Consider the following 56,576-nt stretch of genomic DNA (forward strand, 5'->3'; position numbering starts at 1 on the left):
GCGAGGCTCCCCATCGCTTCGGCGAGGCTCACCACCGCTTCGGCGAGGCTCCCCATCGCTTCGGCGAGGCTCACCACCGCTCCGACGAGGCTTCCAGCCACTCAGACGAGGCTACCAACTCCTTCACAATCCGTCCCCGCCCGCCTCGGCCCCGAGGCGGGCAGCGTCAGGCCGCCGTCTCCGTCGAGGTCGGCAGGGTGGCCTTCCGAGGAAGCCGCGCCGGGATCGCGACGCGCTTGGCGAGGTCCCGCGCGACGGGCACCGACACCTCCTCGTCCTCAGGACGCCACGTGTGCAAGAGATCCAGCACCCCGTCGCAGGTGTCGTGCTCCATGAGCCGCATCCGGAGCTGGCTCGCGCCGCGGTGCCCCTTGAAGTAGCCGCCGTACATCCGGCGCATCTCCAACACGCCCTTGCGCTCGCCGAGCCACGCCGCCTTCAGCGTCACGTGCTCGGCCACGACCGCCACACGCTCCTCCCACGACGGCGGGTCCGGCACCTCGCCCGTCTCCAGCAGCGCCTTCGCGTCGCGGAAGATCCAGGGGTTGCCGATGGCGCCGCGCCCGATCATGACGGCGTCGGCCGCGCCCTGCTCGAACATCGCGCGCACCTTCTCCGGCGTCGTCGCGTCGCCGTTGCCGATGAGCGGGATGTCGCGGAGGGCGGCCTTGATCTTGGGGAACCACGCCCAGCGCGCCTCGCCGCGGTACATCTGGGCCCGCGTCCGCGCGTGGACGGCGAGGGCGGCCACGCCGGTCGCCTCCAGCATCCGCGCCACCTCCTCGATCCGGATCGACTCGTCGTTCCAGCCCAGCCGCGTCTTGACGGTCACCGGCCGCGTGGCCTCCTCGATGACGGCCGCCGTGATGGCCTCCATCTTGTCGAGGTTGCGGAGGATGCCCGCCCCGCCGTCCTTGCAGACGACCTTCTTGACCGGGCACCCGAAGTTGATGTCGATCAGCGTCGGGTCCTGGGCGTCGGCGATCCGGGCCGCCTCGCGCACCTGGTCGATCTCGCCGCCGAAGATCTGGATGCCGACCGGCCGCTCCTCTTCGTAGAACTCCAGCTTCTGCACCGAGCCCTGCGCGCCGTACGCCAGCCCGCCCGCCGAGATGAACTCGGTGTACAGCAGGTCCGCCCCGTACCGCTTGCACAGGATGCGGAAGGGGGGATCCGACACGTCCTCCATCGGGGCGAGGAGGAGCGGACGGGGGCCGAGGTCGATGTCTGCGATGCGCATGCGGGCAACCTACGGGATGGGCCCGGCCGCTCCAGCGCGCGCGACCCGTTTTGCGGGTTTCTTCGGACGCCTCGGCGGCTCCGGGGCCTCCGCCGAACCGCGCCCCCGCCCACGCAACTCGCAAAACCCTCTGCCCGTAGGGCGCCCCAGACTCCTCCCGAACACCATGACGCTCGTCCTCGCCGCGACCCTGGCCGCCACCCTCGCAGGGCTCGCCAAGACGCTCCTCCTCACGCTGATCGCGGTCCTCAACGGCGTCCTCGCGCTGCTGGCCGCCCTGGCGACGTGGAAGACGTACCTCGCCATCGGCACGAAGGTGTTCCTGATCGTGCTGTTCTGCATCCCGGTCGTCGGCCTGCTGGTGTTCCTCGTGTGGGGCCAGCGCGTCGTCCGCGACAACCAGCGCTAGCCAGACGACGCCGCCGCCAGCGCTCGCCCTTCCCCTCGCTCCCCCCGACCTGCCATGGACCGCCTCCGCACTCTCCCCGTCCTCGCCCTCGGCGCGTTTGCGCTGCTGCTCTCCGGTTGTGGGGATGGCAACGCCTTCCACCTCATCTCCACCGGCTACGGCAGCTTCTGCGGGCTCATCCACATCGTGTTCGTCGTGGTGGCCCTCGTCAAGATCGCCAACAGCAACGCCGACACCGGCTCGAAGCTGCTCTGGGCCGCCGCCGTGTTCTTCTTCCCCTTCCTCGGGCTGATCGCCTGGTGGATCTGGGGCCCGAAGAGCTGACGCGACCGACACGCCGGGCGTCGACCGCCCGGGTGACGCGTGGGGCGTAGACCGTGGGACCTCTGAGCGATCCGCTCGGCCCGCGCTCTACGCCCCACGTCGGTCAGGTCACCTTCCGCAGGTCCGGACCGGTCAGAGGCCGTCACTCCGCCGCGACCGCACGCGGACCCGGGATGATGTCCATCCGGGTGGCGATGGCGACGGCCTCCAGCCCCGACGAGGTGTGCAGCTTCGCATAGAGGTTGCGCACGTGCGTGTCGACGGTGTGCGGGCTGATGAACAACTCCTCGGCGATGCGCTTCTGGCTGAAGCCCCGAGCCATCAGGCGGATGACCTCTTCTTCCCGAGCGGTGAGGGGCGAGGGCGCGGCGGGGGCGAAGAAGGCCCCCAGGTGCCTGGCCACGCCGGGCGAGAAGCCCATGCCGCCGCGCGCGGTCTGCCGCACGGCCAACTCCAGAGCGTCCACGATCCGGTCTTTGAGGACGTACCCCGATGCGCCCGCCCGGAGGGCGGCGAACACGGTGTCCGGGTCGTCGATGTTGGTCAGGACCAGCACCGGGACGGTCTTCGCCGTGGCTCGGAAGCGCCGGGTCGCCTCGATCCCGTCGACGCCCGGCAGGCGGATGTCCATGACGACCAGGTCGGGTAGCCCTCCTCCAGAGAGGCTCAGAAGCCGGTCGTTCAGCGCGGCGTAGGACGAGAACGTCTCGCCGAGCCGCAGGTCGTCGGTGCTGGCGACGAGGCGGGCGAACGCATCCTGGTAGGCGGGCTCGTCCTCGACGAGCCAGAGGGTGAGCACCGGGGGCGCCATGTCAGAAGGGGCCATGACCGAAGAGGAAGAAAGGAAGGCCGGTAGCCATCAAGATGGCGGCCGAGACGGCGCGGCGCCATCGCGCGACTGCGGGGTCCGAGCGTCGGCCTGGAGCCGGTGCGTGGGCATCCAGAGGGTGTGCCGGGTGCCCGCGCCGGGCCGTGCCGTGGTGGTCAGCGTGCCGCCGAGGGCGCTCGCTCGGGCGCGCATGCTCGTGAGGCCGTGCCCGCCGGTCGCCTCGGCGGCCGTGAGGTCGAAGCCGCGCCCGTCATCCTCGACGGTGAAGGCGAGCCCGTCCGCCTCGGAGACGACAGCGATGCGGACGCGCGTCGCGCAGGCGTGCTTCTGGATGTTGTGGAGCGCCTCGTTGTGGAAGAGGAGCAGGTGCCGCCGAGCCGTCATCGAGAGGGGCCGGGGGGCGAGGTCGGGAGCGGCGTCCAGCGTGAGGTCGGCCTCGGGGAGGAGGTCGAACGCCACCTGCCGGATGCGCTGGAGGAGGGCCGAGAGGGTGTCGTGGCGGCCATCCACCACCCAGACCATGTCCCGCACGTCGGCGGCGAGCGCCTGGGCCTGCCGGCCATGGGCCGAGAGGCGCTCCGCGAGCCCCTCGGGCGCGTCCCGGCTCGTGAGCTGGAGCTGGACGGCGAGCCCGCTGACGCGGCTCCCGATGTCGTCGTGGAGGTCGTCCGCGATGCGCTGGCGGGTGCGCGCGAGGGCGAGCACGTGACCGAGGCGGACCCGGTGGGCCGCATAGGCGGCGAGGGCCACTCCCAGCACGACGAGCCCGAGGAACCAGCCTCGTTGCCAGATGGGGGCGAGGACTCGGACGTCGGCCCGCGCGACCCGGCGGCTCGGAACGCCCAGGCTGTTGATGGCGCGGATCTGGACGGCATGGCGGCCCGGGCGGAGCCCCGTCAGTTCCAGCCGCCCGTCGGCATCGACCGGGGCCCACGTGGTGTCTGCGCCGAGCCGGTAGGCATACCGGAGGCCTTCGGGGTCGACGTAGTCCAGGCCGACCACCTGGAGCGAGATCCGCCGCGTGCCCACCGGCGCCTCGACATCGGTGGAGCGGACCGTCCCCACCGTGCGCGCGACCCCGTCCACCTCGACGGCGGTGAACGCGACCGGCGGCGGCGGGCGCGAACGCGGAAACCGGGACGGCACCACGCCCACGACCCCGTCGCGCGTGCCGAACCACAGCGTGCCCTCGGCCGCGGTACAGGGGCCCGCGGTGAAGGCCTGCACAGGGAGCCCGTTGGGTCCGGCGTACGACGCGACCCGCCCGGTCTCGGCGTCGACGCGGGCGAGGCCGTCGCCGGTGCCCGCCCAGGCGTATCGCGCGTCCTCCGCGAGCACGCACTCGACGCTCGCGTGGGGGAGGCCCTCCGCGAGGCCCACCCAGGTGGGGACGGCCCCGTCGCCGACACGGGCGAGGCCGTTCGAGGTCCCGACCCAGGCTGCGCCATCGGTCGTCGGTGCGATCGAGGTCACCCAGGTCCGCGCCAGAGCGGGGTCTTCCGGTCCCAGCGGGGACGCCACGCCGTCGCGGATCCGGACCCCGCCTCGGTCCGTGGTGCCGACCCAGAGGCTGCCATCCGTACCGGGACGGAGCGTGTAGACGGCGTCCGTGGGGAGGCCCCCCGAGGTGGAGGCGTCGAGGCAACGGTCCAGGGTGCGGAGGTTCGTCGACGCGCAGGCGCCCGCGTTCGAGAGCCCGATCCACAGGGTACCGGCCGCATCGGTCGCGAGGGCGTGGACGAGGGGGCTGGGAAGATCCTCGAACGCCCGGACGGGCCTTCCGCCCTGGGCCTCCCGGCGCCAGACGCCGTCGGTTTCGGTGCCGATCCAGAGGGTGCCATCGGCCGCCTCTACGACGGCGCGCACCATCATGGTCTCGGTGCCAGGGACGAGCGACCAGGCGCGCGATGTCCGCTCGGTGTCGGCGGTGTAGAGGCCCGCCAGCGTCCCGACCCAGAGGCCGCCCGTGGCACGTGGGGCCAGCGCCATGACGAGGCCGTCGCGCCCCGGCGGCGGGCGCAGGTGGAGGAAGGGCGACGGCGGACGGAGGCGGGCGAGGCCGTCCCACGTGGCCACCCACGTCCCCACATCGGCGTCGTGGTAAACGTCGATGACGGTCACGTTCGGCAGGCCATCGGTTCGTCCCGGGGTGGGAAGAAAGGTCCGCTCGACGGTCCCTGTCGCCTCCTCCACCTGCAGAAGGCCGCCGTCCCAGGTCCCGATCCAGAGGGTGCCGGGCGTCGCCTCCTCGACGGCGACGACGCGGTCATTCCCGGGTGGCAGCGGGACGCGCTGACTTCGCCCGTCGGGCTCGATGTGCCAGAGCCCTGCACCGTACGACCCGACCCAGGTGGAGCCGTCGGCGCGAGGCAGGAGGGCGAACGCGTCTGGAAGGTCCTCGGCCGTGACGAGCCTCCGGAAAGCACCGCCCCGCGGCGCACGGCGCCAGAGCCCGGTCTGGGTGCTCGCCCAGATCGCCCCGTCCGGCCCGACGCGGACTCCGTCGATGCCAGCCGTCGAGTCGGCGTCGGTGCCCAGGCGGTAGCGGCGCGAAGCACCGGAGCCTGGGGCCCACCTGACCAGCCCTCGCTCGGTCCCGACCCACAAGTGGCCCGCTTCGTCGTGGTCGACGCCCCGGATCGACACGCCACGGAGCGACGGCGGGGCCGCGTCGACGAACGCCCCCGTCTCTGGCTCGATCGACTGGAGCCCGTCGCCCGTGCCGACCCAGAGGCGTCCGTGCGGCCCCAGGTGCAGCCCGTCCGGGTTGACTACATCGTCTCGGAGCGAGGTGGGAAGGTCCGGGTCGTGCCGGAAGCACTCGAAGGCGAGCCCGTCCAGGCGACAGAGGCCGCTCAGGGTGCCTACCCAGACGAACCCGAGCGCGTCCCGCTCGATGGCCGTGACCTGTGCCGACGGAAGACCGGCCTCGGTCCCGTACCGCGTGAAGGTCTGGGCATCGAGCGGTCCCGCGAGGACAGCGATCAGCAGGCCGACTCGCAGAAGGTCCAGTACGGAGTCGCGCAAAGAAAACAGGACGGAAGGGCCCCGAAGCTAACCGGTCGGGTCGGCGGGAGCTTTCTGGGCGGATCCTCCCGTCCCACGTCCTGCAGCACGGTTCGCGGTCGAGGGCGCGGGGGATAGACGAGGGAAACCGGAAGGAGGATGTCTATCCTCCTGGCGTCCTCTCCCGTGGGAAAACAGGAGCGGCGGACCGGATTCGGTGTACTCGGGTCGGCCTCAGGTCGTGAGTTCGAGGGCGTCAGCGGCCTCCCAGGCTGAGGAGCAGGTCTGCCACCCCGTTGCCGTCGCAACGTCCCGGACGCGTGCCCCGCCGAGTCGGCGCCAGAAGTGAACCAGGCCGGGGACCACCACGCGGGCCGTCGGCACGCCGACGTGCGGGTGCGTCTGGTCGATCAGGTACGCGGAGAGTCCTGCTGCCGCAAGACGGGCCACGACTGCGTCGAGGTCGTCGCGGAGGTCGCCCGTGGTGAGGTCGGGGAGCGCGCCGAGGTCGATCCGCGGGAGGCCGGGGTGGGGGAGGAGGAACGGGTGATCGTCCAGGCAGACAGTCTCGGCCCAGTCGAACGCGCTGCCGGGTCCGTCCGGATGGTCGGTCTCGACCGCCATCAGGTGCATCTCCTGAAGGGCCTTCTCCGCAGCGGTGCGCGGGGAGAGGTGCGCCCCGAAGCCGAGCGCGACGCCGTGAGGCGCATCGGGCCGGACGGAGACCGCGACGAAGGTGGCGAGTCCGATCTCCGTGCTCACATCCAGGATCTCGACCGCCCGGCCTCGGCGCCGGGTGGCGGCCAGGAGCGACTGCGCGAGTGGGGAGTCGATGGATGCCGCGTCGAGGGCCGGGCGCTGGCTCCTGGAGCGGTGCCACAGGGCGACGCTGTCCCGTTCGACGAGTTCGACGGCGCCGTAGAGCGCGGCCTCCTCCAGGCAGGACCCCGACGCACAGCCGTTGCTGTCGGCGTAGGCGTACGTCGGCTGGTCGGCGAAGGGATACGCGTAAAAGGCGAGGCCGCAGGGGACCCACCGGAAAGCGCCGGGCTCGGCGAGGCTCCAGGCCTGCACCCAGTGCGTCGGCCGGGCAGGATCGAAGCGCTCGGGGACGCGGAGGAACGGGTGGGCGGTGCGGTTCCACGCGTCCCGCGTCTCGAACTGAGCGTCGCTGAATTGGAGGACGGCGTTCGGGACGACGGCGTCTTCCCCAAGCGCACCGGCATGCGCGAACCGGAAGCCGTCGGCGCCCGGGAAGAAACCGGACGCTCGCTCGATGCCTTCGAACACCGCGGCCACGGTCGCCTCCGCCGGCGAGCCTCCGGAGCCGCCCGCGGTGAGCCCGGTCGTGGCGCGGATGGCGGTCAGCGAGGGCCGGGCGAGCGGGGCCGCGTGCCGGACCCGGCGGACGTGGAGCGGCGCGTAGGCCTCCGGCGGAAGCGTCCGAGATCCGGCGGGCAGGTCGCGGACCACGCCTCCGATGGCGTGCTGGAGGTCGCTGGCGAGGGATCGTGCCCAGGCGAGAGGCCGCCAGCGGTGGGAGCCCGGCGCCTTGGGCCTCGGGACGAGCACCGGCGGGCGGGGAGGCGCTCCTGCCCTCCCGCACGCCGGGCAGGCCGGGCGCCGCTGAACGAGGCAGGGGCGCGTCGGTGGGGTCGGCACGCTCGGGAGAGGCTGGAGGAGCGCATGCGGAACGTCCCAGGCACGGGTCGCGAGTCCGATGGCGACCCGTTCGGCGATGGCGTCGGGCGACAGGACGGGAGCCGGGAGGGCCGCCTCGGCGAGGTCGGCGGTGCGGTCCGACCGGAGGAGGTGGGCGCGCAGACAGGCGAGGCACGCCGTGCGGCCGGGCTCCAGCCAGACCTCGAACGGCGAGACCCTGGCGGTCTGGATCGCCACGGTGGGGCCGGGCGAGGGCGAGGCAGAACGGAGGGTGAGGGCGAGATCGGGCGCGGCGAGCACGGTGAGCGTGGCCCGCGAGGGGGAGTCCGCCACCCGAAGCCCCAGCGCGAGGAATGCCGTGTTCAGGGAGGGGCAGCGAGGCGTCGCCTCGTGAAGGGCGAGCGGCGTGTCGATCGCGCGGCGGGCCTGCTCCAGCGGCACGCCGAGGCGGAGCCAGCGGCGGGCCACCGACGGGGCGAGGCCAGCCGGGAGGCGCAGGGCGAGGCCGGATCGGGAGAGACGGCGGAGCACGCGTCGGGTGGTGCGGCTCCGAGGGGATGGCGCCCCCTCCACGAGAGACAGGAGGACGGAAGCGGTGGGGTCGGTGTAGATGGTGGACTCGTGGTCGGTGTCCAGCACCTCCACGCAGTGGTCGGGCAGCGAGCGGAGACGGTGCGCCGGTGACAGCATCCAACGGGTAGAGAGAGGCATGAGCGGGTCCGGGGGAGACAGAGGAGACCCGGGCGCGTTGGCGCACCCGGGCCCTGGGAGGTGCTACGCGGTGTAGCCTGGGATCTGGCACGTCCAGGTACACGTCGTGCGCGTCTCGGCCGGTTCGATGGTGCGCGAGGAGCACACCACGTCTGTGGTGTGCGGTGCACGCCGAGGCTCGGCAGTCAGGAGGGCGGCCACGGCCGCGGTGAGAGACAGGAACAGAGACATGGTGAGGGTGGCTGGTGAGTACAGGTGAGTCGGGCCATGCCCTGGTATCCAGGGCCCGTGTTGGCCGACCCGCACTGCGCACGGCCCGGCGTGGGTCGGGATCTGTGCCGGGAAGTCCCGAGCCTCTCCGGGTCTCGCTCACCCGAGGGGAGCCGTTCTGCAGGGCGCCACCGCGCCTCCAAACAATGAGCCCTCCTCCGTGCCACCACGCACGGGGGAGGGCTCGGGACGGGGTACAGCGCCCGCCCACTGCGAACTCATCGGGGGGACGCTGACGTCGCCAGCCAGAGGCGGAGACATCGGACGCCCCCGGACACGGAGGATGCAGTGAGCGCAGCCTACCCGGGGGCCGGGCAGGAGCGGTATCCCGTCATTCCGCCAATCCGCCTCTCCGTGGGGACGCCTGTAGGCGGCTGGTCGCGGCTACGGCTGCGTGCTATCGGGCAGCCACTCCCGCCTCGGGCAGGTCGCGGGCACACCGGAAGCCGACATGCGCGAACGACGACTCCGGGGTCGCGTGGCTCCGGGCGCTGACGCGGTAGCCGTGGCAGTACGACGGGTGGCAGAGGAACGAGCCGCCTCGCTGGACGCGCTCCGGCTCGCCCGCGGTGCTCGCCATGCCGAGGCTGACGCCGCCGTCGGGGCCGAGCGGGTAGGGCTGGTACCAGGAGGCCGTCCACTCCCAGACGTTGCCGCCCAGGTCGGTCAGGCCGAGGGGCGTCGCGCCGAAGGCGCCGACCGGGCTGGTGCCATCGCGGTATCCGTCAGATCCGTCATCGCCGGCAGGGAAGGAGCCGGTCCAGGTGTTGGCGCGGGCCCGGCCGCCCTCGTCGAGGGCGTCGCCCCATGCGTAGGGGCTGCGGTCGTCGCCCGCGCCGCGTGCGGCGTGCTCCCACTCGACCTCGGTGGGCAGGCGCCCGCCGTCCCACGTGCAGAACGCGACCGCGTCCGTCCACGAGACCTGCGTGACGGGGTGGTCGTCGGGCGCCTCGGGACCCTCCGGGCCGCGAGGCTGGCGCCACGTCGCGCCGGGCACGAGGCCCCAGGAGCCCTGCGTCTGGTCCATCACCGCGCCATCGCCGAAGGCCTCGGCCTGTGTGTCGAAGCCCGTCGCCTCGACGAAGGCGCGAAAGCGGGCGACGGTGACGGGCGAGCGGTCCAGCAGGAAGGGCGAGACCTCGGCCGCGAAGACGGGCTTCTCGTGCGGCATCCCGCCCTCGCCCGGCAGCACCCCGATGCGCGTCGTCCCGCCCGGCACGTAAGCCATCCCCTCGGGCACGGTCACGCCATCCGGGACGGTCAGGTCGACGACAACCGTGTCGGCGGCGGCGGGTGTCGGCGCCTCGGTGGGCGCGTCGGCGCAGGCGCCGAGGCCGAGGCCGAGGACGAGCAGAAGAGCGAGGCGGTGTGACACGACGGGGGAACGGGGGAGGCCCGAAGATCGCACGCGCAAGCGTCCGGTCTCCAGTTTCCGCTGGCTCGCGCCCGGTTGCGTGTGCAGCTTCGTCCCGCCATGCCCCCACCGAACGGTTCTCCTGCATCCCGAGCGTCGCCGTCGGCGAGCCGGCCGTCAGGGCCCAGAGGTCGGAAAATCATCCACGTCGACATGGACGCGTTTTTCGCGTCGGTGGCGCAGCGCGACGACCCGTCGCTACGCGGCCTCCCGGTCGTCGTCGGCGGGCGGAGCGGGCGGGGTGTGGTCGCGGCGGCCAGCTACGAGGCTCGCGTGTTCGGCATCCACAGCGCCATGCCGATGATGCACGCGCGGCGCCGCTGCCCGGACCTCGTCATCGTGCCGCCGGACGGCGCGGCGTACCGCGAGGCGAGCGAGCAGGTCCGCGCCATCTTCGACCGCTACGCCGAACTGGTGGAGCCGCTGTCCATCGACGAGGCCTACCTGGACGTGACCGAGCCGCTGACGGGCCCGGCCTCGGGGACGCTTGTGGCGCAGGCCATCCGCGCCGAGATCGTCCAGGCGACGGGGCTGACGTCCAGCGCGGGCGTCTCGTTCGGGAAGTTCCTCGCCAAGACCGCCTCGGGGATGGCCAAGCCCGACGGCCTCCGCGTCATCACGCCCGAGGAGGCGCCCGGCGTGCTGGCCGACCTCGCCGTCGAGGACTTCCACGGCGTCGGCCCGGCGACGGCGCGTCGGCTCCGTGCCCTCGGCATCGAGACCGGCGCCGACCTGCAGGCGCGCTCCGAGGACGAAATGCGCGAGGCGCTCGGCAAGGTCGGCGGGTGGCTCGCGCGCGTCGTCCGCTGCCAGGACGACCGGCCGGTGCGCCCGCACCGCGTCCGCAAGTCGGTCGGCACCGAGCGGACGTTCCGGCGCGACGTGCGCGGCGCGGAGGCTCTCGCCGAGAAGCTGGTGCCCATCGCGGAGGAACTGGCTCGCCGCCTCGCGCGCCACCGCCTCGCCGGGCGGACGGTCACGCTCAAGCTCAAGAGCGCCGACTTCCAGATCACGCAGCGCAGCGCCACGCTTCCTGGCCCCGTCGCCACCGAGGCGGAGTTGATGGGCGTCGGCCTGGCGCTGCTTCACCGGCCCGCGCCCCCGAAGGGCGCCCTTCGTCTCGTCGGGCTCACCATTTCGGCGCTGGTGCCCGCCGACGGCGGGCGGCAGCTCGTCTTTCCATTCGCCCTGCCCGGCGCCTGACGCCGTTACCAGAGGAAGGGCGATTCCACCGTCACCTCCGCCTCGGGGGCCCGGCGGACCGGGACCGGCGGCCCGTCCGGGCGCTCGTACGCGATCCGCCCGGTCGCCAGCGCGTCGAGGAAGAAGTCGGCGACGCTGGCGGAGTCTTGGGCGACGAACGTGGGCGGCGGCTCGCCCGCGAGGGGCGTCAGCCAGAACGTGTCCGCGATCAGGTCGACGGTGGCGGTCTCGCCCGGCGGGATAGCCAGCGAGTCGGGCGGTCCGGCACGGCGGACGTAGAACGGGATCGTGGTGTCGGCCGTGACGAGGACGAAGCGCCCGCCCGGCCCGGCGCCCTCGATGTGCCCGTCGCGGAGGTTTTCGCCGCCGCGGACGACGACGAACGGCCGGTCGGTCTCGTTCTCGATCACAGCGCGGACCTCGACGGTCCGGAACGGCATGTGGAGCAGCAGTTCCCGCTCCGGGGCATACGCGACCACAGTCGCCTCCGTCCACAGGGCCCCGGCCGTTGGCGGCTCCGTGGCGCAGCCGGTCGCGAGGAGGCCGATCAGGACGGCGACGCGAGGCTGCATTCGCCTAGAGCGGCAGGTGCGCGCTGCGGCCGTACATCACCACGAGCGCCAGCAGCAGGAGCCCTGCCGGAGGCGCCACCTTCTTCCATTCGCCGTGCTCGCCGTGGGCGATCATCGCGGCCACCATCACGCACGCCAGCCCGAACGCCGCCCACGGCACGAGGCCGCCCATCCCGATCAGCAGCGGCAGGATCAGGCCGACCGCGCCGAGCACCTCAGACAGCCCGATCGCCTTGATCGAGAGCGGTCGGTAGGCCGCGAGGACGCCCATCGTAGGGAGCAGGGCCTCCTTGGGCTTCGCGAGCTTGAGCCCGCCGACGGCGAGGAAGACGACGGCGAGAACGACCTGGAGAATCCAGAGGACGACAGACATGATCGGGCGGCGGGGGACGGGATGGTAACGCCTCTCTCGGCGGCGGTGAACCTTTCGGGCGCCGGGACAGTACGCAGAGCCCCTCTTACCCGACCCCACTCCCTATGATTACTGGTCTCATCTTCTGGATCGTCGTCGGCGCCATCGCCGGGTTCCTCGCGGAGAAAATCATGAAGGCCGACATGGGCCTCGGCATGAACATCGTCGTCGGCATCGTCGGCGCGCTCATCGGCGGTTTCCTGATCACCCAGGTCCTCGGCTTCGGGGACGGCGAGGGCCTGATCGAGAGCATCGTCGTGGCCACGCTCGGCGCAGTCATCCTGCTCTGGGCCATCAACAAGTTCAAGGAGTCGAAGGCGGCCTGACCGTCTCTGCTCTCCGTTTCGCGGGCGGCCCGGCACCTCGCCGGGCCGCCCGCGTTCTGTCGCGCCCACCCCTCGACCCGCCCGTGCGTCCGCTTCGTCTGTTCTGGCCTCTCGTCCTCGTCCTCGCCCTCGGCGCCTGTGGCGACGAGCCCGCCGACCCGGCCGAGACCGTGGCCGTCCCGGAGGCCGATGTCGAGCGCTTCCGCGCCGAGGTCTTCCGCGAGACGATCGACCTCGACGCCGACCTCGCCCAGCTGGAGGCCGAGGCGGCCGCGCTCGACTCGGTGGGACAGGCCGCTTACGCGCCCGTCCTCGACCGTCTCCGCGCCGACCGCCGCCGCCTCGAGGTCCGTCTCGACAGCCTCCGGCCGACGCCGCCGGTCCGGTTCGACTCGACCCGGGCCGAGGTCCGCGCGCAGACCGAGCGCCTCGCGGAGGCCGTCCGGCGCGCTCGCTACGACGCCGCGCCGTCGTTCGAGGCGCTTCGCACCGCCGCCACGCGCGGTCTGGCGGGCCTCGACGCCCGCCTCGGCACCCTCCGCGCCGCGGCCGGGGCCGACACGACAGGCCGCCGCCTCGGGCTCGTCGACTCGCTCGCCGCCGATCGCGCTCGCCTGACCGAACGCCTGCGCGCCTATCCGGACACGTCGGACACTCAGTTCCCGCCGTTCCGCCAGTCCGTCACGGACGGCATCCGCGCGCTCGAGCGCCGCGCCGACGCGCTGGCGGCCGACTCGGTCCGCGTTGCGCCGACGCCGGACGCATAGCACGCCATTCCGGCACGGGCACCGCGTCGCCGGAATCGGCTACCACCAGAACGCTTCTTCGTCGCCGAAGGCGTCCGTGTGGACGGCGTGGAACGTGCCCGTGATCTGGACCTCCGCGCCCGTCGGTGCTGCGAGGGCGTCGAGTTCGAGGCCTCGCATCGAGAACGAGCCCCAGGCGTGCTCGGCGTCGAGCGAGTCGAGCGTGAGCGTCCCGTCGCCCGTGTAGTAGAAGCCTGTCCGTCCGCCGGTGCCCCCTGTCTGAGCCGGGTCGATGTAGACGCCGATGAACGCCTCCTTCGGAGGCGCTCCGCCCGGGTTGACGGCCGCCAGCGAATACGTTCCGGGCGAGACGGCCACCCCGTCGTAGGCGAAGCCGACCGCGGGTGCCGTGAGCCCATTCGACAGAGGGGGCGTCCCGAGCACCATCGCAAACGTGTTGCCGCTCTCGGCACTCACATAGGTACCGAAGTGGGCCTCGTCCCGCTGCTCCTCAACTCCGTCGCCGACGCGGAGCGTGAACGTGCTGGGCTGCAGCGCCCCGTCGAAGGGCGCCGCCGCGTCGCAGGCGCCCAGGGCGAGGAGGACGGCGAGCCCGGGGAGAGCCCGGGCGATCGATGACATCAGCGGGCGCATCGGACAGGGGCGAGGAAGGGCAACGTCGGCCTGGAGGAGGAGGCCGGACGGATCGACCAGGCAGCTTAGGCGTCGCCTTCGACGAACCCGACGCCCCACGCCACGAGCGCGTCGGCAGCGTCCTGGCTGGCGGCCTCCGAGTACACCCGCAGCACCGGCTCCGTGCCCGATGCGCGGAACATCAGCCAGCCGCCGTCGACGCGGAACTTGAAGCCGTCGATGGTCTCGGTCGCCGTCACCGGCTTGCCGTCCACCGTAGCGAGGCCGTCGCCGGAGAGCTGTGCGAGGACCGCCTGCTTGCGCGCCTCGGTCGTGTGGAGGTCGGTGCGGCTCTGGTAGTGCGGCCCGAACTCGTCCATCAGCTCGCGGACGAGGCCCGAGAGGGTCCGCTCGCGCTTGACCATCATCTCGACGACGGTGAGGCCGATGAACAGGCCGTCGCGCTCGGGGAGGTGGCCCTTGACGGCCATCCCGCCCGACTCCTCACCGCCGACCAGCACGTCGCCCTCGACCATCATCGGCCCGACGTACTTGAACCCGATCGGCGTCGTGTGGACGGTGAGGCCGTACGCCTCGCCCATCCGGTCGAGCATGTCGGTCGTGGAGAACGTCTTGACGATGTCCCCACGGAGGCCCTTCTCCTCGTGGAGGTACTTGACGAGCAGCGCCAGGATCTTGTGGGAGTCGACGAAGGCGCCCTCTTCGTCCACCAGCCCGATCCGGTCTGCGTCGCCGTCCGTGGCGAGGCCGACGGCGCAGTGGCTCGCCGGGACCGCCTCCAGCAGGGCGCCGAGGTTGCGCTCGATGGGCTCCGGCGCCTGGCCGTGCATGCCGGGGTTGAGCTCGTGGCCCAGCTCCACGACGCGCGGCTTGCCGAGAAGCTCGGTCACCACGCTCTGCCCAGCGCCGTACATGGCGTCATAGGCGACGCGCGTGCCCGCTTCCTTGATGGCCTCCACGTCGATCTTCTCGCCGAGCAGCCCCGTGTAGGCCGTCTGGAGGTCGAACGTCTCGATCAGCGCCTCGTCGCAGAGGTCGCCGAACTCCTTGATCTTGAACCGGCCCTTGGCGTTCGGCAGCTCGGCCTCCACCTCGGCGATCATGGCGGGCGTCGCCGGGCCGCCGACGTGCGACTTGATCTTGAAGCCGTTGTACTCGGGCGGGTTGTGGCTCGCCGTGATGACGATGCCTGCCGTGGCGCCGCGGTCGGCGGTCGCCCAGGAGACGGCGGGCGTCGTCGCGAAGCTGTTGGCGAGGGCCACCCGGACACCGGCCGAGGCGAACACGCACGCGACGTGCTTCGCGAAGGCGGCGCCCTGGAAGCGCGTGTCGTAGCCGATCACGACCGAGCCGTCGCCCGCGTCCTGCTGCTGCACCCACGCGGCGGTCGCACGGGCCACCCGAGTGAGGTTGTCGAACGTGTAGTCCTCGGCGATGACGGCGCGCCAGCCGTCCGTTCCGAATGTGATCTCGCGCATGGGGAAGAGCGGGTGAGAGCGTGCCCTGCGGGCCGCGGCGAAGCTACGGCCGGGGGCTGATGAGCCGGGGTGAATCTGCCATCCCCGGCTGCCGAAGGCGTGTCACGGGGACAGGGGGGCGAGGCTCGGGGTTCAGGGTTTGCGAAGACCGGACCCGGGCGGCCCCGGCCTCCGACTCCTGAACGCTGTGCCGATCTACGCCCGCGTCAGGCGGCGGTGCGGTCCAGTGGGCTCGTCGTCGGGCACGCCGAGGCGGACCTTCCGGTCGGCTTCGTACTCGGCGTAGTTGCCGGGATAGAAGAACACGCCCCCTTCCTCGAAGGCCAGGATGTGGGTCGCGACGCGGTTCAGGAACCAGCGGTCGTGGGAGATGACCACCGCGCAGCCGCCGAACGCCAGCAGCGCCTCCTCTAGCGCACGCAGCGTGTTGACATCGAGGTCGTTGGTCGGCTCGTCGAGCAGGAGCACGTTGGCGCCCTCCTTGAGCGTGACCGCCAGCTGGAGCCGTCCGCGCTCACCGCCGGACAGCGTGCCCACCTTCTTCTGCTGGTCGGCCCCGCCGAAGTTGAACCGGCCGACGTAGGCGCGGGAGTTGACCTCCTTGGTGCCGAGCTGGATGAAGTCGGCGCCGCCAGAGATGACCTGCCAGACGGTCTTGTCGGGGTCGAGGTCACGCTCCTGGTTGACGTAGCCCAGCTGCACCGTCTCGCCGACGCGGAAGCTGCCCGCGTCGGGCTGTTCCTGGCCGGTGATCATGCGGAAGAGCGTCGTCTTGCCCGCGCCGTTGGGCCCGACGATGCCGACGATGCCGCCCGGCGGCAGGTCGAACGTCAGGTCCTCGACCAGCGTCCGGTCGCCGTAGCCCTTCTTGACGCCCTCGGCCTGCACCACGACGTTGCCGAGGCGGGGGCCTGGCGGGATGTAGATCTCAAGTTCGTCACGCTTCTCCTCGGAGAGCCCCGCCTGGAGCTCCTCGTAGCGCGCGATGCGGGCCTTCGACTTGGTGCGCTGCCCCTTGGCGTTCTGGCGGACCCACTCGAGCTCCTGGTGGATCGTCTTCTGACGCTTGGATGCGTCCTTCTCCTCCTGCTTGAGACGGGCCTCCTTCTGCTCCAGCCAGGACGTGTAGTTGCCCTCGAACGGGATGCCCTTGCCGCGGTCGAGCTCCAGGATCCACCCGGCGACGTTGTCGAGGAAGTAGCGGTCGTGCGTCACGGCGATGACCGTGCCCTCGTAGCCCGCGAGGTGCTGCTCCAGCCATGCGACCGAGCGCGCGTCGAGGTGGTTGGTCGGCTCGTCGAGCAGGAGCACGTCGGGCGCCTGGAGCAGGAGGCGGACGAGCGCCACGCGGCGCTTCTCGCCACCGGAGAGCGGCCCGATGGGCGCGTCGGCCGGCGGGCAGTGGAGCGCGTCCATGGCCTGCTGGAGGCGGGCGTCCACGTCCCACGCGCCGAGGCGGTCGATGTCTTCCTGGACCTTGCCCTGCTCGGCAATGAGCGCGTCGAAGTCGGCATCGGGCTCGGCGAACGCGTTCGAGATCTCCTCATAGCGCTTCAGCAGGCCGACGGCCTCGGCCATGCCCTCCTCGACGACCTCCTTGACGGTCCGGCTCGGGTCGCCCAGGTCGGGCTCCTGCTCCAGCATCCCGATCGTCAGGCCCGGCTGCTTCTGGATCTCGCCGTCGTGCTTGTCGTCCTGGCCTGCGATGATGCGCAGCAGGGTCGACTTGCCCGCGCCGTTCAGTCCCAGCACGCCGATCTTGGCGCCGTAGTAAAACGACAGGTAGATGTTGTCGAGGATCTTCTTGCCCGTCGGCAGGGTCTTGCCGACGCCGAGCATGGAGAAGATGATTTTCTGGTCGCTCACGCGGATACGGTTGGGTACCCCGGAAAGCTAGACGGGCCCTCTTCTCCACAGGGTGGATAACCCGTGGACATCCCCGCCTCGGCAGAGGGCCAGAGGTGACGGAGTCCCGGCGTCAGACGGCAGAAAGCCTGCGGCCTCTACTGGACCCGTTGGGCTGCCGAACCTCTACGGCGCCCCGACCTCGGTGCCGAGCGTCTGGGCCTCCACCACGAGCGCCTGGTACCGCGCCGCCCAGTCCAGCACGGCCGAGAACGTCCCTGCGTCCACCTGAAGCTGAGCGGCGACCGACCGGATGGCCGCCGTCTCGCTCGGGTGCAGCACCCCATCCGCGTAGGCGATCTGCAGCAGGTTGAGGAGCACCACGACGCGAGACCGGTCGGATCCAAAGAGCAGGTTTACGTCGCCGACGACGTTGGGCGCGGCCGCGGTCTCGGCGCCGAGGCCCGCCTCGATGTAGAACCGGTCGAGGCGCTCGACCTCCTGGATGGCGAGCCGGTTGTCGGCGTCGATGACCTGCCGCGCGAGGACCAGGAAGGCGCGGCGCTGCTCGGGGCGGAGTTCGTGGAGAAACATGGGCGGGGGGAGAGAGGACCAAGGTAACGGAGCCAGTGGGTGGCTCCGCGCGTGGTGGCGAAGGGATGACCGGGATGCGTGCCCGGTCGTCAGACGAGCGCCGACACCGTCTGGGGCTCAGAACCCCATGCGGTCGCTTCCCGTTTGGAACGGGCCCTTCTGTCGTTTCTCCTCTCCGTTCGCTCCTCCATGCAAGCCGACTCTCTCTCTGCCGACACCACCGGGGCGCCCGGCGTCACCGAAGCCGCTTCCGGGATCGTCGCCAAGCTCATCGGGTGGTTCGAGGCCTTCATCCTGCTGCTGCCGAACCTCGTGCTGGCGGTCCTGATCGTAGTCGCGGGCGCGTTCCTCGCGCGGATCGTGCGGCGGGTGGTGACGAGCGTCCTGGAGCGGACCACCGGCCATGCGCCGCAGGCGAAGAACGTCGTCGGGTTGATGGCGACGCTGGCCTATGTCGCGGTCCTCGCCGCGGGCACGTTCATCGCGCTGACCGTGCTGGACCTCGACGGGCTGGTGACGACGCTGCTGGCCGGTGCGGGCGTGGTCGGGCTGGCGCTCGGCTTCGCATTCCAGGACATCGCGTCCAACTTCATCGCGGGCGTCCTGATGGCGATCCGCAACCCCTTCGTGGTCGGTGAGATCATCGAGACGAGCGGGTTCACCGGGACGGTCCGCGAGATCACGCTTCGGTCCACCATCATCGACACGTTCCAGGGGCAGAAGGTGATTCTGCCCAACGCGAAGGTTTACGGCGATCCCATCGTAAACCACTCTGCGCGCGGCGAGCGGCGGATCGACCTCGCGTGCGGCGTCGGCTACGGGGACGACCTCGGGCACGCGCAGCGGGTGGCGGTCCAGGCCGTCGAGGGCCTGTCGATGCGCAAGGAGGGCAAGCCGGTCCAGCTCTACTACACCGAGTTCGGCGACTCGTCGGTCAACTTCACGGTCCGGTTCTGGGTGTCGTTCCAGCGCCAGACGGACTACCTGGAGGCGCAGAGCGAGGCGATCAAGGCGGTCAAGGGAGCCTTCGACCGGTCGGGCGTCACCATCCCGTTCCCCATCCGCACGCTCGACTTCGACCCCAATGGGGGCGTCGATCTGCGGGCGGTGCTCAAGGGCACCGGCGGGGCGCTGGGCGACGGCGAGGCCTAGCGCCTCGTCCCGAGGCGGGCTACACCACCACGACCGCCTCGGTGGGGACGCCGTCGGGCAGCGTCGCGCGGCCGTCGAGGAACGCGATCTCGACGGCGAACGAGCAGCCGACCACCGTCGCCCCGGCCGTGGCGACCAGTCGGCAGGCGGCGGCGGCGGTGCCGCCGGTCGCGATCACGTCGTCGTGGACGAGCACGCGCGCCTCGGCGGGCAGGTCGGCGGCGTGCAGTTCGATGGCGTCCTCGCCGTATTCGAGCGCGTAGGCCTCGCGCAGCGTCGCGCCGGGCAGCTTTCCAGGCTTGCGAGCCGGGAGGAAGCCCGCCCCGAGGCGGGCTGCCAGCGCGGCGCCGAACCAGTAGCCGCGGGCCTCGATCCCGACGACGTGCGTCACCCCGGCGTCGGCCCACGGCGCGGCCAACCGGTCGAGCATCTCGGCGAAGAGCGCCGGGTCGGCGAGGACTGGCGTGAGGTCCTTGAACTGGATCCCCGTCGACGGGAAGTCGGGGATGGTGCGGAGGGCGGCGGCGAGGTCGGGCACGTCGAAGAGAGTCGGGAGAGCGAGTGTACGAGCGGTCAGCCCCTCGTCGCGCGCCTCGGTTCTACTCCGCGCTGCCGAACTGGAGGCCGCTCTCGTAGCTCGCCTTGTAGTCGCGGACAGCCTCGAAGATGGCGCGCGCCGTCTCGTCCAGGCCTGAGGCCGAGGACAGGTACCGCGCCTCGTCCGGGTTGGTCACGAAGCCGACCTCCACGAGCACGGCGGGCATCGACGCGGCCCACAGCACCATGAAGTTGTCCTGCTTGACGCCGCGGCTGCGGCGGCCCGCGGCCTGAAAACGGCTCTCGATGAGGCGTGCGAGGTGCTGGCTTTCCTCCTGATACGCGCTCATCGCGAGCGAGCGGAGGATGTCGCCGCCCTCCTCGAAGTCGGCGTAGTAGCTCGGGTCGCTCTCCAACTCGATCACGGCATTCTCGCGCTGCATGACCTCGCTGGCGCGGGCAGAGCCGCGCGGCGCCAGGAAGAACGTCTCCGTTCCGTAAGCCGACGACGGCCCGGCGTTGCCGTGGACCGAGATGAACAGCTTGCCGCCTGCCTGGTTGGCAATCCGGCCGCGGTCGCGGACCTCGACGAACGTGTCGGTGTCGCGCGTGTAGACGACGCGCACGCCCAACTCGCGCTCGATCATGGGGCCCAGACGCTGGACGACAGCGAACGCGACGTCCCGGTCGGTCGTCCCGATGCCCACTCCGCCTGCGTCATGGCCGCCGTGACCGGCGTCGAGCACGATCGTGTCCAGCCGCCAGTGCTCGGCGCCCGTCGGGATCGCCACCGACGTGCCGCCGGGTACCGGGCCGACGCCGGTCGTCGCCGGAGCAGGGGGGAGGGCGCCCGCAGGCGGCGTGTCCGGGGACGTCGTCACAACGGACGGATTCGGGCGCCCGCCGCCCCAGGCCTGTCGCCGTGGACGGGGCGTGTCGGAGAACGACAGCAGCAGGTCGTCGCTGGCACGGTCCGGGTAGGCGCGGACGTGGACGCCCGGCTCGACATCGAACCGCACGACCACCTGATCGTGGTCCACCCCGACGCTGTAGCCACGGACGGGGCCGACGGCGCGCGCCTGCTCCACGGCGGGCGCGAGGCGGGCGCGGTACAGCACCAGCTCCAGGATCCCCTCCTCCTGGTCGACGCTGTACGCTCGCACGCGGCTCGATGTGTGGACGCGGGCCACCACCGACACGCCGTCCGGACTGCGATCGAACGACACGCGCTCGACATCGACATCGACATCGGCATCGGCGCGTGCGGGCGACGACACTGCGAGCGCGAGGAAGAGGAGGGCGAGGCGAAGCATGGAGTCGAGGGGCCAGGAGGACGGTCCGCGCGTCACGAAAAAACCGTGCCGTGGGGACAGATCCCGTCTAGGGCTTCGTCCGGTACCGCCGATTCCGAAACACAGGGGCAAAGTGGAACCCACGCGTTCCTTCGTCGGCGTGCAGGATCCGGGGGGGGACGCCGAACTCAAAAGTAAAGACCTGGGGCGGTCTACCTCAAGTGCTTTCTGAGAGGCGTGGAAAACTCCACCCGCGCTGACGCAGAGGCGGCGCGCCCGATGCCATCAGGCGACCGCGACCCCCGGTGTAGATCACTGATCGCCGACCAGTTCTCGGAGGCGCCCGTTCACGATGTCGTCATGGTGGCTCAGGCGCGTCCCGAGCGCCTCACGTGCCGACTCGAGACGCTCGGCGGCGACCCGGATCTCCTCCGCACGGATCTCATGCTTGAGAGTGAGCAGGTTCGACAGCAGGCCTCGAAGTTGGGTGCGTCGCTCCGACCGCTCGGGGCCGAAGGGGAGGGTGCGGACGCGTGCGGCGAGGCTGTCCACCTCGGCCTCCATGGCCTGCTCCTGCTGGATCAGGGTGTAGAGCGCCTGATCGCGTGCCGCGACGTCGCGCATGTAGGCGGCTTCCACGATGGGCATGACGCGCTCTTCAGGTAAGGCATCCGGCGTGACGTCGGCGAGGATGTAGACGCCGCGGTCTGGGCGGCTGGACGCCTCCATGGACACCAGGCGCTCGCCTTCGAGGACGTAGGCCACGCCGTCGATTTCGAGGACGGGCGAGATGGGGCCGCTGAACTCCAGCGCATCCTCCATGCTGAAGCCAGACAGGTCGAGTTCGGCGGGAACCGCGTTCGGGAGGTGGCGACCGTCGAGGTAGACCTCGCCGTCACGGACATCGAACGTGCGAACCGGAGCGTCCGACGGGTCGGTCTGGGCCGAGGGCGCGGCGACCGCGGCGAGCGCGAGCGTCGCGGCGGCGAGCAGGCGTCGGATCATCGTTGGGTCGAGGACGAGTCGGAACGGAAGCGGGCCCGCGCCGGGGTGCCCGCGCGGACGGACTGGAGGCCAGGCGCCGATCCGGCCGAGGGAGCCCTGGGAACACCGAAGGTCTCGGCCGGGGCGTCGTCCCAGGCGAGCGCGTCGGCCTCGTCGAGTTCCTGAAGCCGGAGTGAGAGCGCGCGGACGTCATCAGGCGTGTCCCACGACGGCGTCGGGCGGGCGGGCGATGGCGTCGGCCGCGTGGTGGGCTGGGCGGAGGCGACCTGCGGTGCAGCAGTCGGGGGACTGGGCGACGGCGTGGACGCTTCGCGGATCGCGCGCTGCGCCGCGGGGGCCACACCGGGCAGGGTCGCGGCAGCCGACAGGGCCGACGGGGCGCTCTGGGCGACGGGCGACTCCTCCACGAGCGGCTCGGCGGGGGCTTCGTTGGAAGGGGCGACGGGCTGCGGGGTCTCGGCGTCGGTCACGTCCGCCAGTGCGGCGACGGCCACCGGCTCCGCCTCGGGCGCTCCGCCGAAGGGGAGCACGACGAGGAGCACGAGCGCGGCCACCAGGGCCGTGCCGACACTCGCCCACACGCCGACGGGTGTGCGCCGACGAGTTGGGCGCACGGGAGCGCGGTCCGGCGAGGTCGCCGGGCGGTCCTCGCGGAGGGGAGCCGCTCCGGCCGTGACTGCGGCGAGGCGGACGGCGTCGAGCGTGGCCGCGGAGGGGCGTGGCCGCGGCAGGCGGTCGAGCACACGGAGCGACTGGGCGAAGACCGCGGCCTCGACGACCGGCACCTCCAGCACCGGCTCTGGCTCCAGTCCCGATGCCTCGGCGGCGCGGGCGAGCACCGCGGCCACGGCGTCGGCGGAGGGGCGCGGCTGCGGACGCGCGGCGAGCGAGCGTTCGATGGCGGTTCGCGACTGGGCCAGCACGGCGGCCTCCGCCGACTCGGTGACGGGGCCGTCCAGATAGAGCGCGCGGACCGGAGCCAGTGAGGCGGCCGCGTCGGCGGCTCGGGCCTCGATGGCTGCGATCACGCTCGCATCCGGACGGAGGCGCGGCAGGCGGTCGAGGGCCTGGGCAGACTGGTCCAGAAGCGCGGCCTCGACGGGCGAGGCAACCGAGAGCGCGTCCGAGGCGGAGAGGGGGGGCTCGGCAGCACGCGCGAGGACGGCGGCCAGCACGTCGGCTGAAGGACGGGGCTGCGGGCGCGAGGCGACGGCCCGGGCGACCGCGGCGTCCGTCTGCGTGAGCACGGCGGTCACGACGGCGGCGCGGGACTCCACGGCGGCGGTGGCGTGCGGCGACGGAGCCGGTACAGGCCAGTCCTCCAGAACCATGCGCAACTGGCGGAGGGCCTCCTGCTCCGCGTGTCCCGCATCGCCGGGCGCCAGCGGGGCGCCGAGTGACTCCACGTCATACGCGTGGCGAAGCGGGGTGAGAGCGTCAGACATCGGTGAGTGGGAGGGCGTAGCGAACGGGGCGGCTGGCGAACTCGTGTGTGAAGAGAGCGGGGGAGATACCGGCGGTCAGGCCGGGGTCGAGTCGGTGGGCTTCGGGGCGCCCGGCACGTCGGCCGTGATGCCCTCGAACCACTCGGGGTCGAGGATCTTGCGGAGGTTGATGAGCGCGTAGCGCATGCGGCCGAGGGCCGTGTTGATCGAGACGCCGGTCAGCTCCGCGATCTCGCGGAACGTCAGCTCCGACTGGTGCCGCATGAGGACGACCTCGCGCTGCTCCGGGGGGAGCTGGTCGATGGCCGCCTCGACCTCTTCCCAGAGATCGGCTCGGTTGAGGAGCGAGTCGGCCTCGGGGGCCTCGTCGGGCAGGCGATCCCAGAACGACGGCCCCTCCTCGTCATTGCTGAACTTGTCGACGTCGGTGAACTTCTTCTTGGCGCGGAGCCAGTCGAGGGCCGCGTTGCGCGCGATGCGCATGGTCCAGGCGAGCCAGCGGCCCTGGCTCTCGTACGAGCCGCGGCGGCGGTGCATGGCCTGGATGGCGCGGTACAGCGTCTCCTGGAACAGGTCGTTGGCCACGTCCCGGTCGCGCACCATGCCGACGAGGTAGCCGAAGATGCGCTCCTGGTGCCGGGCCAGGAGTTGCGAGAACGCGCGCTGGTCGCCCTCGTCGAGATAGGCCGTGACGAGTTCGGCGTCGGTGGGAGGAGGCATGGTCAGGCGTCGCCAGCGGAAGTCGGAGGGGGGACGCTCTCACGCGCGGCGGGCGCCGGGGCTCCCTCCCGCCGTGAGTCCGGGCCGGGAGCGGCCGTGTGAACCAGCAGGCCGTACTTGCCTGCATAGGCGCTCGGTGCCTCCGCGCGGAGTTGCTCAAACGCCTCGCGGACCGGCCGACCGGGCTCCACGTCGTCCAGCACGATCAGCGCGCCGTCAGCGAGGTGCGGACGCAGCACATCGAGGTAGCGGAGCGCGGCGCCCGCCTCGTGGTGCCCATCCACGAACACGAGGTCGAACGGCCCCTCCGCCTCGGCGACGCCGGGCAGCGTCTCGGCGAACGGCCCGACCACCACGCGCACGCGACACTCCGGGTCGTCGCTGACGCCGTGGCCGAGGCGGGCGAGGTGCCCCGCGGCCAGCGCGGCCAGCGCGGGCGCGCCCTCCAGCGTCACCAGCCGCGTCTCGGGGCCTCCGTCGGCTTCGTTGAGCGCCAGCGCCGCCGCGAGGTGCGCCGCGCCGACACCCAGGTTGGTGCCGAGCTCCAGCACGCGCGCCGGGCGGAGCTCACGCGCGAGGCCGAACAGGAAGCGGCCCCAGGCGGCGCCCGTCGCCGCGCGCCTGTAGATGTCCGCCACCTTGCGGACGGGCGGCTTGTCGCCCCGCGTCCCTGCGCCGTAGTCCACGACTTCGACGGTGTCGGCCGACTGCCGGAGGCGTGTACGCAGGGCATCGATGGCGGCCTCGGCGGGGCGTTCGGCACGCTGCAGGCGGAGGCTCGCCGCCCGCGACAGCGCCGCGCCTGCGCGACCGGGCAGGCCCGACTGGCCCACGCGGAGGAGAGCCAGGCCAGCGCGAAGCGGGAGGATGGACGGGTGCACGCAGTCGGGGGGAGAGGGCGAAAAGTACGGGGCGCCGAGGCGTGGGGGAAATCCCGGACTCGATTGCATAACGGAACGAGTGGCAGCGCGTTCGGTAGTGTGCCTGCCCCTCTCTCGGCCCATCTCTCTCAGAAGCCCGGTGAACCCGGACGCCCTCGGCGTCTCCCCTCGTGTTCGTCAGGGCGTCTTCGCTGCCTTCTGGTGGCTCGGCCATTCTTCGAAGCCCGGTCTCGCTCGTCGAGGCCGGGCTTCTCTGTGTACAGGGATGGGCCGGCCGGACGAGGCTCATCGGGGCGCGGCTGTCGTCGGCCATGAGCCCGCGTCCCGACGCCAAAGCTTCTCAGCAGACGAGGTCGAGCGCCTCAGACAGGCGGCGGACCGGCAGGATCTCCAGGCCGGCCGGCACCTTCAAGCCCTTCGCGTTGGCCTTCGGGATCATCGCCCGCTCGAAGCCGAGCTGCTTGATCTCCGTCAACCGCGTCTCGATGCGGCTCACTGCCCGGATCTCGCCCCCGAGGCCAACTTCCCCGACGACGGCCGTTCCGGAGTCCAGCGGCACGTCCTTCAGCGACGACGCGACCGCCAGCGCGACCGCGAGGTCCACGGCAGGTTCGTCGAGGCGGACGCCCCCGGCGACGTTGAGGAACACGTCGTTCTGCGAGAACCGGAGTCCCTCGCGCTTCTCCAGCACCGCCAGCAGCAGCTGGAGCCGCTTCGTGTCGAAGCCCGTCGAAGTGCGCTGCGGCGTGCCGTAGCTGGCGTTGGCGACCAGCGCCTGCACCTCCACCATGAGCGGGCGCGTCCCCTCCAGCGCGCACACGACGGCCGAGCCGGACGCCCCGAACTGGCGCTCCGAGAGAAACAGCGCGCTCGGGTTGCCGATCTCCTTGAGCCCGTGCTCGCGCATCTCGAACACGCCCAACTCGTTGGCGGCGCCGAAGCGGTTCTTGACCGCGCGCAGGATGCGGTAGGCGTGGTGCCGGTCGCCCTCGAAGTGGAGCACCGTGTCCACCATGTGCTCCAGCACGCGCGGCCCGGCGATGGAGCCCTGCTTGGTGACGTGGCCGATGAGGAACGTGGTTGTGGGCAGCGTCTTGGTCACGTCCAGTAGCGCCGCCGTCGACTCGCGGACCTGGGCCACGGAGCCCGGTGCGCTCGTCAGGTCCGGGCGGTAGACCGTCTGGATCGAGTCGACCACCATGAGGTCGGGCTGGAGATCCATGGCGGCGGCCAGGATGGCCTCGACGTTGGTCTCGGGGAAGAGGAACAGCCCGTCCGGGTCGATGCCCATGCGCTGGGCGCGGAGCTTGACCTGCTGGGCGCTCTCCTCGCCGGTGACGTAGAGCAGCGTGTGGCCGTCGAGCCCGCGCCCGAGCTCCGTCATCAGCGTCGATTTGCCGATGCCGGGGTCGCCGGCCACGAGCGTCAGGCTGCCGACCATCGCGCCGCCGCCGAGGACGCGGTCGAACTCCTTGAGGCCGGTCGGCAGGCGGTGGCGCTCGGAGACGGTCACGTCGCGGAGCCGCTGCGGCCGGGTGCTGCCGTAGGCCCCCGCCATCCGCGGCGCGCTGCCCCCGGCCGAGCCGCCGTCGCCGCCGACGGACCGGCCGCTGCGCATCACGGGGGCCTTGACGGCGGTCGGCACCGCTTCTTCGACGAGGGTGTTCCAGGCCTGGCAGCCGCCGCACTGGCCGGCCCAGCGGATCGAGCTGTGGCCGCAGTCCTGGCAGACGTACTGGGTCTTGGCTTTGGCCATAACGGGGAGGGGGCGGAGGTAGAGAGAGTCGGAGGTGCAGCGGAGAGCCCGCCCTCCATGACGTATCCCGACGCTCTCTGCAGTCGTGGAGAAACGAGGAGCGGACGCCCGGCGTCCGGAGGGCCCGTAGCTTGACCGAGGCGGGCCGGGCAAGATCGCCCCGGCCGCTGCCACCCGTTCGTCACATGGAAGTCCCCCCGCGCTTCGCCGACCGCCTCCGCGACGGCCTCGGTCCGCTCTGGCGGGTCCCCGAGGGCCTGCTCCAGGGGTTCGGCGCCTACGTCCTGCTCATCGCGCGGGCGTTCAACCTGCCGCGCGACCTGCGGCCGTCGCTCTACGCGCGCAACCTCGCCACCCAGATGGTGCAGGTGGGCATCGACTCGATCCCGATCGTGTCGTTGGCGACGGCGTTCTCGGGCGGCGTGGTGGTGGTGCAGGCCATCTACCAGCTGGAGAACCCGCTCCTGCCGCTCTCCATCGTGGGCACGTTCGCCGAGCAGTCGATCCTGCTGGAGCTGGGCACGCTGGTGACGGCCTTCGTGCTGTGCGGGCGCGTGGGCGCGCGGATCGCCGCCGAGCTGGGCACGATGCGCGTCAAGGAGCAGATCGACGCGCTGGAAGCGATGGGGCTCAACTCCCGGAGCTACCTCGTGGTGCCGCGCGTGCTCGCGGGCGTGCTCATGTTTCCCGTCCTGTACGTTGTCGCCGCGAGCGTCGGCATGGCGACCGGTGCGGCGGTGGCCGAGGCCTCAGGACTGCTGACCGTGCAGACGTTCTGGGAGGGCGCCCGGCTCTTCTTCCGCCCGTACGACGTGTTCTTCGGGCTCGTGAAGTCACTCGTGTTCGGCTTCGTGATCACCTCCATCGCGTGCTACACCGGCTACCAGGCCCAGGGCGGGGCCGAAGGCGTCGGAGAGGCGACGACGCGAGCGGCCGTGCTCGGCTGCGTCTGGGTCCTCTTCGCCGACTACGCCTGCGCCGCCGTTCTGCTGTGAGGGTCAGGGTTCGCGAGGACCCACGCTCGCGAACCCTGAACCCCGAACCCTGAACTCGATTTGATCCAGATCCGCGACCTCACCAAAGCCTTCGACGGCTCGCCCGTCCTCAAGGGCGTCGACCTCGACGTGCCCGAAGGCGAGGTGACGTGCATCATCGGGCGGTCGGGCTCGGGCAAGAGCGTGCTCATGCGCCACATCATCGGGCTGCTCCGGCCCGACACGGGCCGCGTGCTGGTCGACGGCGCGCCGCTGGACGAGCTGACGTACTCGGAGCTCCGGCAGGTGCGGCGCAAGTTCGGCGTCCTGTTCCAGGGCGGCGCCCTGTTCGATTCGATGACGGCCCGCGAGAACGTCGAATTCCCGCTCCGCACGTTCACCGAGCTGTCGGCACAGGAGGTGCGCGACCGGGCGTCGGAGTGCCTGGAGCTGGTCGAGTTGCCGGACGCCGGGCCGAAGAAGCCCGCCGAGCTGTCGGGCGGCCAGCAGAAGCGCGTCGCGCTGGCCCGCGCCATCGCCATCGAGCCGAAGTACATCCTCTACGACGAGCCCACCTCCGGCCTCGACCCCGAGACCTCCAACACGATCGACGAGCTGATCCACCGCCTCGGCACCACGATGGGCACCACCAGCGTCGTCGTGACGCACGACATGCACTCGGTGCTGTCCATCGCCGACCGGATCGCGTTCGTCCACAACGGGACGATTCCCTGGACCGGCACCGTCGACGACCTCCACCGGGCAACGGACCCCACGCTGCTGGCGTTCGTCCGCGCCAACGAGTACAAGATCGGCGCGCCGTCGCAGACCGCCTAGCGAGTAGACCGTGGTGCGTGGGCCTCCTCCCACGCTCTACGCCCCCCGCCCCCCGCATTCCATGACAAACGAAATCAAGGTCGCGCTGGCGATCCTCCTGTCGGCCGTCGCCATCTTCTTCGGCGTCCGGTTCCTGTCCGGGCAGTCGCTGTTCGGCGGCGGCTACGAGGTGGTGGCCATCTTCGACGACGCGCAGGGGCTGACGCCGGGCGCGCTGGTGCGGCTCAACGGGGTCCGCGTGGGCGACGTGCGGGCGGTGGACCTGGGGCCCGGCGCGCGGCAGGTGTTCGTGACGATGGCCATTGACGGCGGCGTCGAGATCCCGCGCGGGTCGACGATCCAGACGGCGGGGCTGAGCGCGCTCGGCGAGGTCAACGTCGAGATCACGCCGCCCGTCGGCGCCGACGCCGGCCGGCCGCTGGTCGCAGGCGACACCCTCCGGGCGACCTCGACGCCGGACATCTTCGACCTCATCGCGGGCGAGTCCAACAGCCTCACCGCCCGCGCCGACACCGCGCTCATCGGCGCCGTCAACACGTTCACGACGCTCGACGAGATCCTGCAGAACTCGGGTGGCGACATCCAGGCGGTCCTCTCACAGCTCCGCTTCCTGACGCAGGGCGCCACGCAGCTCATCATCGACGAGCGCTCGCGCATCGACCGGACCATCGGCTCGCTGGAGGCGGCGGCAGCGAACGCCTCGGCGGTGTCGGACCGCGTCGGGCGCAACGTCGAGGACCTCTCGATCACCGTCGGCAACGACGTGGTCGCGACGTCGGGCACGGTCCGCACCCTCGCCGAGACCAACGCGGACTCGGTGACGGCGGCGGTCAACAACCTGTCGTCGGCCCTGCGGCGGGCGGACGGCCAGCTCCAGCAGCTCACGGCCCTGACGGCCACCCTGACCGCGCTCACTGCCGACCTCGACTCGACGCTCAACTCGCCCAACGGCACGATGGGTCTCCTGCTCAACGACCCGACGCTCTACTACAACGCCAACGCAGCCGCGGCGGCGCTCCAGCAGATCCTTCAGGACCTCCAGGCCGACCCTGGCCGCTACCTCGGCGAGCTGGACGGCGTCGTGAAGGTGTTCTAGGAGGCCGTAGCGAGCGGGGCGGGGCCTGTGGCGGCCGCCGCTGGCGCCGTCTGTCGCTCTGCCCCTCGCCGTCCCCCCTCCCGGTTCCTCCCTGAGAGCCATGCCCACCTACGCCGACGCCCTCGCCCTCTTCCACGTCTGGACCGAGACCGACAGCCTTCGGCGGCATGGCTACGCCGTCGAGGCGAGCATGGCGGAGATGGCGCGGCTCCGCGGCGGCGACGTGGAGGCGTGGCGCATGGCGGGCCTCCTCCACGACCTCGACTACGAGAAGCACCCGTCGCTGGACGAGCACCCGACCGTCGGCGTGGCCGAGCTGGCCCGCCTCGGGTACCCGGAGGACGTGCGGACGGCGATCCTGGGACACGCGCCGTACCTCGGCGTCCCCCGCGAGACCGACATGGCGAAGGCGCTGTTCGCCGTCGACGAGCTGTCCGGCTTCGTGACTGCCGTCGCGTTCGTCCGCCCCGACAAGCTCGACGGCATGACGCCGCGCTCGGTCAAGAAGAAGCTCAAGGACAAGCGGTTCGCGGCGGCAGTGTCGCGGGAGGACATCCGGCAGGGGGCCGACGAACTGGGCATCGGGCTGGACGAGCTGATCCAAATCGTGATCGACGGCATGGCGCGTGAAGCCTCGCGCCTCGATCTGGCGTAGGCTTCCCGCGTCCCCCCTCTGCTCCGTGCCTGATTCCACCGGTCCCCGCCGCATCGTCCCCGTCCCCGGCCTGCTCGACATCGATGCGGTCGAGGACGCCAATGTCGCCGAGGCGTTCGACGAGGACGACCTCGACGAGGCGCCTCCCGCGCCGCGCGTCTCGGCCGCCGCGTCCGCGCACCCCTTCGCCGACGACCTCGACGAGGTGGCGGCCGGGCTCGCCGAGGCGGCCGACCCCGCTCCTGCCGATGCCGTGTCCGGCGCCCCCGACCCGCTCTCGCCGCCCGACCCGCCGCCGCTGACGAGCGAGGGCCCCTCCGCGCCCCAGGACGCCATGTCGGAGCCCGCGGACCTCGCGTCGGAGCCCGCGGACCTCGCGTCGGAGCCCGCGGACCTCGCGTCGGAGCCCGCGGACCTCGCGTCGGAGAGCGTGGACCTCGCGTCGGAGAGCGTGGACCTTGCGTCGGAGCCCGCGGACCGCGCGTCGGAGAGCGCGACGCCCTTCCCCGAGTCCGTCGCGGAGGTCCCGCTGGTGGTCTCCGCCGACGCCGTCCAGCGCACCGCCGAGGTGGTGGCGACGGCGAAGGAGGCGACGGCCAGCCGGGGGCGCGAGTTGGCGCAACTGGTGGTGACCTACGGCAAGGCGCACCTGCCCGAGACGCCGGAGCGCGTGGTCGTGCCCGACGCCGGTCCGCCCCGGATGGTCGGCCGCATCGGCCAGCTGATCCCGGTGCTGTCGGTGATCCCGTGGGTGCTGGGCGCGCTGTTCGCGGTCAGCTTCTGGTGGGACTTCGACGGGATGGCGGTCGGGCTGTTCGGCCAGACGATCGCGGTGGAGGGGCTGCTGAAGGTGCTCACGGTGAGCGGCCTGATCGGCTTCGGGACCAACTGGCTGGCGATCACGATGCTGTTCCAGCCGCGCGAGAAGCGGGCCATCATCCCGCAGGGGCTGATCCCGGCGCAGCGCGAGCGCGTGATCTACCGGCTGAGCGAGGCCATCAGCCGCGAGCTGATCAACGCCGACATCATCAAGCAGAAGATCAAGGACAGCGGCGTGATCGGGCGGTACCGCGACCTGGCGCTCGGCGTGGTCCGCGGCGTGGTCGAGGACCCCGGCTTCCGGGCGGACCTGAAGGACCTCGCGCAGGCCTACGCGACCGAGGTGCTCGGCTCCGAGGCGGTCCGCCGCGAGGTGGCGAGGCTGGCCGTCGAGAAGGTGGAGGAGCAGGCCGGCAAGGGGCTCGGCGGGATGGCGCTGCGCCTGTACCGCACGTTCGCCGAGGACGACTTCCAGAAGCGGGTCGACCGCGCGCTGGACGAGTTGCCGGGCGCGGTGGCGCCGCTGCTGGACCGCATCGACATGGCGCTCGATGCCGTCCCGGAGAAGGTCGAGGCGCGGGCGGACGAGATCGAGGAAGCGGCCACGACGGCCATCCTCTCGTTCGTGGAAGGCTTCGACGTGCGGACGATGATCGCGGAGCGCGCGCGGACCTTCGACGAGGGACAGCTGGAGGGGCTGTTGAAGTCGACCTCCAACGAGCAGCTCAACTACATCAAGTACCTGGGCGCCATCCTGGGTGTGTTCGGCGGGTTTGTGATCTGGCAGCCGATCGGGGCGCTGGTGCTGTTCGTGACGATCAGTTTGCTGCTGTGGGGCGTCGATGAGGCGCTGGTGCGGGCGCGGCGGCGGCGGGAGGCCGCTGCGTAGGGGCGCGCCGTGGCGTGCCCACAGGCCATCGCGGTCGACCCCGGGCGTGCCACCAGCACGCTCCTCCGGCAGCGTCCAGGTCGGCGGCGGAGACACCGAGGCGGGCGGACCTGCGGGTCAGTACTGCCGCAGGTAGCCGAGCGCCTCCGCGTCGAAGGCGGGCGATGAGACCCCGAAGTCGGCGAAGAAGGCCGACGGGTCGCAGGTGTTGCCCTCGACCAGCATCTCGAACTGGGCCGGCGAGATGGGCAGCAGCCCGGCCCGGCCCAGCGTGTTGACGCCGACGCGCGCCAGCCCCACCGGCACCGGCACCACGGGCTTGGGCGTGATGCCCCCGCCTCGGGCGATCCGCCGGAGGACCTCGCGGTACGGGAGCCGCTCGCGCCCGGCGACGCAGTAGGAGGCGCCGTCGGACGCGTCGCGGTCGACGGCCTGGGCGAACGCCGACGCGCACGCGGAGACGTGGACGGGCTGCAGCTCGTACTTCCCGTCGCCGAAGACGGGGAGGACGGGGAAGGGCTTCACCAGCGTCTCCCAGAGCCGCTTGGCGAACTCCGGGTTGTCGGGGCCGGGGTCGCCGAAGAGGGTCGAGGGGCGGAAGATGACGGTGTGGTCGAAGCCCGCCGCGCGGACGATCTCCTCGGCCTTCCACTTGGTCCGCTGGTAGGCGCTGGGGCCATCGGGCCGGGCGCCATTCGCGCTCATGTGAACGAACCGCGTCACGCCCGCGGCCTGCGCGGCCTCGACCACGCGCCGCGTCCCGCCGACGTGGATTCGCTCGAACGTGACGCCCTTGGATGGGCTCTCGTCGATGATGCCGACGAGGTGGATCACGGCGTCGGCCTCGTCGAAGGCGCCGTCGAGGCTGGCGGCGTCGGTCACGTCGCCGTGGCGGACGTCCACGCCGTCGCGGGCGGCCAGCGCGTCGCCGCCGCTGCGGACGAGGGCGCGGACGCTGTGGCCGCGTTCGAGGAGGGCGTCGAGGACGTAGCCGCCGACGTAGCCGGTGGCGCCGGTGAGGAGGACGGTCATGGGAGAGTCTCTGGGTGTGGCGCGTTGAGCGGATTCACGGTGGAACGGTTCCGGCGAGGCGCACCCTCAGGAATCGGGGAGCCGTACGCTCGGCTCGCCACCGCACGCCGCGGCCCATGACCCGTCGCCTCCGCCTGCTCCACGCCCTCGACGCCCACCGCGTCGCCCTGACCGCCCGCCTGGACGCGCTGCCCGAGGCGGCCGTCCACGCGTCGCCCGCGCCCGGCGCGTGGTCGCTGGCGCAGGTCGCCGAGCACCTGCTGCGGATCGACTCGGGACTGCGGTTCGACGGCCCGCCCGCGTCGCCGCTCGCCCGCGCCACGTCGGGCGTGCGGAGCGCAGGGATCCAGGGCGTGTTGCGGCTGCCACTGCGGATCCCGGCGCCGCCCTCCGCAGGACCCATCCTGCCGAGCGCCGCGCCGCGCTGGCCCGAGGTCCGCGACCGGTGGGCGGGGCTCCGCGCCGGGTGGGCCGGGGCCGACGCCGAGGCGGGGACGGTGGCGTTCCGGCACCCCCTCGCCGGGCCGTTTCTCCTGGACGACGCGCTGGCGTTCCTGCTCGCGCACCACCGCCACCACGACGCGCAGGTCGAGCGGACATTCGGCAGCGTGGCGCGGTTCGAGACCCTGGAGCCCTCGCGGCTCGTGTAACCTGCACCGCCCACCCGCCCTCCTGTGTACGACTCCGCCCGCCTCGCCCGCGACCTGAAAGCCCAGGCCCGCCGCATCGGGTTCGACGGCGTCGGCATCGCGCGGGCCGAGCGGCTGGACGTGGAGGCGCGGCGCCTGGAGGCGTGGCTGACCGCCGGCCGCCACGGCGGCTCGGACGGGGCGATGACCTGGATGGAGCGCAACGTCGAGAAGCGCGTCGACCCCCGCGAACTGGTGCCGGGGGCCGAGAGCGTCGTGTCGGTGTTCGTGAGCTACGTCCAGCCGGGGCGCCGACCGGGCGAGGACGGCGGTGCCAAGATCAGCCGCTACGCCTGGGGCGACGACTACCACGACGTGCTCAAGGAGAAGCTGGCCGAGCTGTTCGACTGGCTCGACACGCGCACCGGCGGCGCGGGCGGGCGGGCGTTCGTCGACTCGGCACCGGTGATGGACAAGGCGTGGGCGCAGCGCGCCGGGCTCGGCTGGCAGGGCAAGAACACCAACCTGCTCACCACGACCCACGGCTCGTTCGTCTTCCTCGGCGAGTTGATCGTGGACGTGCCCCTGGAGCCGGACGTGCCGTTCCAGGCCGATCATTGCGGAAGCTGCACGCGCTGCCTCGACGCCTGCCCCACGGGCGCCCTCGACGCGCCCTACCAGATCGACGCGACGCGCTGCATCTCGTACTGGACCATCGAGCACCGCGGGCCGGACCTCCCCGAGATCGCCTCCGAGTTCGGCGCGTGGGCCTTCGGGTGCGACATCTGCCAGGACGTGTGCCCCTGGACCAAGTTTTCCCAGCCGACGCGCGACGCGCGCTTTCTCCCGCGCCCCGGCGTCACGGACACGCCCGCGCGTGAGTGGGCCGAGATCGACATCGAGGCGTGGCGCGAGCGGTTCCGGCGCAGTCCGGTGAAGCGGGTCAAGTACGAGGGCTTCCTCCGCAACATGGAGAACGCGGCGCGGAACGCCACGTCGTGAGGTGCACCGCGGCCTCTACCTGCAGGGCAGCGTCAGCGTGAACGTAGAGCCCTCGCCCTTGACGCTCGCAGCCGAGAGCCCGCCGTCCATCTGGCGGGCGAGGCGGTGGGCGATGGCGAGGCCCAGCCCGGTGCCGCCGTACTCGCGGTTGACGCGCGCATCCTCCTGCACGAACGGCTCGAAGACGGCCTCCAGCACGTCGTCCGCGATGCCGACGCCGGTGTCGGTGACCGACAACTCCGCCACCCCCCGGTCTGCCGACACGCGCACAGCGATGCGGCCTGCAGGCGTGAAGCGGGCCGCGTTGGAGACGAGCTGGTCGACGATCTGGTCGAGCCGGGCGGGGTCGGTCTCGACGAGGACCGGGTCGGCCGGACTGTGGAGGTCGAAGGTCAGGCCGCGGGCGTCGAAGTCCGCAGCGTAGCGGGCCGCGACCGACTGCGCGAGCGCGCCCAGGTCCACCGGCTGGCGGGCGAGGTCGAGGGCGCCGGTCTCCAGGCGCGAGAGGTCCAGTAGGTCCGAGACGAGGCGGAGGGCACGTGAGGCGGCGTCGCGGATGGTGCCCGCGAACTCGGCCACCTCGGGCGGCGCGTCGGGCAGGTCGGCCGTCTCCTCGACGAGCAGGTCCGAGAAGCCTCGGATGGCCCCGAGGGGGGTCCGCAACTCGTGACTCATCATGCGGAGGAAGGCCATGCGCGTCTGGGCGGCACGCTCGGCGATGCGGCGTGCGCGTTCGAGCTGTGCCTCGGCCTCCTTGCGAGCGGTGATGTCGGTGAGCAGGCCGCCCGCGATGGAGCGTCCGGCAGCGTCGACGCTGGGCGTGGCGCGCTCGGAGATCCAGACGACCTCGCTGGCGTCCAGCCGGAGGCGGACTTCCACCTGGGACGGTTCGCCGTTGCGGAGGCGGTCGTCGTGGGCCGCGAACGCCGCACGGTCCTCCCGGACGACGAGGTCGGTCCAGTCGGCGTCCCCCGCGAGGAGGGCGTCGGGATCGAGACCGGTGAGCGCCTCGGCCTGGGGCGTCACGAAGACGTACGCGCGGCGCCCGTCGGGCTCGTGGCCGAAGGTGAAGAGGGCGTCGTCGAGGTCGGCGACGGTGCGCTGGAAGCGGGCCTCGGCTTCGGTCCACGCCCAGAGGGTGCCGAAGAGAGCGCCGAGGCGGTCGGCGGCGGCGAGGCAGGCGGGCGTCCAGGGGGCCGAGCGGGCGAGGACGAACGCGCCGGGCACGGAGCCTTCGACGGGCAGCGCCAGCACCTCGGCCCGGCCGAGTCGCGTGGCCAGGGAGCCGCCGGTGGTCACGGTCGGGCGCCCACGCCGGAGGGTGGTCGCATCCGACCCCTCGACCTCGACCAGGTCCACCCACTCGTGGGGCGGCCACGCGGCGCAGCGCACGTAGGCGTCCGACTGGGCCTCGCCGACGAGGGCGACGGCGACCTCGGCGCTCAGCGCCTCGCCGAGGCGGGCCACGCCGGCCTCCAGCAGCGCGAGGGCATTCGGCCGCGTCAGCGCGACGTTTCGCAGCGCCGCCCCCGCCGCGTCGACGCGGTCGGCCAGCGAGGGGGCGGGCGGGGCGAGCGGGGCCATGCCCGAGGTATCGGCGACGCGGGCGCGCTCTGTAGCGAGCGCGCGGCAGCGAGCGTCTCCTGCTCCCTCCGCCTCGGCGCCGAGGCGGAGGGAGGTGCGAGTCCTACCAGAGGACGATCCGGTCCTCGGGGGCGAGGTACAGCCCGTCGCCCGGCTGCACGTCGAAGGCGTCGTAGAAGCCTGGGATGTGCGCGAGCGGACCGTTGGCGCGGTACTCGCCTGGGCTGTGCGAGTCCACCTGGAGGAGCTGGCGGAGGTACGGTTCGCGGTGCAGGATGCGCCAGACCTGGGCCCAGCCCATGAAGAAGCGCTGGTCGCCCGTGAAGCCGTCGATCACCGGCGCCTCCTCGTCCTCGGAGACGCTGCCGTCGCCGTCCGCGTCGAGCGACAGACGGTAGGCGCGGTAGGCCATCGTAAGGCCCGAGAGGTCGCCGATGTTCTCGCCGAGCGTCAGGCGGCCCTGGACGTTGGCGTCCGGGAAGGGCGCGTAGGCGTCGTACTGGGCGACGAGCCTGTCGCCGCGGGCGTCGAACTCGGCGCGGTCCGCCTCGGTCCACCAGTCGCGGAGGTTGCCCTGCGCGTCGTATTGGGAGCCCGAGTCGTCGAAGCCGTGTGAGTACTCGTGGCCGATGACGGCGCCGATGCCGCCGTAGTTGACCGCGTCGTCCGCGTCGACGTTGAAGAACGGCGGCTGGAGGATGGCGGCCGGGAAGACGATCTCGTTGAAGGCCGGGTTGTAGTACGCGTTGACGGTCTGCGGCGTCATGCCCCACTCCGCGCGGTCCGGCGCCTCGCCGAGCTTCGCCAGGTTGTCGGCCAGGCCCCAGGCGCGCGTCGCGCGGCCGTTGCCGATCAGGTCGGTCGGGGAGACCTCCAGCGCCGAGTAGTCCTCCCACTCGGACGGGTGGCCGATCTTGTAGACGTAGTTCTCGAGCTTGTCGAGCGCCTCGACCTTGGTGGCCTCGCTCATCCACGGGTTGCTGTTGATCGAGATCCGGAAGGCATCGCGCAGGTTCTCGATCAGCTCGTCCATCCGGTCGGCGGCCTCCTGCGGGTAGTGGCGGTCGACGTAGATGCGGCCGATGGCCTCTCCCAGCACGCCGGACGTGGCGCTGACGGCCTTCTTCCAGCGCGGGCGGTCCTCGTCCTGGCCGTTGAGGACGCGACCGTAGAAGTCGAAGCTGGCCTCCCCGAAGGCGGCCGGCAGCTGGCCGGCGGCCTCGCTCAGCGTGCGCGCCCGGGCGTAGGTCTTCCACGTCTCCAGCGGCACCTCGGCCATGAGGCTGTCGAGCCCGGCGAGGAACGACGGCTGCCCGACGATCACCGTGTCGATGTCCAGGCCCAGCGTCTCCATCATCACGTCGAAGTGGAGATGCGGGTGGTCGGCGATGAGGTCGGCGACGGCGGTCGGGTTGTAGCGGGCCTCGGGGTCGCGGTTCTGGATACGCGTCCACTGGTCCTCGGCGAGGCGCGTCTCCAGGTCGAGGATGTTCTGTGCGGCCTCCGGGCCGCCGTCCCATCCGGCGAGCTCGTAGAGCCGCGTCAGGTAGGTGACGTAGCCTGCGCGGGCGTCCGCGAAGCGGTCCTCGAGGTAGTAGCTCCGGTCGGGGAGCCCGGTGCCGGACTGCCAGAGCGAGAACACGTGGCGGTCGGAGTTCTTCGGGTCGACGCTGACGAAGCCGCTCACCGGCGCGGGGCCGTAGTTGGAGGCGTTCTGGGCGAAGTAGCGGACCAGGTCCTCGGCGGACGCGATGGCGTCGATGCGGTCGAAGTCCGGCTGCAGTGGCGTGATGCCGAGCGACTCGATGCGCGTCGTGTCCATGTAGGCCGTGTAGTAGTCGCCGACCTTGCGCGCATCGGGGTCCACGACCGCACCCGAGGCCGCGTCCTGGATGATGGCGAGCACGTCCTCCTCGGACTGCTCACGGAGCATGTCGAAGGAACCGTAGCGCGGCCGGTCACCCGGGATCTCGGTCGTCTCCAGCCAGGTGCCGTTGACGTAGCGGAAGAGATCGTCCTGGGGGCGGATGGTGGTGTCCATGGCGTCCAGATCGAGGCCAGACGTGCCCTGGGCGAGGGCGGGGCCGGCGAGCAGGAGCGCCAGGAGAGGAAGCAGTCGTCGCATGGGGTGGGGTGGGATGCAGAAGGAACCGGGCGGAGGATAACGGTGCCCGGCCTCCTGCCGTGCCCGTCCCGCCTCGGCGCCGAGGCGGGCAGGGGGCGTGCATACAGGTGGGCCTCCGAGCCTGCCCGTGGGAGGGAAGCTCGGAGGCCCGAACGGACGCGTGCGACGCAGGGCTCAGCAGGGTTCGGGGACGAGTCCGTTCGAGGTGAGGCATCCACCGCCTCCTCCGCCGCCTCCTCCACCGCCGCCGCTCGTGTTCGAGACGACACCCTGAGACGCGGTTACGACCGTGACCGGGAGGCCGTAGTTCGTCCCGGCTCGTTCCTGCTGCCAGATGTTCTCCCACGGAGAGTAGTAGAACGTGGTCGTGCTCGGGCGGCCCCAGAGCACCCCGATCACGTCCTGTGTGCCCATAGGGAGGCTGTACGTATGCACGATGGAGCCGCTGTCGCCGCTGTCGGCGAGCGGGAGTGTGCTGGGGTACGGCTCGTCGGGGGTGTGCGCCACGCGGTTCGCGCACAGGTTGCGGCGCCCATCGTCCCCCTCGATGTCGACGCAGGTCTGAGCGACGCGGCCCGACGTCGTGCCGGTGCTGCGGCCGGTCTTGTTGGCGTAGTTCCCCACCCCGAGGTAGGACGTGCTCCCCGAAATGTCACTCTCCGAGATCTCGCGGCAATCCTGGGAGTTGAGGTTGCAGCCCTCCGCGAAGATGACCCGTCCGCGCAACGTGGTCCCGGGCGGCGTCTTGACGAACGCCACGTCGGAGTAGTAGCCGTCGGTGATGAACCAGCCGCTCCGGAAGGGCGCCTCGGCGATCTCCGTGCCGACGAGGGTCGAGATGTTGGGGTGGTAGAACTGGAAGCTGGTCACCTGCGCCCGGTTCAGCGTGCAGTGCGCGGCGGTCAGGAAGCCGTAGACGGCGTTGTTGTACCTCACGATCGGCCCAACCGAGCACTCGTCCGGCGTGCCGTTCGGGAGCACCAGCTTGGCCTCGACCCCGCCGACCAGCGGGCTGAACGGGCTGTTTCGGATGGAGCGGGATGGCTGGTTCAGGAGTCCCGGCCGACGTGCCGAACTCGCGCCACGGAGCAGGCTGACCGGTTCGGCACGAATGAAGTCGGTCACGGCGAGTTCGTCGTCCGTCATTCGCGCCCGGACCCTCGCCGCGCGCTCCTCTGAGGCCGTTCCGACCACCACCCGTCCCCGAACCTCGTCGAGGTCGAGGGAGATGATCGTCCCCCGCCGCGCGAAGAACCGCCGCAGTTGCGTCTTGGCGCGGTAGAGGACGTGGAAATCGGGGCGGTCGCTGTTCTCTACCGGGCGGACGGAGATCTCGCGGCCCGTCGCTGCTGCGCCGCCTGCAGACCGGGCGTCCGGCGGGCTGACCGCGGCGGTGAGGTCGGCCAGAAGACGGGTGGTGTTGAGGCCCTCTCCTGGAGCGACCAGAGCCACCAGGCCGTGTCCGTCGTCGTTGGCGACGGCGCCCTTGAAGCCGGGGTGCCGAAGGCTGACCTCGTTGAGGACGGCGTCGAAGGTGGGGGGGAGGTCGGCGTACTGGTTGCCGTCCCCGAGACCTGCCGCATGGGCGTCGGCCGCTGCCGCCGCCGCCGTGTCGGCGGACGAGGTGTCACACCCCGTCCAGAGGAGGGCAGCGATGAAGAGGCACCCCAGGGTGCCGTGTGGAAGCAGGAGACGCATGGCCAGGGAGAGCGGGTAGGAGTCCCACCATGGTCGGGACGACACCCGCTCGCCGGATAGGCCTCAGTCCTCATTCAGGGGGGAGGCCTGCACCGGGGGCACCCGTGACGAAGCGCGCTACGAGGTGGTCGGAAGCTCCCGGGTCACATCGCCACCTCCTCGGCGGGCGCCCGGCGGTTGTAGCTGGACGCCATCACCGCGCCGTAGGCCCCCGCCGTACCGATCACGACCACGTCGCCCTCCTCGGCGTGCGGGAAGGGCCGCGCGTGAGCGAACGCGTCGCCCGTCTCGCAGATCGGCCCGACGATCTCGGCCACGCCCTCCGCCTCGGCGCCGAGGCGGGACAGGTTGACGATGTCGTGGTGGGCGCCGTAGAGCGCGGGGCGGACCAGCGAGTTCATCCCGGTGTCCAGCCCGACGTACCGCACGTCGCCCTTCCGCTTGACCTGGGTGACGCGCGCCAGCAGCACGCCGGCGTCGGCGACGAGGTAGCGGCCAGGCTCGACCCAGACCTGGAACTCGGGCCGCTCGGTGCGGAAGGCGGCCAGCGCGCGGCCCGCTGCGGCAAGGTCGAACGGCGCCGCGCCCCCCGTCGGCACGGGCAGCCCGCCGCCGACGTCCAGCACGCGGGCGTCCGGGAAGTGGGCGTCGGCGTGGGCGGCCAGGATGCGGGCCGTCTCGCCCCAGGTGTCGGTCTCGTCGACCCCGGAGCCGACGTGGGCGTGCAGCCCCACGACGCGCACGTCCAACGCGCGAGCCCGCTCGGCCAGCGCCCCGAGGTCGGCCGCGTCGACGCCGAACTTGGACGCCGTCCCGGCGGTGCGGACGTGCGCGTGGTGCCCCTTGCCGACGCCCGGGTCCACTCGCACGAACACGTCGTGACCGCGCCATACGTCCGCCCAGGCATCGAGCGTAGAGGCATTGTCGATCGTCACCCGGACCCCCTCGGCGAGGGCGCGGGCGACCTCCGCGCGGGGGGCGAAGTTGGGCGTGTAGAGGATCTCGGCCGGGTCGAGCGCAGGCCGCAGGGCGCGGACGTGGGCGATCTCGTCCCACGAGACGCACTCCGGCCGGAGCCCCTCGGCGGCCAGCGCGCCGATCACGTCGGGGTGGCCGTTGGCCTTGACGGCATACAGGTACCGGTCTGCGCGGACGTGGGTCTGGAGCGCACGGGCGCGGTCGCGGACGGTGTCGAGGTGGTAGACGTAGCGGGGCGTCCGCTGGTCGGCGAGGGCGAGGAGGGCGTCGCGGTGGGCGCGCCACCAGGGGAGGTCGGGCACGGGGCGTCGGGGGGAGAGACGCTAAGCTCCGACGCCTCGCGCGGGTGTGCCGGGTGAATCGGGCGCAGCGGCCGATCTCGGGCCAGGCCGGAGGGGCATCCCGATGCGCGCTTCCTAGCCAGACAGGCCTCAGAGCATCCACCTCGACACCGAGGCGGTCCGGGCTGGCGGATGCCTGGGACCTTCACTCGGTCGTGGACCCGGCGCGACGCTGGCCGTCGCCCCACGCGCTACTCGTCGATGAGGCCGCGGAGCTCCTGGCGGCGGCCCTTCTGGCGGAGCTTCCGGAGCGCTTTCTCCTTGATCTGGCGGACGCGCTCGCGCGTGAGTTCGTACTCCTGTCCGATCTCCTCCAGCGTCATCGGGTTCTCGCGGCCGATGCCGAAGTAGAGGCGCGTGATTTCGGCCTCGCGGGGCGCCAGCCGCGACAGTGCCCGCTCGATGTCGGACTTGACGCTCTCGCCGACCAGTTCGTCGTCCGGCGCCACGTCGGCTGCGTCGGCGAGCACGTCGAGGAGGTTGTTGTCGTCCTCATCGCCGAAGGGTTCGTCGACGGAGAGCGAGCGCGACTGGTGGCGGAGGGCGTCCTCGATCTTCTTGGGAGGCAGGTCCAGCTCGGCGGCCAACTCCTCGATGTTGGGTGGCCGCTTGTAGGTCTGCGCCAGCCGCGCGGACGCCTTGCGGATCTTCGAGATCGTCCCGATGCGGTTGAGCGGGAGGCGGACGGTCCGCGCCTGCTCGGCGAGCGCCTGGAGGATGGCCTGCCGGATCCACCAGACGGCGTAGCTGATGAACTTGAAGCCGCGCGTCTCGTCGAACCGGTTGGCCGCCTTGATCAGCCCGTAGTTGCCCTCGTTGATGAGGTCGCTGAGCGAGAGCCCCTGGCCCTGGTACTTCTTCGCCACCGAGACCACGAAGCGGAGGTTGCCCCGCACCATCTGGTGGAGGGCGTCCTCGTCTCCGTCCTGAATGCGCTTGGCGAGATCGACCTCTTGCTCGGGCGTCAGGAGCGGGATCTGCCCGATCTCCTGGAGGTACTGATCCAGCATCTGCTGGCTACGAGGCACGTACATGGCGGCAGCCCGGGGGGCGGCTGGGGAAACGAAGGGCGGGAGCGGTGGGGTCGGGTGGGGCCGCAGAGGGGAGCGGCAGGACGGCGGAGCGATCAGTCTACCACGGACCGCGGGAATGTGTACGTGGGATGAACGCCCGGGGGTTCCAGTCGCTCGGGGCAGGGGGCGTACCGTCGTAGCTTCGTCGTGCCCCATTCCGCCCTATGTCGCTTCTCGTCCCTCCCCGTCCGACCGTCTCGGCCCTGGACTGCCGGGGGCGGGCGCTCGTGCTGGACCGGCCGCACGTGATGGGCATCCTCAACGTCACCCCGGACTCCTTCTCGGACGGTGGGCAACTGGGCTCTGTGCAGGCCGCCGTGGACCGTGCTGCCGCGATGGCCGAGGCGGGCGCGACGCTGGTCGACATCGGTGGCGAATCGACGCGGCCTGGCGCCCGGCCCGTCGGCCTCGACGAAGAGCTGGAGCGGGTCGTGCCGGTCGTGGCGGGCATCGCGAAGGCGGTGCCGCACGTGCTCGTCTCGGTCGACACCACGAAGGGCGCCGTCGCTCGGGAGGCGCTCCGCGCGGGCGCCCACCTCGTCAACGACGTGACCGGCCTCCGCGAGGGGCTGGGGACGGCCGCCGCCGCCGCCGAGTACGGCGCGCCGCTCATCGTCATGCACGGCCTCCAGAAGACCGGCGGCTCGGCCCCGGCGGGGACCTACTCCGACGACGTCACGGCCGACGTGATCGCCTCGCTCCGCCAGTCGGTCGCTCGCGCCCACGCTGCAGGCGTGGCCGACGTGGTCGTGGACCCGGGCGTCGGCTTCGGCAAGACGGTCGCCCAGAACCTCCGGCTCATCGCCGAGGTGGACCGGCTCGTGGCCGAGGACTGGCCGGTGCTGGTCGGCGTGTCGCGCAAGAGCACCGTCGGCGCCGTGCTCGGTGCGCCCGGTGCGCCCGCGCCGGTCGGCGAGCGGCTCTACGGGTCGCTCGGGCTGGCCGCGCTGGCGGTCGTCCGCGGCGCCCGCATCGTGCGCGCCCACGACGTGCGGGAGACGGCTGAAGTGCTGCGCGTGATCGAGGCGGCCCTGGAGGCCGCGCAACCGTCGGACCGCTCGTGACCGGGACCCTCGCGCTGCTCCTGCAGGAGGGCCTTCGGATCGGCTTCGTGCCCGTCCGCTGGCTGGACTTACTCGACATCGCCATCACGGCGGTGCTCGTGTACCAGGTGTACCGCCTGATTCGCGGCACCATCGCGGTGCAGGTGGCGGTCGCGCTGCTGGGCCTCTACGCCGTCAACGAGGTCGTCCGCGCGGTCGGCCTGACGACGCTGACGACGCTCTTCGGGGCCGTCGGGGACGTGTTCGTGCTGGCGGTCCTGATTCTGTTCGCGCCCGAGATCCGGCAGGCGCTCTTCCTCCTCGGCCGCAACCCGATCGTGCGGCGCCTGGTGACGCAGCCGCCCCGGCAGAAGATCACCGACGAGGTGATCGGGGCGATCCAGGAGATGAGCCGCGACCGCGTCGGCTCGCTGATCGCCTTCGCGCGGTCGACGGGCCTGCGCAACTACATCGAGTCCGGCACCCAGATCCACGCCGACGTCGAGCGCGACCTGCTGACGGCCATCTTCTTCCCCAACTCGCCGCTCCACGACGGCGCCGTGATCGTGCAGGGCCAAAAGGTGGAGGCCGCCCGCTGCATCCTGCCCGTCTCCGACGCCCGCGGCCTCGACCCGCACCTCGGCTTGCGGCACCGCGCCGCCGTCGGCCTGACCGAGCGCACCGACGCGTTCGTGATCGTGACCTCCGAGGAGACCGGCAAGATCTCGGTCGCCGAGAACGGCCGCCTCGACGTGGGCCTCAGCCTCGCCCAGGTGGAGGAGCGCCTGCTCGACGCGTTCTCGCCCGACCGCCGCGAGACAGCGGCCGCCGACGAGTCCGCCCCGGCCGACGCGACATGATGAAGGGACTCCTGCGACACGCCAGACCGGCGTGGGTGGTGCGTGGTGTGCGTCCGGCCTGCGCCACGCACCCTACGCACCACAGCCCGCCGTCTCGCCCGTCCTCGATGCCGCTTTTCCCGTGCTCCTGACCGACCGCCAGGCCGCCGCCTTCCGCCGGCGCCTCGTCCGCGACCTCCGCGACAAGGGCATCGCCGACGAGCGCGTGCTCGACGCCGTCGCGCAGGTGCCGCGCCACCGCTTCATCCCTGACGACGGCCTCCACCGGCAGGCCTACGACGACGTGGCGCTCCCCATCGGGGAGGGCCAGACCATCTCGCAGCCGTTCACCGTCGCCCGGATGACGGAGCTGCTGGCCGTCCAGCCGGGCGACCGCGTGCTGGAGGTGGGCACGGGGAGTGGGTATCAGGCGGCCATCCTCGCGACGCTCGGCGCACGGGTGTTCTCCATCGAGCGCCACGCCAAGCTGCTCCGCAAGACGACCCCCGTGCTGAAGGCCCTCGGGCTGACCGTCCGCACGCAGGCAGGCGACGGCACCTACGGCTGGCCCGCCCTCGCCCCCTTCGACGCCATCATCGTCACGGCGGGCGGCCCCACCGTCCCCACTGAGCTGACCGACCAGCTCCGCGCTCCCGCACCCGGCCGCGCCGACGCGCGCCTGCTCATCCCCGTCGGCCCGCCGACGCAGCAGGTCCTCCACCGGATCACCCGCACCGGCTCGGAGGCGCTGGCCGACGAGACGTTCAACGACGTGCTCTTCGTCCCGCTCGTGCGAGGCTAGCTCGGCGCCGACCTCAGTCTCCGCGCCCCACCTCGGCGCCGAGGCGGGGGGGCTCGGCTACGCCGACGGCGCTAGGCACCGACTGGGGGATGCCCGGCGTCGGTTCATGTCTATCTTGAGGCGTCCCCGCCCCCGCGCATGGAGCCCACCGCCCCGTCCGAGGCCGACCCGGCACGCCCGGAGTCCCGCCCCGACTGGCGGTCGCTGAGTCACCTCCGCGACCGTGTGGAGGCGGCTGTGCGCGAGATCGAGCGGCTCCGCGCCGAGAACGCCGACCTGGCGCGGCGCGTCACCGAGCTCCAGGACGGGCCTGCGAGCGCCCCGTCGTTCCGCTTCGGCGACGGCGACGACCCGGACGCGCTGAAGGCGCGCGTGCAGGGCTTTATCGACCTCGTCGACGGCCTCCTCCAGGCCGACGAGCCCGGCGGCGACGGCAGCCCCTCGGACGGATGAGCACCGCCGACCCCGTCTCGGTCCGCGTGCGGATCCTCGACCGCGACTACCCGCTGCGGGTGGCGCCCGGGGACGAGGACTACACGGTCCACCTCGCGGCCCGGGTCGACGAGCGGCTGCGGCGGCTTCGCCAGCAGCTTCCCTCGCAGCCCGACATGACGCACGCGGTGCTCGTGGCGCTGGAACTGGCCGAGGAGCTCTACGCCGCCCGCGCCGAGACCGACCGTCTCCGCGCTCGCCTGGAGATCGAGTCGGCCGCTCTGGCCGACCGCCTCGACGACGCGCTGGCCGGAATCCCCTCCGACCGCTCCGACGACGCCTGACGGCTGGGGAATTCGCGGCCTCTCTCGGAACGCCGCACGGGGCGGGGCGATATTGGGTCTGCGCGCACCGGGGGTCTCCCTCGGCGCACGCTCACCGGCTTGTAGCCACCGCATGGGAACCTGAACAGCGTTTACCGCGGGGGCTCTGTTTAGGGCCTGACCATCAGACCGCACTCCCGCCCGGTTCGCCGGGCGAGACTCCGAGGCTTCGCCTCGGGCCGCGGAAGGCGAGAGGGTCTGAGGAGCCCCCACATTGTCAGACGAGCAAGGTTCTCGTCCAAGCGCTGCAGGCTGGTGCCTCTGTTCGACCCGAGCCGCCGCCGGCGATTGCCGACGGCCATGGCCGGGTCCGCGTGCGAGCGCCCCGGCGACCGGTCCGGGGCGCTCGCGTCGCACCGTTTCGGCCCGTCTCCCTCGTCCCCCCGCCCCGATGGACCCGCTCACGCTCGCCCTCGCTGCCCTCGGTGTCGTCCTGGCGTTGGCCGTGGGGTTCGTCGGCGCGCGGGTGGGGCGAGGGGGGACCGCGGCGGCGGCGTTCGAGGACGCGACGCAGCGCGCTGAGGCGCTCACGGCTCGCACCGAGGCCGAGGCCGTCCGCTTCCAGGAGCGCGCCGACGCTGCGCAGGCCGAGCTGGCGACCGCGCGGGAGGAGGCCCGTCGGCGCCGCGCTCGGCTGGAGCAGCGCGTCGCCGAGGTGAAAGAGCGCCACCAGAAAGCCCGTGAGAAGCTCGACGCCGCCCGCCTCCGCATCGACAAGAAGACGAAGCGGCTGGCCGCCCGCGAGACGACGCTCGACACCGCCGTGGCGGCGGTCGAGGCGCTCACCGCCGCCGCGGAGCGACGCCGCACCGAGGCCGACGCCCTCCGCGAGCAGGTCCAGGGGCTGGCTACGACGGTCGGCCGGCGCCAGCAGGAGATCGCCGGGCGCGAGCGCGAGGTGGAGGCCCTGCACGCGCGGCTCTCCGAGGAGACGGCCCGCCTCGACCGGCTCGTGGAGGAGCACCTCGGCAAGCTGGAGCGCGCTGCCGACCTGTCGCGCGACGAGGCACGCGAGCGGCTCGTCAACGAACTCACGCGCGAGGCCAAGCTGGAGGCCGCCGGGGCCGTCAAGGACGCCCGCGACCGCGCCCGCGAGACGGCCCAGCGCGAGGCCACCAAGGTCATCCTCAAGGCCATCCAGCGGCTCGCCGCGACGGCTACCATCGAGCACACCGTCTCGGCGGTGCCGCTCAAGAGCGAGGACATGAAGGGCCGTGTGATCGGCCGCGAGGGGCGCAACATCCGCGCGTTCGAGGCCGCCACAGGGGTCGAGGTGATCGTGGACGACACGCCGGACGCGGTGCTGGTGTCCGGCTTCGACCCGGTCCGCCGCGAGGTCGCCCGGATCTCGCTCATCCGCCTGCTGGACGACGGCCGGATCCACCCGGCGCGTATCGAGGAGGTGGTTGAGGCCGTCCGCGAAGAGATCGACACCGAGATCATGGAGGTCGGCGAGCAGACGGCGCTGGAGCTCCAGTTGCACGGCCTCCACCCCGAGCTGGTCAAGCTCGTCGGGCGGATGAAGTACCGGGCGAGCTACGGCCAGAACCTGCTCCACCACTCCATCGAGGTGGCCAAGCTGTCCGGGCTGATGGCCGCCGAACTGGGGCTGGACGCGCGCAAGGCCCGCCGCGCCGGTCTCCTCCACGACATCGGCAAGGTCATCGAGGGCGACCTGGAGCAGCCGCACGCCATCGCGGGCATGGAGCTGGCGCGGCGCTACAAGGAGCACCCGGACGTGGCCAACGCCGTCGGCGCGCACCACGACGAGGTGCCCATGGCGACGCCCATCGCGCCCATCGTGCAGGCGGCCGATGCCGCCTCGGGGGCCCGGCCCGGCGCCCGCCGCGAGGCGCTGGAGCGCTACGTGCAGCGTCTCAAGGGGCTGGAGCAGATCGCGTCCGACTTCGAGGGCGTCCTCCAGGCCTACGCCATCCAGGCAGGCCGCGAGATCCGTGTGATGGTGGACACGGCCCAGGTGTCGGACGCCGTCGCGGAGTCGCTCGCGAGCGACATCTGCCGCCGCATCGAGCGTGAGATGGAGTACCCCGGCCAGATCAAGGTGACCGTGATCCGCGAGGTCCGCGCGGTCTCTATCGCGAAGTAGCGTTCGGCGCCGGGACGCGAGCACCGCGCCCGCCTGGCGCTGAGGTGGAGGCAGCCCGGCGTCTCTGGTACACCCGGGTGCTGGTAGACTCCCCGCATGAGCGTCCTCACCCGCCCCCAGAAGGTCTACGTCGTCTGCGCGGCCGTCTTTCTGACGGCGCTCGTGATCGCGGAGGTGACCGCGGGCAAGTTCTTCACCGCGTTCGACCTGCCGGTCCCGCTCCGCATCCTGGGCGTGGAGTTCGAGAGCGTGGTCATGACCGCAGGCGTGATCGCGTTCCCGGTCACGTTCATCGTGACCGACGTGATGAACGAGTACTTCGGCACGGCCGGGATCCGGTTCGTGACGTACGTGGGGCTGGCGATGGTCGTGTTCGCGTTCGGCCTGCTCCAGATCGCGCTCGCGATGCCGACGGCGCCCCTCTCGCCGGTCCCCGACGCGGCGTTCGCGGCCGTCTTCGGCACCACGACGCGCGTGATAGTGGGAAGCCTCGTGGCGTACGTCATCGGGCAACTGGTCGACATCGCGCTCTTCCACCGCCTCCGCCAGTGGACCGACGGTCGCCACCTCTGGCTCCGCGCGACGGGCTCAACGCTGGGCTCGCAGTTCATCGACACGTTCGTCGTGCTGACGGTGGCGTTCGCGGGGCAGTTGGCGCTGGGCGAGATCGTCGCGATCACGCTGTTCAACTACGGCTACAAGGTGGGCATCGCGGTCGCCATCACGCCGCTGGTGTATGTCGCCCACGCGGCCATCGACCGGTACCTGGGGCACGATCTGGCCACCCGACTGGAAGAGTCTGCCGAAGCGGCGTGAGCGCGCCTGCCCCGTGAGCGGGTGCGTGGGGCCGGGTGTGCGGGTGCCGTGAACCGAAAGGGCTTCCGGCGCAGAGGTCGGGAGAAGACGAGCCTCGAATCGCCAGAAGGCCCGATGAGACCGTATTTTTCAGGCGCGCGGCACGATTGGTGCCCGCCCTCAGGACCTGCGCCCGGTGCGCGGGTCCTTTTTGTTTCGACGCAACCCTGAGTCCGCTTGACACTCCGCCTGCCCGCCTCCCTCGATCCCGCCACGCTCCGACAGGAGTGGTTCGGCAACGTCCGCGCCGACCTGCTGGCGGGCATCGTCGTGGCCCTCGCGCTCATCCCCGAGGCCATCGCCTTCTCGATCATCGCGGGGGTGGACCCGAAGGTGGGGCTGTACGCCTCGTTCGTGATCGCGGTCACGACCTCGTTCGTCGGCGGCCGGCCGGGCATGATTTCGGCGGCGACCGGCGCGATGGCGTTGCTCATGATCACGCTCGTTCGCGACTACGGGCTGGAGTACCTGTTCGCGGCGACCATCCTGACCGGGATCATCCAGTTCACGTTCGGCGCCTTCAAGCTGGGGCGGGCGATGAAGTTCGTCCCGAAGGCGGTGATGGTCGGGTTCGTGAACGCGCTGGCGATCCTGATCTTCATGGCCCAACTGCCGCAGTTCGCGGGCCAGGGCTGGATGATGTACGCGTTCGTGGCCGCCGGGCTGGCGATCATCTACGGCCTGCCGCGCATCACGACGGCCATCCCGTCGCCGCTCGTCGCCATCGTCGCGCTGACGGCGGTGAGCCTGACGCTGTCGGGCGGCTGGGGCCTCAACACGGTCGGCGACATGGGGGCGCTGCCGACCGAACTGCCGTTCTTCTCGCTCCCCGCGGTCGGGCTGACCTGGGAGACGCTCTCGATCATCTTCCCGGTCTCGTTCGCGCTCGCGCTCGTCGGCCTGATCGAGTCGCTGCTGACGGCCCAGATCGTGGACGAGCGGACGGACACGGACTCCGACAAAAACCGGGAGGCGCGCGGCCAGGGGATCGCCAACGTCATCACAGGCTTCTTCGGCGGCATGGCGGGCTGCGCCATGATCGGCCAGTCGGTCATCAACGTGTCGTCCGGCGGGCGCGGTCGGCTGTCGACGTTCTCGGCGGGCGCGTTCCTGCTGCTGTTCATCCTGGTCCTCTCCGACTGGCTCGTGCTGATCCCGATGGGCGCGCTCGTGGCCGTCATGGTGATGGTGTCGATCGGCACGTTCGACTGGGGCTCGATCTCGTCGCTCGCGAGGGCGCCCAAGTCCGAGTCGTTCGTGATGCTGGTGACCGTTGCGGCGGTCGTGATCACGCACGACCTGTCGATCGGCGTGCTGGCGGGCGTGATCCTGAGCGCGCTGTTCTTCGCCCGCCAGGTGGCCAACCACGCCTTCATGGAGGTCGAGGAGACGCACGGCCCGGCCGGGCGGACGCACACCTACATGGTCACGGGCTCACTCTTCTTCGTGACGGTCCAGGGCTTCCTGAACACGTTCGACTTCCAGGAGGATGTGGATCTCGTCGTGCTCGACCTGTCGGCGGCCCACGTCTGGGACGGCTCGGCGGTGGACGCCATCGACCGAGCCGTGCTCCGGTTCCGCCGCCGCGGTGTCGAGGTGGAGATCGTCGGCCTCAACGAGCAGAGCCAGTCGCTCTTCGACCGCCTCGCGGTCCACGACAAGCCGGGTGCGCTGGCGGTCGCGGGCGGCCACTGACCCCACCTCGGAGGACCCGCGGACGGGGCCGCCGAGGCGGACGCAGTCGGGATCTCCAGGCGCTGCCGACGGCCTCGGCGTGGCTGCCCTTCGGTCGTAGTCTTCGGTCATGGCGCGTCGGTTCTGGAGCGGGGCCATCCTGCTGAGTCTCTGGGCATCCCCGCTCGCGGCGCAAGTCGCCGACAGCTCGTGGAGCGCTGGCACGCCACGGCTGGACGAGGTCGTGGTCCGCGAGGCGGGGACCCGGGCCGGTGTCGAGCGGGTGCCGGTCGCAGACGTGATCGCGCGGTCCCCGCAGAGCGTCGCCGACCTCGCCCGCCTGGTCCCCTCAGCCATCGCGACGATCAACTCTCGTGGCGAGACGCTGCTGCACGTCCGAGGCATTGGGGAGCGGCAGAGCACGGTGCTCCTCGATGGGGCCCCGATGACCGTCCCGTGGGACCGGCGCCTGGACCTGGCCCTCGTCCCGGCCGGAGTGATTGGGCGCCTGGACCTGGTGCGCGGGCCGGCCTCTCTGGTGTGGGGCCCGAACACGACGGGCGGGGCGCTCGATCTGGTGCCGCGCGAACGCGCGTCGGCGGGCTCGATGACCGATGTGGAAGCGAGCGGCAGGCTTCCCGTCGGAGGCCGCTTCGCTGCCACGTACCTGCGTCGGCGAGGGGCATGGAGCGGCACCCTCTCCGTCGACGGGATGGCCAGCCAGGGGGCTGCGCTCGCCCGAGAGCTGGCCTTCAGCCAGCCCGATGCGTCGCGGCGGACCAACTCGGACCGCCGGGCCGGAAGCGCGCTCGCTCGCGTCGTCTACGCGCCTCGGACTGACATCGAGGTCGCGGTCACGCTGCTCCACCTCGACGCTGCGCAGGGCGTTCCGCCCGAAGGGCACCTCGACCCCGACGTAGACCGCGTGCGGTACTGGCGCATCCCTGACTGGCGCCACACCACGCTCGTCGTCCGCGCCCGGACGCCCGCCCCGGGCGCCGCGCTCGACGCGACGGCGTGGGCGAGCACCTTCGGACAGACGATCCACCAGTTCGACGACGCTACCTACAGTCAGCGCACCGGTGGCCAGCGCGACGCGGACGACACTGTCGGTGCTCGGGCGGTGGTCGAGACGGTCGGGGCACTGGGCACCCTCCGAGCCATCGGGTGGGGCCAGGCGTCGGCGCACCGGCAGACCGAAGTCGCCGAGGGGGCGCCGACCGAGCGGTTTCGAGAGGCAGAGGTGCGGCTGGGTGTCGAAGGTGAGCGAGTGGTGGGGGCGGCGACGGCTCTCTTCGGCGTGTCCTGGGATGGGTTCGCGCCTGTCGAGGCCGCGGGGCGCCCTACGGGGCAGGGCTTCGGTCTGGCCGGGCTCGTCGCCCGCGTCGAGGTGCCGATCCGGGGAGGGCGGGCACACGCAGGCCTCTCGCGAGGCGGACGGTTCCCGACGATGCGCGAACTGTATGGTGAGGCCCTGGGCCGCTTCGCCCTCAACCCGGACCTGGGTCCCGAGACGACCTGGCAGGCCGAGGTCGGTGCGGAAACCGCGGGGCGCCGAGCCTCGGGATGGGCCACAGGCTTCGCTCGCCGGACGCGCGGGGCGATCGAGCAGGAGGTGCTGCCCGACGGTCGACGGCGACGGGTCAACCTGGGAGGGAGCCACGCGGTCGGCGTCGAGGGTGGGGTGGGGCTGCGGCTGGGCCGGTCGGCCCGGCTCGACGGCAGCGCGACGGTCCTGGCACTCCGGGGCGTCCTGGCCGATGGGCAGGAGGTGGAGATCGCAGAGCGCCCGGAGGCCCTCGCGCGTCTCGCCGTCTCCGCGCTCCCGGCCGAAGGGTGGACCTGGGCCGCCGAGGCGCTGGCCACCGGCCGGGCGGTCTCGTTCACCTCGACCGGGACCGTCGACCTGCCGGCGTCCCTCCTCGTGGGGGGACAGGTCGGCCATCGATGGCAGGCGCGGCGCGGCGTGCTGGACGTTTTCGCCCGCGTCGACAACGCGCTCGACGCCGAGGCGCTACCCCAGGCCGGGCTACCGGTGCCGGGTCGAGAGGTCCGCATCGGCCTGCGGTGGCTTCGGTGATCGGGAGCGAGGTGTCCACGGGCGACCCTACGTCCGGGGTCAGTCTTCTACGTCCCCGCTTCGGGGGGCAACCCGGCCCCGGCGGCCCCTACGACGGGGCCGCCGAGGCTGCGTGCCTCAGAGCGACAGCTTCACGCCACCGTTGGCGATGAACCCATCCGTCGGTGCCCAGATCTCGGCGAACGTCGGCGAGGTGCGGGCGCCGAGCACCACCGGACCGTAGTTCGTCTGCTGGGTGTCGAGCAGGTTCTCCAGGTTGAGGAACACGCGCGCCGGGCCGACGCGCCACTCGCCCATGAGGCCGGTCACCCAGTAGCCGGAAGTCCGCTCGCCGCCGGGCAGCGTCTGGGGGGCTGTGTAGTAGGCCTCCAGCCCGATGCGGCCTTCCCCGTGACGCTCCCACACCAGGATGGAGTACGTCTTGTGGGCGGGCGTGAGCGGGATGGCGCGGCGGGCGTTCCCGTCGGCCAGGCCCGCCTCGGTGGCGTCGAGGAGGACGTAGCCGAGGAACAGCTTCAGGTCGCCGAGGCCCAGGCGTGCGTTGGTCTCCAGGCCGCGCGTGCGGACCGGCCCGGCAGCGTTGCGGTAGCGCAGCAAGCCGGGCGCGGCGTCGCCGGCCGGGACCAGGGCGTCGTCGAGGCGGGTCAGGAAGGCGGCCTGATTGAATGAAAGCGTGACGCGGCCGCCCAGCACCGTCTGCACGTTGAGGTCCACCGTGCCACCCACCGAGGTCTCGGCCTCGACCGTCTCGTCGAGCGGCAGCACGCCCCGGAACGCCCGGCTCTCGGACGGCTCCAGGAAGACCGTCGGCGCCTGGTAGCCGAGCCCGCCGGTCGCCCGCAGGTCCACGTCCTCCGTCAGGCGGAGGAGCGCCGACGCGCGGGGCAGCACGAACGCGCCGTACGTGTCGTGCCAGTCGCCGCGGAGGCCCAGTTCGACCGAGAGCCGGTCGCCCAGGTCGCGGGTGTCCTGCACGAACACACCGACCGTCAGCTGCTCGTCGTCCAGCTCCGGCCCGACAGCGTCGCGCTGGTCGAAGGCGTCGGTGCGGAGGTCGAGGCCGACCACCACATCGTGCGCGTCGTGGTCGATCAGCGCGGACGCCTCCGCGTAGGTCGCGACCTGGAACCCCTCGAACCGGTAGTCCGGAAGCGCGAGGCGGCGGTCGAACGCGGTCGTGCTCTGCTTGGCCGTCAGCGTGACGGCCTCAGAGAGCGCGTGGTCGAACCGGAGTTGCGTCGTGAGCCGGACGCTCTCGCTCCGCTCCACGTACCCGTCGGCGCCGTCCTCGATCACGGCGAGGTCGCCGCCCTGGCGGTCCTCGGCCGTTCCCGAAAGGCCGGCCCACAGCGTCGTCTGGGGCGAGAGGTAGGCGTAGAGGCGCGGGGCGACCGTGATGCGCCGCGTCCTCGGGAGGTTGGTGAAGGCGTCTCCGTCCCCGTCGTACGCGCTTTGCCCGTTCGCCGAGGCGAGGAGCGTGTACCCGTAGCGCGCGTCGCGACCGGCGAGAAAGGCTCCCACGTCGACGCCGCCCGCGCTCGTCGCATTGACCAGCACGGACCGCTCCGGCGCCCCGAGGCGAGGCTCCCGGGAGACGAGGTTGACGAGGCCCGCGATGGCGCCGCTGCCGTAGAGCGTCGAGGCCGGGCCCTTGATGACCTCTACCTGGCGGAGGTCGAGCGGCGGGACCTGGAGGATCGACAGCCCGCCCGAGAAGCCTCCATAGAGCGGGAAGCCGTCCTTCAAGAGCTGGGTGTAGCGCCCGTCGAGTCCCTGGATGCGGATCGACGCGTTGCCCGACACCGCGGAGGTCTGCTGGACGGCGATGCCCGGCGACTCGTTGAGCAGCATCGTGATGTTGGACGGGTCCATCGACACCTTCTCGTCGATCTCTTCGCCCGCGATGGTCTCGACCCGCGTGGGGAGGGCCGCGATGGTGCGGCTCGTCCGCGTGGCAGCCACCACCACGTCGTCGAGCGACTCCTCGTCCTCCTCCAGCGCCACCTCGACGGGCGCGTCGTCGGTCCGAGGCAGGGTGATGCGGACGGTGGCGGGCTCGTAGCCGACGAACGAGACCGTCAGCGTGCGGTCGCCCGAAGGAAGGTCGGCGAGGCGGGCGATGCCGTCGGGACCGGCGGAGGCCCCGGTCGGCGGGTCGGTGTCGGCGACGACGGTCGCGCCGGAAAGCGGCGTGCCCTCGTGCTCGTCGGTCACGCGGACCGAGACGGCATGCTGGGCGGACGCGGGGGCGCTGGCGGCGAGGGCCAGCAGGACGAAGAGAGCAGGCCCGAGGCGGGTCTGGAAGAACGCGAACATGGGATCGGGGGGGACGGCCACACCGACCCCGAGGGCGGCGTGGCGCAGGTCAGGCAAACAGCGGCGGGGACCAGGCGCGGCGCGCCCGGCCGTCGTGGAGACGCCGGTCAGCCCCGCGGCGGATGCCAGACGGCACCGACCTCCTCGGTGCCTGCACGCCTCCCCGACGGGAGCACGTGTGTGGTCGCGTTCTCGCTCGCCACAGGACGCAAGGCGACGGGGGCGTTCGCCACCCGCTTGCAGCACGAGACGCACGCGCAGCACCCGCCGGCGTCCGGGCACGACTCGCCCGGCGCGCAGGGGTGCGATGCGTCGGCCTCGCTGAGCTCACCGCAGCACCCGGAGTCCGCCCACACTACCAACTCCGCCTGGACCGCCGGGGGCACCTCGGCGAGGCTCTCGGCGGGCGCCGCGAGCACAGAGAGGACCAAGACGACGAGCGCGAGCATGGACCGCAAAATCGCCGTGCTCCACCGACCCGATGGCTGAGGAATGGCAAATCCGGCGCTACAGCGCCAGACTGGGGGTCGCCCCGATGCTCAAGTCCGAGACCTCGCCCGCGGCCCACTTGGTAGCGGCCGTCACCGCGATCATGGCTGCGTTGTCGACCGAGTGTGCGGGGTCCGGGATGAAGACCTCGAAGCCATCGGCCTGTCCCGCCTCGGTCATGGCGGCGCGGAGGCCGCGGTTGGCCGAGACGCCGCCGACGACTGCCACCGCCTGCACGCCCGTCTCCTCGACCGCCTGGCGGACGCCCGTCACCAGCGCGTCCACGACGGTCTGCTGGAACGAGGCCGCCACGTCGGCGCGGTGGGCGTCGAGGACCGCGTCCGTCTCGTCCCCGAGGTCGGCGATCCAGTAGCGGACGGCGGTCTTGATGCCGGAGAACGACAGGTCGAACAGCGCGTTGCCGCGTCGCCCCTTCGGGCCGAGACGAGGGGAGGGGAGGTCCAGGAACGCCGGGTCTCCCTCGGCCGCGAGGCGGTCGATGGGGGGGCCGCCGGGGTACGGCAGGCCGAGCAGCTTGGCCACCTTGTCGAACGCCTCGCCCGCCGCGTCGTCGCGCGTCCGGCCCAACTCCTCGTGGACGAAGCCTTCCTTCACGAGCGTCAGCAGCGTGTGGCCGCCGGAGACGGTCAGGCAGAGAAACGGCAGGGGCGGACGCGGCGCCTCGATCATCACCGAGTAGACGTGCCCCTCCAGGTGGTTGACGCCGATCAGCGGGATGCCTGCGCCGACGGCGATGCCCTTGGCTGCGCTCAGCCCGACCAGCAGCGACCCGGCCAATCCCGGCCCGACCGTGACCGCGACGGCGCCGAGGTCGGCGATGGTCAGTGCGGCCTCGTCGAGAGCGGCCTGGATCGTCGGCACGATGAGCCGCTCGTGGGCCCGGCTCGCGTGCTCCGGCACGACGCCGCCGAACTGCTCGTGGATGCGCTGCCCCGCGACGACGCTCGACGCCAGCCGCCCGTCCGCCCAGACCGCTGCGGCGGTGTCGTCGCAGGAGGTCTCGATGGCGAGGATCGGGGGGAGGCTCAAGAGAGGGGGCGGGGTGCGAGAGGGAGGGATGCCGGGGAAGCCAGGAGGGATCCACGTCGGCGAGCAAATTCCGGCGACTTCGCCCGCCTCGGTGGCGAAGTCGGGCGGAAACCCTCACCTTCCGCACCTCCGCACCTCCGCACCTCCGCACCTCCGCACCTCCGCACCCAGCCATGCCCGCTCCTCTCTTCGTCACCATCGTGCTCGACGGCGCCGGTGTCGGCGATGCTCCGGACGCCGACGCCTACGGCGACGCTGGCGCCGACACGCTCGGCCACGTCATCCGCCAGC

51 protein-coding genes (1 of these 51 running past the window's edge) are annotated in these 56,576 nt (G+C 72.0%); 23 read left to right on the forward strand and 28 right to left on the reverse strand.

Annotated elements, in window-relative coordinates; all coding sequences use genetic code 11:
* Positions 1-166: 166 nt before the first annotated feature.
* Positions 167-1,240, reverse strand: a complete 1,074-nt coding sequence (gene dusB, locus B1759_RS13270; RefSeq protein ID WP_095515546.1) for a tRNA dihydrouridine synthase DusB — start codon at positions 1,238-1,240, stop codon at positions 167-169.
* Between the two features lie 166 nt (positions 1,241-1,406).
* Between dusB and B1759_RS13275 the strand changes: the two genes are divergently transcribed.
* Both B1759_RS13275 and B1759_RS13280 read left to right on the forward strand, forming a co-directional pair.
* Positions 1,407-1,649 carry a hypothetical protein gene (locus tag B1759_RS13275; RefSeq protein WP_095515547.1) on the forward strand — a complete coding sequence of 81 codons (243 nt, stop codon included), beginning with the start codon at positions 1,407-1,409 and terminating at the stop codon, positions 1,647-1,649.
* 54 nt (positions 1,650-1,703) lie between these two features.
* Positions 1,704-1,973, forward strand: coding sequence for a PLD nuclease N-terminal domain-containing protein (locus B1759_RS13280; protein WP_095515548.1), 270 nt, complete (start codon positions 1,704-1,706; stop codon positions 1,971-1,973).
* 142 nt (positions 1,974-2,115) lie between these two features.
* On the opposite strand, the gene B1759_RS13285 is transcribed toward B1759_RS13280, so the two are convergent.
* The 5 genes from B1759_RS13285 to B1759_RS13300 all read right to left on the reverse strand — a co-directional run bounded on the left by B1759_RS13285 (position 2,116) and on the right by B1759_RS13300 (position 9,826).
* The gene (locus B1759_RS13285) at positions 2,116-2,799 is read right to left on the reverse strand and encodes a response regulator transcription factor (RefSeq protein ID WP_095515549.1); all 684 of its coding nucleotides are present in this window, start codon (positions 2,797-2,799) and stop codon (positions 2,116-2,118) included.
* Positions 2,800-2,832: 33 nt separating this feature from the next.
* A complete protein-coding gene (locus B1759_RS13290; RefSeq protein WP_095515550.1) occupies positions 2,833-5,829 on the reverse strand; it encodes a sensor histidine kinase in 2,997 nt (998 codons plus the stop codon).
* Positions 5,830-6,042: 213 nt separating this feature from the next.
* Entirely contained in the window at positions 6,043-8,181 is a 2,139-nt protein-coding gene (locus B1759_RS13295; protein ID WP_095515551.1) for a YcaO-like family protein, read from the reverse strand.
* Between the two features lie 63 nt (positions 8,182-8,244).
* A complete protein-coding gene (locus B1759_RS20250) occupies positions 8,245-8,412 on the reverse strand; it encodes a hypothetical protein (protein WP_233134419.1) in 168 nt (55 codons plus the stop codon).
* 436 nt (positions 8,413-8,848) lie between these two features.
* Positions 8,849-9,826, reverse strand: a complete 978-nt coding sequence (locus B1759_RS13300) for a formylglycine-generating enzyme family protein (protein WP_095515552.1) — start codon at positions 9,824-9,826, stop codon at positions 8,849-8,851.
* A gap of 192 nt (positions 9,827-10,018) precedes the next feature.
* Here B1759_RS13300 and dinB point away from each other — a divergent pair, with 192 nt between their 5' ends.
* Positions 10,019-11,068 (forward strand): DNA polymerase IV, encoded by a 1,050-nt coding sequence (dinB, locus tag B1759_RS13305; protein ID WP_198948875.1) that lies wholly within the window; start codon positions 10,019-10,021, stop codon positions 11,066-11,068.
* 5 nt (positions 11,069-11,073) lie between these two features.
* Here the strand turns inward: dinB and B1759_RS13310 are convergent, their stop codons facing one another.
* Positions 11,074-11,640 (reverse strand): hypothetical protein, encoded by a 567-nt coding sequence (locus B1759_RS13310; RefSeq protein ID WP_095515554.1) that lies wholly within the window; start codon positions 11,638-11,640, stop codon positions 11,074-11,076.
* A 4-nt stretch (positions 11,641-11,644) separates the two neighbouring features.
* Positions 11,645-12,013 (reverse strand): DoxX family protein, encoded by a 369-nt coding sequence (locus B1759_RS13315; RefSeq protein ID WP_095515555.1) that lies wholly within the window; start codon positions 12,011-12,013, stop codon positions 11,645-11,647.
* Between the two features lie 104 nt (positions 12,014-12,117).
* Here B1759_RS13315 and B1759_RS13320 point away from each other — a divergent pair, with 104 nt between their 5' ends.
* Both B1759_RS13320 and B1759_RS13325 read left to right on the forward strand, forming a co-directional pair.
* Positions 12,118-12,378, forward strand: a complete 261-nt coding sequence (locus B1759_RS13320) for a GlsB/YeaQ/YmgE family stress response membrane protein (RefSeq protein ID WP_095515556.1) — start codon at positions 12,118-12,120, stop codon at positions 12,376-12,378.
* 83 nt (positions 12,379-12,461) lie between these two features.
* The gene (locus B1759_RS13325) at positions 12,462-13,145 is read left to right on the forward strand and encodes a hypothetical protein (protein WP_095515557.1); all 684 of its coding nucleotides are present in this window, start codon (positions 12,462-12,464) and stop codon (positions 13,143-13,145) included.
* 39 nt (positions 13,146-13,184) lie between these two features.
* Here B1759_RS13325 and B1759_RS13330 read toward each other — a convergent pair whose 3' ends face one another.
* The 4 genes from B1759_RS13330 to B1759_RS13345 all read right to left on the reverse strand — a co-directional run bounded on the left by B1759_RS13330 (position 13,185) and on the right by B1759_RS13345 (position 17,695).
* Positions 13,185-13,766, reverse strand: a complete 582-nt coding sequence (locus B1759_RS13330) for a hypothetical protein (RefSeq protein WP_158225255.1) — start codon at positions 13,764-13,766, stop codon at positions 13,185-13,187.
* A 77-nt stretch (positions 13,767-13,843) separates the two neighbouring features.
* Positions 13,844-15,256, reverse strand: a complete 1,413-nt coding sequence (locus B1759_RS13335; protein ID WP_095515559.1) for a phosphoglucomutase/phosphomannomutase family protein — start codon at positions 15,254-15,256, stop codon at positions 13,844-13,846.
* Positions 15,257-15,451: 195 nt separating this feature from the next.
* Positions 15,452-17,122 (reverse strand): energy-dependent translational throttle protein EttA, encoded by a 1,671-nt coding sequence (gene ettA, locus B1759_RS13340; protein ID WP_095515560.1) that lies wholly within the window; start codon positions 17,120-17,122, stop codon positions 15,452-15,454.
* A 165-nt stretch (positions 17,123-17,287) separates the two neighbouring features.
* Entirely contained in the window at positions 17,288-17,695 is a 408-nt protein-coding gene (locus B1759_RS13345; protein WP_095515561.1) for a TerB family tellurite resistance protein, read from the reverse strand.
* 189 nt (positions 17,696-17,884) lie between these two features.
* Here B1759_RS13345 and B1759_RS13350 point away from each other — a divergent pair, with 189 nt between their 5' ends.
* Complete coding sequence (locus tag B1759_RS13350) at positions 17,885-18,847, forward strand: mechanosensitive ion channel family protein (protein ID WP_095515562.1); 963 nt, start codon at positions 17,885-17,887, stop codon at positions 18,845-18,847.
* Between the two features lie 19 nt (positions 18,848-18,866).
* Here the strand turns inward: B1759_RS13350 and B1759_RS13355 are convergent, their stop codons facing one another.
* The 7 genes from B1759_RS13355 to radA form a co-directional block, all read right to left on the reverse strand.
* Complete coding sequence (locus tag B1759_RS13355) at positions 18,867-19,385, reverse strand: adenine phosphoribosyltransferase (RefSeq protein WP_198948877.1); 519 nt, start codon at positions 19,383-19,385, stop codon at positions 18,867-18,869.
* A 61-nt stretch (positions 19,386-19,446) separates the two neighbouring features.
* Positions 19,447-20,697 (reverse strand): N-acetylmuramoyl-L-alanine amidase, encoded by a 1,251-nt coding sequence (locus tag B1759_RS13360; protein ID WP_095515564.1) that lies wholly within the window; start codon positions 20,695-20,697, stop codon positions 19,447-19,449.
* Between the two features lie 291 nt (positions 20,698-20,988).
* On the reverse strand, positions 20,989-21,681 hold the full coding sequence (locus B1759_RS13365) for a hypothetical protein (RefSeq protein WP_095515565.1): 693 nt from the start codon (positions 21,679-21,681) through the stop codon (positions 20,989-20,991).
* Positions 21,678-23,126 (reverse strand): hypothetical protein, encoded by a 1,449-nt coding sequence (locus B1759_RS13370; RefSeq protein ID WP_095515566.1) that lies wholly within the window; start codon positions 23,124-23,126, stop codon positions 21,678-21,680. The genes B1759_RS13365 and B1759_RS13370 overlap by 4 nt, the downstream gene beginning before the upstream one ends.
* Positions 23,127-23,201: 75 nt before the next feature.
* Positions 23,202-23,846 carry an RNA polymerase sigma factor gene (locus B1759_RS13375; protein ID WP_095515567.1) on the reverse strand — a complete coding sequence of 215 codons (645 nt, stop codon included), beginning with the start codon at positions 23,844-23,846 and terminating at the stop codon, positions 23,202-23,204.
* Between the two features lie 2 nt (positions 23,847-23,848).
* Positions 23,849-24,727: a class I SAM-dependent methyltransferase gene (locus tag B1759_RS13380; RefSeq protein WP_158225256.1), complete on the reverse strand. Its 879-nt coding sequence runs from the start codon at positions 24,725-24,727 to the stop codon at positions 23,849-23,851.
* A 340-nt stretch (positions 24,728-25,067) separates the two neighbouring features.
* Positions 25,068-26,483, reverse strand: a complete 1,416-nt coding sequence (radA, locus tag B1759_RS13385; protein WP_095515569.1) for a DNA repair protein RadA — start codon at positions 26,481-26,483, stop codon at positions 25,068-25,070.
* 185 nt (positions 26,484-26,668) lie between these two features.
* Here radA and B1759_RS13390 point away from each other — a divergent pair, with 185 nt between their 5' ends.
* The 5 genes from B1759_RS13390 (at position 26,669) to B1759_RS20480 (ending at position 31,753) form a co-directional block, all read left to right on the forward strand.
* Entirely contained in the window at positions 26,669-27,478 is an 810-nt protein-coding gene (locus B1759_RS13390; RefSeq protein WP_095515570.1) for an ABC transporter permease, read from the forward strand.
* Between the two features lie 60 nt (positions 27,479-27,538).
* On the forward strand, positions 27,539-28,294 hold the full coding sequence (locus B1759_RS13395; protein WP_095515571.1) for an ABC transporter ATP-binding protein: 756 nt from the start codon (positions 27,539-27,541) through the stop codon (positions 28,292-28,294).
* 61 nt (positions 28,295-28,355) lie between these two features.
* Entirely contained in the window at positions 28,356-29,390 is a 1,035-nt protein-coding gene (locus tag B1759_RS13400; RefSeq protein ID WP_095515572.1) for an MlaD family protein, read from the forward strand.
* A 100-nt stretch (positions 29,391-29,490) separates the two neighbouring features.
* The gene (locus B1759_RS13405; RefSeq protein WP_095515573.1) at positions 29,491-30,045 is read left to right on the forward strand and encodes an HDIG domain-containing metalloprotein; all 555 of its coding nucleotides are present in this window, start codon (positions 29,491-29,493) and stop codon (positions 30,043-30,045) included.
* A gap of 25 nt (positions 30,046-30,070) precedes the next feature.
* The gene (locus B1759_RS20480) at positions 30,071-31,753 is read left to right on the forward strand and encodes a DUF445 family protein (RefSeq protein ID WP_095515574.1); all 1,683 of its coding nucleotides are present in this window, start codon (positions 30,071-30,073) and stop codon (positions 31,751-31,753) included.
* Between the two features lie 117 nt (positions 31,754-31,870).
* On the opposite strand, the gene B1759_RS13415 is transcribed toward B1759_RS20480, so the two are convergent.
* Positions 31,871-32,785, reverse strand: a complete 915-nt coding sequence (locus B1759_RS13415) for an NAD-dependent epimerase/dehydratase family protein (RefSeq protein WP_095515575.1) — start codon at positions 32,783-32,785, stop codon at positions 31,871-31,873.
* 116 nt (positions 32,786-32,901) lie between these two features.
* On the opposite strand from B1759_RS13415, the gene B1759_RS13420 reads away from it, so the two are divergent.
* Together B1759_RS13420 and queG are read left to right on the forward strand one after the other, a co-directional pair.
* Positions 32,902-33,435 carry a DinB family protein gene (locus B1759_RS13420; RefSeq protein WP_095515576.1) on the forward strand — a complete coding sequence of 178 codons (534 nt, stop codon included), beginning with the start codon at positions 32,902-32,904 and terminating at the stop codon, positions 33,433-33,435.
* A gap of 24 nt (positions 33,436-33,459) precedes the next feature.
* Positions 33,460-34,416, forward strand: coding sequence for a tRNA epoxyqueuosine(34) reductase QueG (gene queG / locus B1759_RS13425; RefSeq protein WP_095515577.1), 957 nt, complete (start codon positions 33,460-33,462; stop codon positions 34,414-34,416).
* 15 nt (positions 34,417-34,431) lie between these two features.
* Here the strand turns inward: queG and B1759_RS13430 are convergent, their stop codons facing one another.
* The 5 genes from B1759_RS13430 to B1759_RS13450 form a co-directional block, all read right to left on the reverse strand.
* On the reverse strand, positions 34,432-36,000 hold the full coding sequence (locus B1759_RS13430) for a cell wall metabolism sensor histidine kinase WalK (protein ID WP_095515578.1): 1,569 nt from the start codon (positions 35,998-36,000) through the stop codon (positions 34,432-34,434).
* Positions 36,001-36,103: 103 nt separating this feature from the next.
* Positions 36,104-38,125: a M13 family metallopeptidase gene (locus tag B1759_RS13435; protein WP_198948879.1), complete on the reverse strand. Its 2,022-nt coding sequence runs from the start codon at positions 38,123-38,125 to the stop codon at positions 36,104-36,106.
* 174 nt (positions 38,126-38,299) lie between these two features.
* Positions 38,300-39,823, reverse strand: a complete 1,524-nt coding sequence (locus B1759_RS13440) for a hypothetical protein (protein ID WP_095515579.1) — start codon at positions 39,821-39,823, stop codon at positions 38,300-38,302.
* A 143-nt stretch (positions 39,824-39,966) separates the two neighbouring features.
* Complete coding sequence (locus B1759_RS13445; protein WP_095515580.1) at positions 39,967-41,103, reverse strand: alanine racemase; 1,137 nt, start codon at positions 41,101-41,103, stop codon at positions 39,967-39,969.
* 230 nt (positions 41,104-41,333) lie between these two features.
* Positions 41,334-42,176 (reverse strand): RNA polymerase sigma factor RpoD/SigA, encoded by an 843-nt coding sequence (locus tag B1759_RS13450; RefSeq protein WP_095515581.1) that lies wholly within the window; start codon positions 42,174-42,176, stop codon positions 41,334-41,336.
* Between the two features lie 203 nt (positions 42,177-42,379).
* On the opposite strand from B1759_RS13450, the gene folP reads away from it, so the two are divergent.
* The 9 genes from folP to B1759_RS13495 all read left to right on the forward strand — a co-directional run bounded on the left by folP (position 42,380) and on the right by B1759_RS13495 (position 52,430).
* On the forward strand, positions 42,380-43,279 hold the full coding sequence (gene folP / locus B1759_RS13455) for a dihydropteroate synthase (RefSeq protein ID WP_095515582.1): 900 nt from the start codon (positions 42,380-42,382) through the stop codon (positions 43,277-43,279).
* Positions 43,276-44,118, forward strand: a complete 843-nt coding sequence (cdaA, locus tag B1759_RS13460; RefSeq protein ID WP_198948881.1) for a diadenylate cyclase CdaA — start codon at positions 43,276-43,278, stop codon at positions 44,116-44,118. The genes folP and cdaA overlap by 4 nt, the downstream gene beginning before the upstream one ends.
* A gap of 127 nt (positions 44,119-44,245) precedes the next feature.
* Complete coding sequence (locus B1759_RS13465) at positions 44,246-44,899, forward strand: protein-L-isoaspartate(D-aspartate) O-methyltransferase (protein ID WP_095515994.1); 654 nt, start codon at positions 44,246-44,248, stop codon at positions 44,897-44,899.
* A 138-nt stretch (positions 44,900-45,037) separates the two neighbouring features.
* Positions 45,038-45,352 (forward strand): septum formation initiator family protein, encoded by a 315-nt coding sequence (locus tag B1759_RS13470; protein WP_095515583.1) that lies wholly within the window; start codon positions 45,038-45,040, stop codon positions 45,350-45,352.
* Positions 45,349-45,675 carry a cell division protein ZapA gene (locus B1759_RS13475; protein WP_095515584.1) on the forward strand — a complete coding sequence of 109 codons (327 nt, stop codon included), beginning with the start codon at positions 45,349-45,351 and terminating at the stop codon, positions 45,673-45,675. The genes B1759_RS13470 and B1759_RS13475 overlap by 4 nt, the downstream gene beginning before the upstream one ends.
* Before the next feature lie 430 nt (positions 45,676-46,105).
* Positions 46,106-47,821, forward strand: coding sequence for a ribonuclease Y (gene rny, locus B1759_RS13480; protein ID WP_095515585.1), 1,716 nt, complete (start codon positions 46,106-46,108; stop codon positions 47,819-47,821).
* A 96-nt stretch (positions 47,822-47,917) separates the two neighbouring features.
* Positions 47,918-48,637 (forward strand): queuosine precursor transporter, encoded by a 720-nt coding sequence (locus B1759_RS13485; RefSeq protein WP_095515586.1) that lies wholly within the window; start codon positions 47,918-47,920, stop codon positions 48,635-48,637.
* Positions 48,638-48,853: 216 nt separating this feature from the next.
* The gene (locus tag B1759_RS13490; RefSeq protein ID WP_233134420.1) at positions 48,854-50,371 is read left to right on the forward strand and encodes a SulP family inorganic anion transporter; all 1,518 of its coding nucleotides are present in this window, start codon (positions 48,854-48,856) and stop codon (positions 50,369-50,371) included.
* 109 nt (positions 50,372-50,480) lie between these two features.
* The gene (locus B1759_RS13495) at positions 50,481-52,430 is read left to right on the forward strand and encodes a TonB-dependent siderophore receptor (RefSeq protein ID WP_095515587.1); all 1,950 of its coding nucleotides are present in this window, start codon (positions 50,481-50,483) and stop codon (positions 52,428-52,430) included.
* 117 nt (positions 52,431-52,547) lie between these two features.
* Here the strand turns inward: B1759_RS13495 and B1759_RS13500 are convergent, their stop codons facing one another.
* From B1759_RS13500 to tsaD, 3 genes are read right to left on the reverse strand one after another with little or no spacing between them, the layout of a single operon-like run.
* Entirely contained in the window at positions 52,548-54,803 is a 2,256-nt protein-coding gene (locus B1759_RS13500; RefSeq protein WP_143537385.1) for a TonB-dependent receptor, read from the reverse strand.
* A 50-nt stretch (positions 54,804-54,853) separates the two neighbouring features.
* Positions 54,854-55,195 carry a hypothetical protein gene (locus B1759_RS13505; protein ID WP_095515589.1) on the reverse strand — a complete coding sequence of 114 codons (342 nt, stop codon included), beginning with the start codon at positions 55,193-55,195 and terminating at the stop codon, positions 54,854-54,856.
* Between the two features lie 58 nt (positions 55,196-55,253).
* The gene (gene tsaD / locus B1759_RS13510) at positions 55,254-56,285 is read right to left on the reverse strand and encodes a tRNA (adenosine(37)-N6)-threonylcarbamoyltransferase complex transferase subunit TsaD (RefSeq protein WP_095515590.1); all 1,032 of its coding nucleotides are present in this window, start codon (positions 56,283-56,285) and stop codon (positions 55,254-55,256) included.
* A 173-nt stretch (positions 56,286-56,458) separates the two neighbouring features.
* On the opposite strand from tsaD, the gene B1759_RS13515 reads away from it, so the two are divergent.
* Positions 56,459-56,576, forward strand: partial view of a phosphopentomutase gene (locus B1759_RS13515; protein WP_095515591.1) — the 5' portion only. It continues 1,055 nt past the right edge of the window; the window shows 118 of its 1,173 coding nt (coding positions 1-118); the start codon lies at positions 56,459-56,461; the stop codon falls past the right edge of the window.

The organism is Rubrivirga sp. SAORIC476, assembly GCF_002283555.1.
Lineage (GTDB): Bacteria > Bacteroidota > Rhodothermia > Rhodothermales > Rubricoccaceae > Rubrivirga.

What these genes read in the sequence shown, in the direction of transcription:
- folP (WP_095515582.1), top strand. Translation starts at nt 42,380, where the DNA reads ATGTCGCTTCTCGTCCCTCCCCGTCCGACCGTCTCGGCCCTGGACTGC.
- B1759_RS13435 (WP_198948879.1), bottom strand. Translation starts at nt 38,125, where the DNA reads ATGCGACGACTGCTTCCTCTCCTGGCGCTCCTGCTCGCCGGCCCCGCC.
- B1759_RS13430 (WP_095515578.1), bottom strand. Translation starts at nt 36,000, where the DNA reads ATGGCCCCGCTCGCCCCGCCCGCCCCCTCGCTGGCCGACCGCGTCGAC.
- B1759_RS20250 (WP_233134419.1), bottom strand. Translation starts at nt 8,412, where the DNA reads ATGTCTCTGTTCCTGTCTCTCACCGCGGCCGTGGCCGCCCTCCTGACT.
- B1759_RS13475 (WP_095515584.1), top strand. Translation starts at nt 45,349, where the DNA reads ATGAGCACCGCCGACCCCGTCTCGGTCCGCGTGCGGATCCTCGACCGC.
- B1759_RS13285 (WP_095515549.1), bottom strand. Translation starts at nt 2,799, where the DNA reads ATGGCCCCTTCTGACATGGCGCCCCCGGTGCTCACCCTCTGGCTCGTC.
- B1759_RS13440 (WP_095515579.1), bottom strand. Translation starts at nt 39,823, where the DNA reads ATGCGTCTCCTGCTTCCACACGGCACCCTGGGGTGCCTCTTCATCGCT.
- B1759_RS13295 (WP_095515551.1), bottom strand. Translation starts at nt 8,181, where the DNA reads ATGCCTCTCTCTACCCGTTGGATGCTGTCACCGGCGCACCGTCTCCGC.
- B1759_RS13420 (WP_095515576.1), top strand. Translation starts at nt 32,902, where the DNA reads ATGACCCGTCGCCTCCGCCTGCTCCACGCCCTCGACGCCCACCGCGTC.
- radA (WP_095515569.1), bottom strand. Translation starts at nt 26,483, where the DNA reads ATGGCCAAAGCCAAGACCCAGTACGTCTGCCAGGACTGCGGCCACAGC.
- B1759_RS13415 (WP_095515575.1), bottom strand. Translation starts at nt 32,785, where the DNA reads ATGACCGTCCTCCTCACCGGCGCCACCGGCTACGTCGGCGGCTACGTC.
- B1759_RS13280 (WP_095515548.1), top strand. Translation starts at nt 1,704, where the DNA reads ATGGACCGCCTCCGCACTCTCCCCGTCCTCGCCCTCGGCGCGTTTGCG.
- B1759_RS13330 (WP_158225255.1), bottom strand. Translation starts at nt 13,766, where the DNA reads ATGTCATCGATCGCCCGGGCTCTCCCCGGGCTCGCCGTCCTCCTCGCC.
- dusB (WP_095515546.1), bottom strand. Translation starts at nt 1,240, where the DNA reads ATGCGCATCGCAGACATCGACCTCGGCCCCCGTCCGCTCCTCCTCGCC.
- B1759_RS13390 (WP_095515570.1), top strand. Translation starts at nt 26,669, where the DNA reads ATGGAAGTCCCCCCGCGCTTCGCCGACCGCCTCCGCGACGGCCTCGGT.
- B1759_RS13405 (WP_095515573.1), top strand. Translation starts at nt 29,491, where the DNA reads ATGCCCACCTACGCCGACGCCCTCGCCCTCTTCCACGTCTGGACCGAG.
- dinB (WP_198948875.1), top strand. Translation starts at nt 10,019, where the DNA reads ATGGACGCGTTTTTCGCGTCGGTGGCGCAGCGCGACGACCCGTCGCTA.
- B1759_RS13345 (WP_095515561.1), bottom strand. Translation starts at nt 17,695, where the DNA reads ATGTTTCTCCACGAACTCCGCCCCGAGCAGCGCCGCGCCTTCCTGGTC.
- B1759_RS13370 (WP_095515566.1), bottom strand. Translation starts at nt 23,126, where the DNA reads ATGTCTGACGCTCTCACCCCGCTTCGCCACGCGTATGACGTGGAGTCA.
- B1759_RS13375 (WP_095515567.1), bottom strand. Translation starts at nt 23,846, where the DNA reads ATGCCTCCTCCCACCGACGCCGAACTCGTCACGGCCTATCTCGACGAG.
- B1759_RS13275 (WP_095515547.1), top strand. Translation starts at nt 1,407, where the DNA reads ATGACGCTCGTCCTCGCCGCGACCCTGGCCGCCACCCTCGCAGGGCTC.
- B1759_RS13485 (WP_095515586.1), top strand. Translation starts at nt 47,918, where the DNA reads ATGAGCGTCCTCACCCGCCCCCAGAAGGTCTACGTCGTCTGCGCGGCC.
- B1759_RS13450 (WP_095515581.1), bottom strand. Translation starts at nt 42,176, where the DNA reads ATGTACGTGCCTCGTAGCCAGCAGATGCTGGATCAGTACCTCCAGGAG.
- B1759_RS13320 (WP_095515556.1), top strand. Translation starts at nt 12,118, where the DNA reads ATGATTACTGGTCTCATCTTCTGGATCGTCGTCGGCGCCATCGCCGGG.
- B1759_RS13470 (WP_095515583.1), top strand. Translation starts at nt 45,038, where the DNA reads ATGGAGCCCACCGCCCCGTCCGAGGCCGACCCGGCACGCCCGGAGTCC.
- B1759_RS13495 (WP_095515587.1), top strand. Translation starts at nt 50,481, where the DNA reads ATGGCGCGTCGGTTCTGGAGCGGGGCCATCCTGCTGAGTCTCTGGGCA.
- B1759_RS13335 (WP_095515559.1), bottom strand. Translation starts at nt 15,256, where the DNA reads ATGCGCGAGATCACATTCGGAACGGACGGCTGGCGCGCCGTCATCGCC.
- B1759_RS13365 (WP_095515565.1), bottom strand. Translation starts at nt 21,681, where the DNA reads ATGATCCGACGCCTGCTCGCCGCCGCGACGCTCGCGCTCGCCGCGGTC.
- B1759_RS13315 (WP_095515555.1), bottom strand. Translation starts at nt 12,013, where the DNA reads ATGTCTGTCGTCCTCTGGATTCTCCAGGTCGTTCTCGCCGTCGTCTTC.
- B1759_RS13360 (WP_095515564.1), bottom strand. Translation starts at nt 20,697, where the DNA reads ATGCTTCGCCTCGCCCTCCTCTTCCTCGCGCTCGCAGTGTCGTCGCCC.
- B1759_RS13400 (WP_095515572.1), top strand. Translation starts at nt 28,356, where the DNA reads ATGACAAACGAAATCAAGGTCGCGCTGGCGATCCTCCTGTCGGCCGTC.
- B1759_RS13310 (WP_095515554.1), bottom strand. Translation starts at nt 11,640, where the DNA reads ATGCAGCCTCGCGTCGCCGTCCTGATCGGCCTCCTCGCGACCGGCTGC.
- B1759_RS13350 (WP_095515562.1), top strand. Translation starts at nt 17,885, where the DNA reads ATGCAAGCCGACTCTCTCTCTGCCGACACCACCGGGGCGCCCGGCGTC.
- B1759_RS13505 (WP_095515589.1), bottom strand. Translation starts at nt 55,195, where the DNA reads ATGCTCGCGCTCGTCGTCTTGGTCCTCTCTGTGCTCGCGGCGCCCGCC.
- rny (WP_095515585.1), top strand. Translation starts at nt 46,106, where the DNA reads ATGGACCCGCTCACGCTCGCCCTCGCTGCCCTCGGTGTCGTCCTGGCG.